Source organism: Campylobacter sp. 7477a (assembly GCF_014892335.1).
Classification (GTDB): domain Bacteria; phylum Campylobacterota; class Campylobacteria; order Campylobacterales; family Campylobacteraceae; genus Campylobacter_A; species Campylobacter_A californiensis.
Genome location: NZ_JADBJH010000010.1, coordinates 1 through 57,671, shown reverse-complemented (window position 1 = coordinate 57,671; position 57,671 = coordinate 1). Strand labels below are relative to the sequence as shown.

61 protein-coding genes (1 of these 61 running past the window's edge) are annotated in these 57,671 nt (G+C 36.9%); 37 read left to right on the top strand and 24 right to left on the bottom strand.

From position 1 onward, the window contains the following. Positions 1–13: the start of a histidinol-phosphatase gene (locus tag CCAL5182_RS06275; protein WP_169971418.1), read on the bottom strand. It extends 767 nt beyond the left edge of the window; the window shows 13 of its 780 coding nt (coding positions 1–13); it begins with the start codon at positions 11–13; its stop codon lies off the left edge, out of view. Between the two features lie 96 nt (positions 14–109). On the opposite strand from CCAL5182_RS06275, the gene CCAL5182_RS06270 reads away from it, so the two are divergent. From CCAL5182_RS06270 to rplS, 16 genes are all read left to right on the top strand, one after another. Next, entirely contained in the window at positions 110–859 is a 750-nt protein-coding gene (locus CCAL5182_RS06270) for a chemotaxis protein (RefSeq protein ID WP_169937298.1), read from the top strand. Then, positions 859–2,121, top strand: a complete 1,263-nt coding sequence (locus CCAL5182_RS06265) for a U32 family peptidase (RefSeq protein WP_169937300.1) — start codon at positions 859–861, stop codon at positions 2,119–2,121. The genes CCAL5182_RS06270 and CCAL5182_RS06265 overlap by 1 nt, the downstream gene beginning before the upstream one ends. Beyond that, complete coding sequence (gene purE / locus CCAL5182_RS06260; RefSeq protein ID WP_336610530.1) at positions 2,118–2,612, top strand: 5-(carboxyamino)imidazole ribonucleotide mutase; 495 nt, start codon at positions 2,118–2,120, stop codon at positions 2,610–2,612. The genes CCAL5182_RS06265 and purE overlap by 4 nt, the downstream gene beginning before the upstream one ends. A 9-nt stretch (positions 2,613–2,621) precedes the next feature. Further along, entirely contained in the window at positions 2,622–3,095 is a 474-nt protein-coding gene (locus tag CCAL5182_RS06255) for a DUF3972 domain-containing protein (RefSeq protein ID WP_169937304.1), read from the top strand. A 72-nt stretch (positions 3,096–3,167) separates the two neighbouring features. Further along, positions 3,168–3,518, top strand: coding sequence for an effector binding domain-containing protein (locus CCAL5182_RS06250; RefSeq protein WP_228026586.1), 351 nt, complete (start codon positions 3,168–3,170; stop codon positions 3,516–3,518). Between the two features lie 11 nt (positions 3,519–3,529). Beyond that, on the top strand, positions 3,530–4,387 hold the full coding sequence (gene glyQ / locus CCAL5182_RS06245; protein WP_169971791.1) for a glycine--tRNA ligase subunit alpha: 858 nt from the start codon (positions 3,530–3,532) through the stop codon (positions 4,385–4,387). After that, positions 4,384–5,106, top strand: a complete 723-nt coding sequence (locus tag CCAL5182_RS06240) for a Nif3-like dinuclear metal center hexameric protein (protein ID WP_336610529.1) — start codon at positions 4,384–4,386, stop codon at positions 5,104–5,106. The genes glyQ and CCAL5182_RS06240 overlap by 4 nt, the downstream gene beginning before the upstream one ends. A 12-nt stretch (positions 5,107–5,118) precedes the next feature. Then, the gene (locus CCAL5182_RS06235) at positions 5,119–5,826 is read left to right on the top strand and encodes a zinc ribbon domain-containing protein (RefSeq protein WP_169937309.1); all 708 of its coding nucleotides are present in this window, start codon (positions 5,119–5,121) and stop codon (positions 5,824–5,826) included. Positions 5,827–5,833: 7 nt separating this feature from the next. After that, positions 5,834–6,976, top strand: coding sequence for a lipid IV(A) 3-deoxy-D-manno-octulosonic acid transferase (gene waaA / locus CCAL5182_RS06230; protein ID WP_169937311.1), 1,143 nt, complete (start codon positions 5,834–5,836; stop codon positions 6,974–6,976). Next, the gene (locus CCAL5182_RS06225) at positions 6,966–7,724 is read left to right on the top strand and encodes an RluA family pseudouridine synthase (protein ID WP_336610528.1); all 759 of its coding nucleotides are present in this window, start codon (positions 6,966–6,968) and stop codon (positions 7,722–7,724) included. The genes waaA and CCAL5182_RS06225 overlap by 11 nt, the downstream gene beginning before the upstream one ends. A gap of 64 nt (positions 7,725–7,788) precedes the next feature. Further along, a complete protein-coding gene (gene ffh, locus CCAL5182_RS06220) occupies positions 7,789–9,129 on the top strand; it encodes a signal recognition particle protein (protein ID WP_336610527.1) in 1,341 nt (446 codons plus the stop codon). Between the two features lie 66 nt (positions 9,130–9,195). Further along, positions 9,196–9,426, top strand: a complete 231-nt coding sequence (gene rpsP, locus CCAL5182_RS06215; RefSeq protein WP_169937317.1) for a 30S ribosomal protein S16 — start codon at positions 9,196–9,198, stop codon at positions 9,424–9,426. 4 nt (positions 9,427–9,430) lie between these two features. Next, positions 9,431–9,676 (top strand): KH domain-containing protein, encoded by a 246-nt coding sequence (locus tag CCAL5182_RS06210; RefSeq protein WP_169937319.1) that lies wholly within the window; start codon positions 9,431–9,433, stop codon positions 9,674–9,676. Further along, a complete protein-coding gene (rimM, locus tag CCAL5182_RS06205; protein ID WP_336610526.1) occupies positions 9,666–10,196 on the top strand; it encodes a ribosome maturation factor RimM in 531 nt (176 codons plus the stop codon). Before CCAL5182_RS06210 ends, rimM begins: the two co-directional genes overlap by 11 nt. Then, on the top strand, positions 10,193–10,879 hold the full coding sequence (gene trmD, locus CCAL5182_RS06200; RefSeq protein ID WP_169937322.1) for a tRNA (guanosine(37)-N1)-methyltransferase TrmD: 687 nt from the start codon (positions 10,193–10,195) through the stop codon (positions 10,877–10,879). Before rimM ends, trmD begins: the two co-directional genes overlap by 4 nt. 14 nt (positions 10,880–10,893) lie before the next feature. After that, complete coding sequence (gene rplS, locus CCAL5182_RS06195) at positions 10,894–11,250, top strand: 50S ribosomal protein L19 (protein WP_169937324.1); 357 nt, start codon at positions 10,894–10,896, stop codon at positions 11,248–11,250. 205 nt (positions 11,251–11,455) lie between these two features. Here rplS and CCAL5182_RS06190 read toward each other — a convergent pair whose 3' ends face one another. From CCAL5182_RS06190 to alaS, 4 genes are read right to left on the bottom strand one after another with little or no spacing between them, the layout of a single operon-like run. After that, entirely contained in the window at positions 11,456–13,384 is a 1,929-nt protein-coding gene (locus tag CCAL5182_RS06190; RefSeq protein WP_170000185.1) for a transglycosylase domain-containing protein, read from the bottom strand. After that, complete coding sequence (gene maf / locus CCAL5182_RS06185) at positions 13,381–13,926, bottom strand: septum formation inhibitor Maf (RefSeq protein WP_336610525.1); 546 nt, start codon at positions 13,924–13,926, stop codon at positions 13,381–13,383. Before maf ends, CCAL5182_RS06190 begins: the two co-directional genes overlap by 4 nt. Continuing rightward, a complete protein-coding gene (locus CCAL5182_RS06180; RefSeq protein WP_336610524.1) occupies positions 13,926–14,423 on the bottom strand; it encodes a 3-isopropylmalate dehydratase in 498 nt (165 codons plus the stop codon). The genes maf and CCAL5182_RS06180 overlap by 1 nt, the downstream gene beginning before the upstream one ends. Then, a complete protein-coding gene (gene alaS, locus CCAL5182_RS06175) occupies positions 14,423–16,975 on the bottom strand; it encodes an alanine--tRNA ligase (RefSeq protein ID WP_336610523.1) in 2,553 nt (850 codons plus the stop codon). The genes CCAL5182_RS06180 and alaS overlap by 1 nt, the downstream gene beginning before the upstream one ends. Positions 16,976–17,219: 244 nt before the next feature. On the opposite strand from alaS, the gene CCAL5182_RS06170 reads away from it, so the two are divergent. Genes CCAL5182_RS06170 through CCAL5182_RS06160 form a run of 3 tightly spaced genes read left to right on the top strand, consistent with a single transcriptional unit; the run spans position 17,220 to position 19,522 of the window. Continuing rightward, a complete protein-coding gene (locus tag CCAL5182_RS06170) occupies positions 17,220–18,092 on the top strand; it encodes a Gfo/Idh/MocA family oxidoreductase (RefSeq protein ID WP_336610522.1) in 873 nt (290 codons plus the stop codon). After that, the gene (gene hemH, locus CCAL5182_RS06165; RefSeq protein ID WP_336610521.1) at positions 18,089–19,018 is read left to right on the top strand and encodes a ferrochelatase; all 930 of its coding nucleotides are present in this window, start codon (positions 18,089–18,091) and stop codon (positions 19,016–19,018) included. The genes CCAL5182_RS06170 and hemH overlap by 4 nt, the downstream gene beginning before the upstream one ends. Positions 19,019–19,057: 39 nt before the next feature. Then, complete coding sequence (locus tag CCAL5182_RS06160; protein ID WP_336610520.1) at positions 19,058–19,522, top strand: response regulator; 465 nt, start codon at positions 19,058–19,060, stop codon at positions 19,520–19,522. Between the two features lie 2 nt (positions 19,523–19,524). Here CCAL5182_RS06160 and CCAL5182_RS06155 read toward each other — a convergent pair whose 3' ends face one another. The 13 genes from CCAL5182_RS06155 to sstT all read right to left on the bottom strand — a co-directional run bounded on the left by CCAL5182_RS06155 (position 19,525) and on the right by sstT (position 31,307). Further along, entirely contained in the window at positions 19,525–21,357 is a 1,833-nt protein-coding gene (locus tag CCAL5182_RS06155; RefSeq protein WP_336610519.1) for a peptidoglycan D,D-transpeptidase FtsI family protein, read from the bottom strand. Between the two features lie 6 nt (positions 21,358–21,363). Further along, entirely contained in the window at positions 21,364–21,657 is a 294-nt protein-coding gene (gene fliE, locus CCAL5182_RS06150) for a flagellar hook-basal body complex protein FliE (RefSeq protein ID WP_170000190.1), read from the bottom strand. After that, positions 21,654–22,157, bottom strand: coding sequence for a flagellar basal body rod protein FlgC (gene flgC / locus CCAL5182_RS06145; RefSeq protein ID WP_170000191.1), 504 nt, complete (start codon positions 22,155–22,157; stop codon positions 21,654–21,656). Before flgC ends, fliE begins: the two co-directional genes overlap by 4 nt. A 9-nt stretch (positions 22,158–22,166) precedes the next feature. Further along, positions 22,167–22,601, bottom strand: a complete 435-nt coding sequence (gene flgB, locus CCAL5182_RS06140) for a flagellar basal body rod protein FlgB (protein WP_169937344.1) — start codon at positions 22,599–22,601, stop codon at positions 22,167–22,169. Between the two features lie 53 nt (positions 22,602–22,654). Continuing rightward, positions 22,655–23,257, bottom strand: a complete 603-nt coding sequence (locus CCAL5182_RS06135; protein WP_170000193.1) for a TlpA family protein disulfide reductase — start codon at positions 23,255–23,257, stop codon at positions 22,655–22,657. Positions 23,258–23,266: 9 nt separating this feature from the next. Further along, the gene (gene smpB / locus CCAL5182_RS06130) at positions 23,267–23,722 is read right to left on the bottom strand and encodes an SsrA-binding protein SmpB (protein ID WP_336610518.1); all 456 of its coding nucleotides are present in this window, start codon (positions 23,720–23,722) and stop codon (positions 23,267–23,269) included. Then, positions 23,719–24,474, bottom strand: a complete 756-nt coding sequence (locus CCAL5182_RS06125) for a 4-(cytidine 5'-diphospho)-2-C-methyl-D-erythritol kinase (RefSeq protein WP_169971440.1) — start codon at positions 24,472–24,474, stop codon at positions 23,719–23,721. Before CCAL5182_RS06125 ends, smpB begins: the two co-directional genes overlap by 4 nt. After that, positions 24,471–24,701: a carbon storage regulator CsrA gene (csrA, locus tag CCAL5182_RS06120; RefSeq protein ID WP_169937351.1), complete on the bottom strand. Its 231-nt coding sequence runs from the start codon at positions 24,699–24,701 to the stop codon at positions 24,471–24,473. The genes CCAL5182_RS06125 and csrA overlap by 4 nt, the downstream gene beginning before the upstream one ends. Next, positions 24,695–25,516, bottom strand: a complete 822-nt coding sequence (truB, locus tag CCAL5182_RS06115) for a tRNA pseudouridine(55) synthase TruB (RefSeq protein WP_170000195.1) — start codon at positions 25,514–25,516, stop codon at positions 24,695–24,697. The genes csrA and truB overlap by 7 nt, the downstream gene beginning before the upstream one ends. Then, positions 25,513–27,582, bottom strand: coding sequence for an ATP-dependent helicase (locus CCAL5182_RS06110; RefSeq protein ID WP_169971444.1), 2,070 nt, complete (start codon positions 27,580–27,582; stop codon positions 25,513–25,515). The genes truB and CCAL5182_RS06110 overlap by 4 nt, the downstream gene beginning before the upstream one ends. Before the next feature lie 206 nt (positions 27,583–27,788). After that, complete coding sequence (locus CCAL5182_RS06105) at positions 27,789–28,229, bottom strand: hypothetical protein (protein ID WP_169971446.1); 441 nt, start codon at positions 28,227–28,229, stop codon at positions 27,789–27,791. 1 nt (position 28,230) lies between these two features. Then, on the bottom strand, positions 28,231–29,949 hold the full coding sequence (locus CCAL5182_RS06100; RefSeq protein ID WP_169937359.1) for a M3 family oligoendopeptidase: 1,719 nt from the start codon (positions 29,947–29,949) through the stop codon (positions 28,231–28,233). Positions 29,950–30,050: 101 nt separating this feature from the next. Then, a complete protein-coding gene (sstT, locus tag CCAL5182_RS06095) occupies positions 30,051–31,307 on the bottom strand; it encodes a serine/threonine transporter SstT (protein ID WP_336610517.1) in 1,257 nt (418 codons plus the stop codon). A gap of 141 nt (positions 31,308–31,448) precedes the next feature. Here sstT and metK point away from each other — a divergent pair, with 141 nt between their 5' ends. Beyond that, positions 31,449–32,651, top strand: a complete 1,203-nt coding sequence (gene metK / locus CCAL5182_RS06090) for a methionine adenosyltransferase (protein WP_169937363.1) — start codon at positions 31,449–31,451, stop codon at positions 32,649–32,651. Between the two features lie 17 nt (positions 32,652–32,668). Here the strand turns inward: metK and CCAL5182_RS06085 are convergent, their stop codons facing one another. Beyond that, a complete protein-coding gene (locus CCAL5182_RS06085) occupies positions 32,669–33,970 on the bottom strand; it encodes an apolipoprotein N-acyltransferase (protein WP_336610516.1) in 1,302 nt (433 codons plus the stop codon). Between CCAL5182_RS06085 and yajC the strand changes: the two genes are divergently transcribed. From yajC to epsC, 13 genes are all read left to right on the top strand, one after another. Then, complete coding sequence (gene yajC, locus CCAL5182_RS06080; RefSeq protein ID WP_169937367.1) at positions 33,943–34,212, top strand: preprotein translocase subunit YajC; 270 nt, start codon at positions 33,943–33,945, stop codon at positions 34,210–34,212. The two genes, CCAL5182_RS06085 and yajC, sit on opposite strands and share 28 nt — an antisense overlap. Before the next feature lie 3 nt (positions 34,213–34,215). Beyond that, entirely contained in the window at positions 34,216–35,799 is a 1,584-nt protein-coding gene (gene secD, locus CCAL5182_RS06075) for a protein translocase subunit SecD (protein ID WP_170000199.1), read from the top strand. 15 nt (positions 35,800–35,814) lie between these two features. Next, positions 35,815–36,786, top strand: a complete 972-nt coding sequence (secF, locus tag CCAL5182_RS06070; RefSeq protein ID WP_336610515.1) for a protein translocase subunit SecF — start codon at positions 35,815–35,817, stop codon at positions 36,784–36,786. Between the two features lie 9 nt (positions 36,787–36,795). After that, positions 36,796–37,134 carry a DUF6394 family protein gene (locus tag CCAL5182_RS06065; protein WP_169937372.1) on the top strand — a complete coding sequence of 113 codons (339 nt, stop codon included), beginning with the start codon at positions 36,796–36,798 and terminating at the stop codon, positions 37,132–37,134. A gap of 10 nt (positions 37,135–37,144) precedes the next feature. Next, complete coding sequence (gene leuS, locus CCAL5182_RS06060; protein ID WP_336610514.1) at positions 37,145–39,616, top strand: leucine--tRNA ligase; 2,472 nt, start codon at positions 37,145–37,147, stop codon at positions 39,614–39,616. Between the two features lie 3 nt (positions 39,617–39,619). Then, the gene (gene lptE, locus CCAL5182_RS06055; RefSeq protein ID WP_336610513.1) at positions 39,620–40,159 is read left to right on the top strand and encodes an LPS assembly lipoprotein LptE; all 540 of its coding nucleotides are present in this window, start codon (positions 39,620–39,622) and stop codon (positions 40,157–40,159) included. Further along, the gene (locus CCAL5182_RS06050; RefSeq protein ID WP_336610512.1) at positions 40,140–41,708 is read left to right on the top strand and encodes a diguanylate cyclase; all 1,569 of its coding nucleotides are present in this window, start codon (positions 40,140–40,142) and stop codon (positions 41,706–41,708) included. The genes lptE and CCAL5182_RS06050 overlap by 20 nt, the downstream gene beginning before the upstream one ends. A gap of 54 nt (positions 41,709–41,762) precedes the next feature. Then, positions 41,763–42,890 (top strand): Mur ligase family protein, encoded by a 1,128-nt coding sequence (locus tag CCAL5182_RS06045; protein WP_336610544.1) that lies wholly within the window; start codon positions 41,763–41,765, stop codon positions 42,888–42,890. Beyond that, positions 42,871–45,825 (top strand): transcription-repair coupling factor, encoded by a 2,955-nt coding sequence (gene mfd, locus CCAL5182_RS06040; RefSeq protein WP_336610511.1) that lies wholly within the window; start codon positions 42,871–42,873, stop codon positions 45,823–45,825. The genes CCAL5182_RS06045 and mfd overlap by 20 nt, the downstream gene beginning before the upstream one ends. Then, positions 45,818–46,582, top strand: coding sequence for an ATP-binding protein (locus tag CCAL5182_RS06035; RefSeq protein WP_169937382.1), 765 nt, complete (start codon positions 45,818–45,820; stop codon positions 46,580–46,582). Before mfd ends, CCAL5182_RS06035 begins: the two co-directional genes overlap by 8 nt. Next, positions 46,579–47,247, top strand: a complete 669-nt coding sequence (locus CCAL5182_RS06030; RefSeq protein WP_169937384.1) for an endonuclease III domain-containing protein — start codon at positions 46,579–46,581, stop codon at positions 47,245–47,247. The genes CCAL5182_RS06035 and CCAL5182_RS06030 overlap by 4 nt, the downstream gene beginning before the upstream one ends. 65 nt (positions 47,248–47,312) lie before the next feature. Continuing rightward, positions 47,313–48,218, top strand: coding sequence for a cysteine synthase A (gene cysK / locus CCAL5182_RS06025; RefSeq protein WP_336610510.1), 906 nt, complete (start codon positions 47,313–47,315; stop codon positions 48,216–48,218). A 1-nt stretch (position 48,219) separates the two neighbouring features. Beyond that, on the top strand, positions 48,220–48,777 hold the full coding sequence (epsC, locus tag CCAL5182_RS06020; protein ID WP_169937388.1) for a serine O-acetyltransferase EpsC: 558 nt from the start codon (positions 48,220–48,222) through the stop codon (positions 48,775–48,777). Positions 48,778–48,779: 2 nt separating this feature from the next. Here epsC and CCAL5182_RS06015 read toward each other — a convergent pair whose 3' ends face one another. From CCAL5182_RS06015 to rpmB, 4 genes are read right to left on the bottom strand one after another with little or no spacing between them, the layout of a single operon-like run. After that, the gene (locus CCAL5182_RS06015; protein ID WP_169937390.1) at positions 48,780–48,986 is read right to left on the bottom strand and encodes a YdcH family protein; all 207 of its coding nucleotides are present in this window, start codon (positions 48,984–48,986) and stop codon (positions 48,780–48,782) included. Positions 48,987–49,041: 55 nt separating this feature from the next. Beyond that, entirely contained in the window at positions 49,042–50,232 is a 1,191-nt protein-coding gene (gene argJ / locus CCAL5182_RS06010) for a bifunctional glutamate N-acetyltransferase/amino-acid acetyltransferase ArgJ (protein WP_336610509.1), read from the bottom strand. Beyond that, complete coding sequence (locus CCAL5182_RS06005; protein ID WP_169937393.1) at positions 50,225–51,355, bottom strand: potassium channel family protein; 1,131 nt, start codon at positions 51,353–51,355, stop codon at positions 50,225–50,227. Before CCAL5182_RS06005 ends, argJ begins: the two co-directional genes overlap by 8 nt. A 21-nt stretch (positions 51,356–51,376) precedes the next feature. Beyond that, complete coding sequence (gene rpmB, locus CCAL5182_RS06000) at positions 51,377–51,568, bottom strand: 50S ribosomal protein L28 (protein ID WP_169971470.1); 192 nt, start codon at positions 51,566–51,568, stop codon at positions 51,377–51,379. Between the two features lie 153 nt (positions 51,569–51,721). Between rpmB and CCAL5182_RS05995 the strand changes: the two genes are divergently transcribed. The 4 genes from CCAL5182_RS05995 to CCAL5182_RS05980 are packed head-to-tail and all read left to right on the top strand — an operon-like array spanning position 51,722 to position 55,294. Next, positions 51,722–52,486 (top strand): hypothetical protein, encoded by a 765-nt coding sequence (locus tag CCAL5182_RS05995; RefSeq protein WP_336610508.1) that lies wholly within the window; start codon positions 51,722–51,724, stop codon positions 52,484–52,486. Further along, positions 52,470–53,843, top strand: a complete 1,374-nt coding sequence (locus CCAL5182_RS05990) for a hypothetical protein (protein WP_336610507.1) — start codon at positions 52,470–52,472, stop codon at positions 53,841–53,843. The genes CCAL5182_RS05995 and CCAL5182_RS05990 overlap by 17 nt, the downstream gene beginning before the upstream one ends. Before the next feature lie 12 nt (positions 53,844–53,855). Beyond that, positions 53,856–54,503 carry a ribulose-phosphate 3-epimerase gene (gene rpe / locus CCAL5182_RS05985; protein ID WP_336610543.1) on the top strand — a complete coding sequence of 216 codons (648 nt, stop codon included), beginning with the start codon at positions 53,856–53,858 and terminating at the stop codon, positions 54,501–54,503. Continuing rightward, the gene (locus tag CCAL5182_RS05980; protein WP_169971476.1) at positions 54,500–55,294 is read left to right on the top strand and encodes a 3'-5' exonuclease; all 795 of its coding nucleotides are present in this window, start codon (positions 54,500–54,502) and stop codon (positions 55,292–55,294) included. The genes rpe and CCAL5182_RS05980 overlap by 4 nt, the downstream gene beginning before the upstream one ends. A 47-nt stretch (positions 55,295–55,341) precedes the next feature. On the opposite strand, the gene CCAL5182_RS05975 is transcribed toward CCAL5182_RS05980, so the two are convergent. Then, positions 55,342–57,435, bottom strand: a complete 2,094-nt coding sequence (locus CCAL5182_RS05975) for an RNA degradosome polyphosphate kinase (protein WP_336610506.1) — start codon at positions 57,433–57,435, stop codon at positions 55,342–55,344. Positions 57,436–57,671 lie beyond the last annotated feature (236 nt).

Below are 57,671 nucleotides of genomic sequence, written 5' to 3'. Positions count from 1 at the left end.
GATCAACTTTCATGTCCGTCCTTTTAAAATCCGCATAATCTTATCTAAAAGTAGATAAATTTAAGCCTATTGATTGTATAATCGCACAATCATACCAATAGGAGTTTTTATGACCCAAGAAGAACTTGATGCGCTTATGGCAGGCGGTCTTGACGACATTATGGACGAAGAGACAGCCGAGCCTGATACGCAAGATAAAGTTGATTCTTCCGTTGAAACAAAACAAGAAACAGCCCCTGTAAAGCAGGAAAAAGAGTCGGAAGATAATGATATTGACGAGGAATTTGTAAAAGGTTACAGGGTAAATCCGCAAACCGCATGGCCACCTCCACCGCCTACAGATGATCATAAAATGGTAAACCAGCTTGATGATGTTACGAAAGACAGCGAGAAGAAAGCCACTGAAATGTTTGATAAACTTGATGTTATCAACGGTTTTTTCATGAATGCTGAGAGTTCATGTGGCGATCTTAAGAAAGATATTGATAAAAATATAGAAATTTTTACTACGTTAAGTGAGAAATTTCCGGGCGTAGATGCATTTTTGGAAGCTCTTAAACGTAACGAGAGCATGAAAGAAACTGTCGAAAACACTATCGGCGATATCCAAATGGGACAAGACGAGATAATGATGGCTATGGATATGATGCAGTATCAAGATATCCATCGTCAAAAAATCGAGCGTGTCATAAATGTCATGAGAGCGCTTAGTAAGTATATGAGTAGCTTGTTTGAAGGTAGGATAGATGATGATAAGCGCGTTAGCTCGGCTGTTCACATCGTGGGTGATACTACGACCGAAAACTTAGTAAGCAACGATGACATAGAAGCGCTTATCGAAAGTTTGGGTAATAAATAGTGTTAAAGCCCGAATTATTAAGCCCTGCAGGAAATTTAACTAAACTTAAAATAGCCCTTGAATACGGCGCAGATGCCGTCTACGCCTCTGTGGCTAGTTTTAGTTTACGCACACGCTCGGCTAGAGAATTTAGTCTAGAAAGCTTTGAAGAAGGCATAAGATATACTCATGAAAAAGGAAAGAAATTTTATGTTACCATAAATGCATTTCCTTTTAATGGGCAGATCGAGCCGTTAAAGCGCCACTTACAAACAGTTTCAGCTATGAAACCTGATGCTTTTTTGATCTCAACTCCAGGCGTAATGAGTCTTGCAAAGGAGATAGCTCCTGATATTGACATACACTTAAGTACACAGGCAAATGTGATGAACTATCTTGATGCTAGAATTTATCATGAAATGGGTGCGTCACGCATAGTTGTGGCTCGCGAGATGAGTCTAAAGGATGTCATCAAGATAAAGGAAATGCTACCTAATCTCGAAATAGAAATTTTTGTTCACGGCTCTATGTGTTTTGCTTATTCTGGTAGATGTTTGGTTAGTGCTGTGCAAAGCGGACGACAGTCAAATCGCGGAAGTTGCGCGAATGATTGCCGTTTTAAATACGAACTTTATGCTAAAAATCCAGAAAGCGAGACTTTGTTCCGATTGGAAGAAGATCCTGAAGGCGGTACGCATGTTATGAACGCAAAGGATTTAAGCCTTATCTCTCATATCGATGAAATAGTAAAATCAGGCGTCATAGACAGCTGCAAAATAGAAGGCAGGACAAAGAGTGAGTATTATGCGGCATGTGCTACGCGTGCTTACAGAATGGCGATAGATGACGCGGCAAGTGGTAAATTTGAGCGAGAAAAGTATGAATTCGAGATAAATACGCTTAAAAACCGCGGCTTTACGGACGGATATCTAGTAAGTCGTCCTTACGAACGAGTCGATACTCAAAACCACACCAGTAGCTTGGAAGAGGGCACTCATCAAGTTCATGCGATAAGCGAAGATGGGGAATTTATAAAGTGTAAATTTAAGATCGTCGCTAATGAGGCTTACGAGATAGTATCTCCGCTTGATAGTATTATAGAAGTCGGCGAAAGCGAGCTTGGAAGTGTTTATGATAACGATGGAAAGTTTTGGCTGGAATTTAAACAGCTTGTGAGTAAAAAAGGTAAAATTTTCGAAGAGATCCACAGCGGTAACGAAAACGAGATAAAACTACCTATAAAACTACCTAAATTTAGTTTTCTAAGAAAGGAATTTAAGTGAAATTTGTTTCTATTATAATGGGAAGTAAGAGCGACTACGAGATAGTAAGTGAAGCAGCAAAACTACTTGAAAAATTTGAAGTAAAATACGAACTCATTATTAGCTCTGCTCACAGAAGTCCGGAAAGAACGCATGAATACGTAAAAAATGCCGAAGTAAAAGGCGCACAAGTCTTCATAGCAGCAGCTGGAATGGCGGCTCACTTGGCAGGCGCGATCGCAGCAAATACCACAAAACCTGTTGTTGGTATACCTATGGCTGGTTCTGCCTTGGGTGGAGTGGATGCTCTTTACTCAACAGTGCAAATGCCAAGCGGAATGCCGGTGGCAACACTCGCGATAGGTAAGGCGGGAGCGATAAATTCTGCTTATCTTGCCATGCAAATTTTAGCGTTAAGCGATGATGTTTTAGCTAAAAAACTTAAGGAAGACAGAAAGGCGAAAGAGGAGGCTTTAAAGGCTGATTCGGCAAAGGTTGAAGTTATACTTTAAGGAGGGTGGATGCAGACTTTTTTAAAGATAGATGAGTTTTGCAAACTTGTGCATTTAGAGCGTGAAGTCATCGAAGGCATGATAGAGCGCGGTGTGTTAAATACAAAAATTGAAGAAGACGGCGAAATTTACATCGAAGCTTCGCAAGGAACTATGAGTGTAGTGCCTACAACAAGTTCAAATTTAAGCGTAAATATGAACGCGATTGCGGGCGAGAGTTTTGTAGAAAAAACTATCGGAACGATTTTAAATTTACATGAAAAAGTTCTTGATGCAAAAGACGAAACGCTTGAAGTTTTAAGAAACGAGAATAAATTTTTAAAAGAAGCACTGTTTTCCATGCAAGAACTTTACGATGAAGACAGAAAGACCATAGAAACACTAACGGATCAACTTAAAATTTCGCAAGATGAGGTTGAGTTTTTAAAACGTAAATACAAACTTATGTGGAACAAGGCAGTCGAAAATTTCAAGGATAATTAGTGCAAATAATTAATCTAACAAGAGGATTTTGAAATTTATGGCTTAAAAACTAGAACAGATAATTCTAGCGAAATGAGCGGTTGTGGCAAGATAGCTAGTTTATGGAAAGAATTCTTAAGTTTAGGTTTTGGTGATTTAGATGAAATTTATGCAGTTTATCATGAGTATGAAAGCGATATAAACGGCTTTTGCTCTTTGATCGTAGGTGCTAAAAATTTAGAACGCAAAGATAGCCGGAAGGTTTTTGTTAAAAATGGCAAATATGCTATGTTTAGCAAGGATGGCACAGGAGAGAGTGTTACGATAGAGCTTTGGCATGAAATTTGGAGCTTTTTTAAAAGCTCGAATTTGCAAAGAGCCTATGAGAGCGATTTTGAAAAACATTTAAAAGATAAAATAGAAATTTACATATCAATAAAATAAGGAAACAAATGATAACTTTTTCAGAGATAATCCTAAATTTACAAAATTATTGGCGTGAGCAAGGTTGTGTTATCGTTCAACCTTACGATATGCCAGCAGGTGCAGGAACATATCATCAAGCGACATTTTTAAGAAGCCTTGGTAAAAAGCCGTGGGCGACTGCCTATGTTGCACCGTCTCGTCGTCCGACAGACGGAAGATACGGTGAAAATCCAAATCGCCTAGGTGCGTATTATCAGTTTCAAGTACTTATCAAGCCAAGCCCAAAAAACATCCAAGAGCTATATCTAAAAAGCCTTGAAAAGCTAGGACTTGACCTGAAAAACCATGATATTCGCTTTGTAGAAGATAACTGGGAGAGTCCGACGCTTGGTGCTTGGGGACTAGGCTGGGAAGTTTGGCTTGATGGCATGGAAGTAACGCAGTTTACATACTTTCAGCAAGTTGGTGGCATAACTTGTGACTTAGTAAGCGGAGAGATAACTTACGGTCTTGAAAGACTTGCCATGTATTTGCAAGATAAAGACAGCGTTTATGATATCGTATGGGATGATAAAAACGGTGTGGTAACATATGGCGATGTGCATAAACAAGGCGAATTTGAATGGAGTAAATACAACTTTGAAGTAGCCGATGTTAATATGCTTTTTAATCAATTTGAAAGCGCATTTAATGAATGCAAGCGTTGTTTGGAGGCTGAAATTTCGCTTCCTGCGTATGATTATTGCATGATGGCGGCTCATACTTTTAATGTTCTTGATGCAAGAGGTGCGATCTCTGTTACGCAAAGACAAGAGTATATCTTAAAAATCCGCGAGCTTGCCAAATCCTGCGCCTTAACATATCTTAAGTCTCAAGAGCAGCAGTGAAAATTTTTGAAATTTACGAACACTTAAACAAGATAGCTCCGTTTGACACACAAGAGGAATGGGATAATAGTGGACTTCTTGTCGGATCGTTTGAGAGTGAGTTTGAGCAAATTTATCTAAGCCTTGACATAGATAGTGAGCTGGTTGATAAAATGAAGCCAAATTCACTTCTAATAACTCATCATCCGCTTATATTTAAAGGACTTAAAGTGATGAATTTTGCCAAGTATCCAAGTGGCATTATCGCTGAAATGATTAAAAAAAATATAAGCTTAATCTCGATGCATACAAACTTTGATAAAGCTGTTTTAAACAGATATTTTGTAACTGAAATTTTAGGTTTTGATATTTCAAGGTCTGATGAATTTTTGATCTACTGTGATGTAAATTTAAATTTTAAAGAGCTTGTGGATTTGGTAAAAGACAGGCTAAATTTAAATCAAATTCGCACTGTCTATGCAAAAGATGAGATAAAAACTATAGCTATTTGCACTGGAAGCGGAGCTGATTTAATGCCTTATGTAAAGGCCGATGTGCTTTTAACGGGTGATATAAAATATCATCAAGCGCTAGAAGCTAGAGAAAATTTGCTAAATTTAATAGATATAAATCACTACGAGAGCGAGCAGTATTTTGGGGAGTCTTTGGCAAAATATTTGCAAAATCTTGGAGTTTTGATTATAATATCTAATTCGAAAAACCCATTCACACATTTTTAAGGAAACACTAAAATGAATAAATATTTACAACAGCTAGTTGAGCTTTCAAAATTTGATAAAGAGATCGACGATTTTACTCCTCGTATCGAAAACGTTCAAAAAACTTACAGAGTAACAAAAGAAGAGTGTGATGCCATAAGCGCAAATATCGAGCAGTTGGACAATGAAGTAAGCGATATCAAAGTTCAAAAAAGTCAAACAAATGCACACATAGCCGAATTTGCAGCAAAGATCAAAGATGTAGCAAAAAAAAGTGGTTTAGCCAAGAGCGAAAAAGAGGTAAAAGCTCTTAATCTTGAAGAAGAGATTGCCAAAGAGCAACTTGAAGCTGCAAACGAAGAGATAGCTAGACTTGAAAAGATAATTGATAGCAAAAATGCAAGTAAGGAAGAGTTAGTAGCTAAAAAGAGCGAGCTAGAGGCTAAACTCACACAGATAGAAGCGGAAATTTCGTCAGAGCTTGAGGCTATTGAGAAAGAAAGAGCTGAAGTTTATGCACAAAAAACTAAGCTTGTAGGCGAGATGAACCAAAAAATTCTTACATTTTATGAGAAAATTCGCAAATGGGCTCATAATTCAGCTGTTGTTCCTGTTAGAAAACAAGCATGCTACGGCTGTTTTATGCAGATAAATGATAAAACTTTTGCAGCTGTAGTTCGTGCTGAAGATATCGTCACTTGCCCTCATTGCGGTAGAATTTTATATAAAGAAAATATTTAAGCCCCTCGTGGTAGCGATTTATTATATCTTAGCTTTGATCTCGTGGTTGATCGGAGCTATTTTTTTACTCCCTTTAAGCCTTAAAAAGAAATACCGCAGCGCTATACCGGCTCGGTTTTTTCTTTTTAATAACCCAAAATTTAAAGACGCCAAAGTTCATTTTCATGCTTGCAGTTATGGTGAGATTCAGGCTTTAACGCCGATCATGAGAAAATTTGAGGATAAGGCGATAAGCGTAGTGACGCATACCGGTTTTGAAGCAGCAAAAAAAATAAGCCAGAATTCACGGTTTTTACCATTTGAGATATTTTTACCATTTTGGCTTAAAAAAAGTAAAATTTTAGTTATTTTTGAAGCCGAACTTTGGCTCATGCTTGTTTTTGTGGCTAAGCTAAATGGCTCAAGGGTTATTTTGATAAACGCCAGAATTTCAGATAGAAGTTATGCTAGATATAAGAAATTTAGTTTTTTTTATGCTACTATTTTTAGATACATAGACCAAGTTTATGCGCAAAGCGATCTAGATAAAGAAAGACTTATGAGTCTTGGAGCAAAAGATATAAAAGTAGCTGGCAATGTCAAATCAGCGTTTGCCTCACAACCTGGTAAAATTTATAAAAAGCCTAAAGAAAGGGTTATAGTTTTAGCAAGCACGCATGAAGGTGAAGAGAAAATGCTACTTGAAAATTTGAAGTTAAGCAAAAATGACAAGCTTGTTATAGCCCCAAGACATCCTGAGAGATTTGCAAGTGTTGGCGAGTTTGTAAAAGAATGGTCGCATAAGCACGGCTTTGAGTTTGATAAATTTAGTCAAAACGGAAATTTTAATAGACAAATAACTTTACTTGATACGCTCGGTGAGCTCGTAAATGTTTATGCTATAAGCGACGTGGTAGTGCTTGGGGGAAGTTTTGTTTCTGGTATTGGCGGACACAACCCAATAGAGTGTGCAAATTTTAATCCTATTCTTGTGAGTGGCGAGCATGTATTTAACCAAAAAGCACTATTTAGGCTTGTAAGTGGAGTAAAATTTATCAAAACAAATGAGCTAAATGATGTTTTAAGTCTTTACAAAGAGCGTGCAAGGATTATTAACAAGGCCGATATTACGGCGATTATAGATGATATTAGGAGTAGTTATGAGCAGTGAAAAAGCATATAAGCTTTTGGCTTTGCAAGAGGGAATTTCAAACAACGAAGCAAAGGCACTAATCGACGATGGTCTTGTATATGCAAAAGGGCAGAAAATTCTCATAGCTCGTGCGCTAATGGGGGCAAATACACGCTTTAATGTTCAAGAAGTATCAAAGCCAAGCGTGATTTTTGAAGATGAAAATTTGATCGCAATAAATAAACCGGCTTTTATTACGAGTGAAAAGATAAGCGAAATTTATAAATTTCCGCTTCTTCATCGTTTGGATAAAGAAACAAGCGGTGTTTTACTGCTTGTTAAAGATGAAGAATTTGCCAAAAAAGCAATAGAAGAATTTAAGCATATGCGCGTTGCTAAAACCTATGTTGCTGCAATTAAAGGCATAGTGAGTGAAGAAATTAATATAAATGAGCCGATTTTAACCATTAAAACAAAGGGTGGTGCTCACTCTAAAATTTCAAAAGATGGTAAAGAGGCCATCTCGAAAGTAACGCCACTTATGGTTGTCGGCAAAAAGTCACTTGTAAAAGTCGAAATAAAAACAGGAAGAACTCATCAGATAAGGGTTCATTTATCAAGTGTTAATGCACCTATAGTTGGTGATGAAAAATACGGTAAAAATCGTTCGGCTAGAATGTATCTACATGCCTATTATATCGGGCTTTTGGGTTATAATTTTAAAGCTAATATTCCTAAAGATTTTAATGCGTTAGGGTTTGAAATTTCAAATAAATTTGAGATTTAAAGAGCGATAAAGAAAAAATTTAGTAAAATGCGCCGTTTAATATATAAATTTAGAAAGGTAAATAGTGTTTGAACAAATCAGTGAGTCGTTTAGATTAGCCGTCAGCAAGATACGTTTTGTAGATGATGAAAAGGCTTTGAAAAACGCATTTGATGTGCTTAAAAAAGCTCTTTTAAAAGCTGATGTTCATCATAAAGTTACCAAGGATTTATTAAGCGCGATCGAAAGCGAGATAAAACAAACTAGTATCGGTCAAAAGCAATTTTTAGATGCTATAAAATTAAAGCTGACAGAAATTTTAACAGCTCCTGGCAATCAAGGCTTTGTTTATGCTCAAACAGCTCCCACCATCGTGTTGATGGCCGGCTTGCAAGGATCCGGAAAAACCACAACTACGATAAAACTAGCAAATTATTTAAAGCTTCGCAAGAAGAAAGTTCTTGTTGCTGCATGTGATTTACAACGTTTGGCTGCAGTTGAACAACTTCGTCAGCTTTGTGTTGCTAATGAAATCGATCTATTTTTTATAGAAAATGAAAATGACCCTGTTAAAGTTGCCAAAGAGGCACTAGTAAAAGCTAAAAGCGGTCTTTATGATGTGCTTTTAGTTGATACGGCAGGTCGTTTGGCTATAGATGAAGCTTTAATGGGTCAAATAAAAGATGTTAAGAGTGCCATAAATCCACATGAAATTTTCTATGTAGCTGACGCTATGAGTGGTCAAGATGGCGTGCGTTCTGCAGCCAGCTTTAATGAAGCGCTAAATATCAGCGGTGTAATACTTTCAAAATTTGACTCTGATAGCAAGGGTGGTGTTGCTATCAGCATAGCAAAACAGTTAGGAATTCCACTTAGATTTGTTGGTACCGGTGAGAAAGTTGCCGATTTAGAAAGCTTCATACCAGACCGTATAGTCGGTCGCATAATGGGCGAGGGCGACCTTGCTACTCTTGTAGAAAAAACAAGTTCTATTATTGATGAAAAAGAAGCCAAGCGCTTAAATCAAAAGATAAAAAAGGGACAATTTAACTTTAACGACTTTTTAGAACAAATGGAGAGCGTAAAAAAACTAGGTTCTATGAAATCCCTAATAGGTATGATACCTGGTCTTAGCAATATGGCAAATCAGATCAAAGACATAGATCTTGATAACTCAAAAGAAATTTTGCATATAAAAGCTATGATAAATTCAATGACGCAAAAAGAGCGTGAAAATCCCGAGCTTTTAAACAATAGCAGAAAACGTCGTCTAGCAGCCGGCTCTGGGCTATCTCAAGTAGAGGTTAATCGTTTTTTAAAACAGTTTGAAAATGCCTCCAAGCTTGCAAAGAAATTTTCAGGTAAAGGCGGTGCTAAAGGGCTTGCAAATATGCTAAGTCAAGCCAATATGAATAGACCCAGATAGGGTTTAAATTTGGATAATTCGTTATCTAAATTTAAGCATTATTTAAAAATTTTAAGGAGAAATATAATGGCAACCGTAGTAAGACTAACAAGAATGGGACGCAAAAAAAGACCATTTTATCGTATAGTTGTAACAGATAGTAGAAAAAGACGTGATAGCGGCTGGATAGAGAGTATCGGCTACTACAATCCAATGGTAGAGCCTGAAGTTGTAAAATTTGACGCTGAAAGACTAGCATACTGGAAAGGCGTTGGCGCTAAACTTAGCGATAGAGTTGAACAAATAACAAGCAAATAAATTTATGGTTGAAAATTTTTTATACGAATATGCTAAGCTTATAGCCGACTTTCCTGAAAAGATAAAAGTTGAGCGTGTGGAGCTTGGCGAGAATTTTGCCGAGATTATTATAAATGCCGATAAGGTTGATACCGGTAAGTTGATAGGAAAAGATGGCAAGATGATAAATGCCATAAAAACCGTCATTATCGGATGTAAGGCAAAAGACTCCACTAGCTACAGGGTAACGGTAAAAGCTTTTGAAGAGTGAAAATCTCGAAGTAGCTATAATAGGCAAAACCGTCGGACTTAGGGGCTATGTAAAGCTTCACAATAAAAGTGACTTCCCTGAGCAGTTTAAAAAAGACGCTAAATTTTTTGACAAAGACGGTAATTGGCTTATTATAAAAAATTATGACAAAACACGCGGTGAGGCTTTGTTTGTTGGTTTTGAAAGTATTGAAGCTGCAAAAGAGCTAACTAACCGCGTCATTTATACTACTGTCGAGCAAACTAGAAAAGATTGCAAGCTTAAGAAAGATGAATTTTTTTATTTTGACATTATCGGACTTAAGATACTGGAAAATGGTGAAATTTTAGGCATAGTTGATGATATTGAAGAAATTTCAAGCTCAAATCTTTTATTTATCAAAACTGGCCCAAGCCTAGCTGAACAAGGCTTTGCAAAAAGCTTTTATATACCGTATATAGACGAATTTATTACCAGTGTTGATCTAGAAAAACAAGAAATTTCAACTAAAAATGCAAAAGCAATTCTTGAAAATTCATGAAATTTAGCTTTGTATCTTTATTTCCACAGTTAATAGAACCATACTTTAAAGACTCAATCCTTGCAAGGGCAGTATCTTCTAATAAGATCAATCTCTCTTTTGTCAATCCTCGTGATTATACAAAACAAAAAAATTTAAAAGTTGATGAGTATATGATAGGCGGTGGCGCAGGTCTTTTGATGTTTGCACAGCCGATTGATGACGCTTTGAGTGAGATAAAAAAAAATGATAAGAGTGTGCATATTATTTTTTTAACTCCGGCTGCAAAGAAATTTAATCAAAATGATGCCAAAAGATTAGCCAAAAAAGATCATATCTGTTTTGTTTGTGGCAGATATGAGGGTATCGATGAGAGAATCATTGAAATGTGGGCTGATGAAGTTTTTAGCATAGGCGATTATGTGTTAACTGGTGGGGAGCTTGGCGCTCTTTGTATGAGTGATGCAATATCTAGAAATATAGATGGAGTGCTTGGCAATAATGAGAGTTTGGCAGTGGAGAGTTTTGAGGATAATTTGCTTGAAGCTCCATCCTTTGCTAAGCCTGACCTCTTTAAAGGTAGTTTTGTTGTTTCAGAGTTTTTAAAGGGAAATCATGGTAAAATCCAGTCTTTAAAAAACAGGATGGCGCACTGCAAAACAAAGTTCTTCCGCCCTGATTTATACCAAAAAATTAAGCCATAATTTAAGGACAAACTATGAGAAATAAGTATATTGAAGCATTTGAGAATGCTCAAATCGCAAGCAAAACTGTGCCTGAATTTCGTGCGGGTGATACACTTCGTGTAGCTATTCGTATTAAAGAGGGCGATAAGACTAGGGTTCAAAATTTTGAAGGTGTCTGTATAGCTAGACGCGGAAGTGGCGTAGGTGAGACATTCATGATCAGAAAAATCGGCGCAAACAGTGTAGGCGTTGAGAGAATTTTCCCTATTTATAGCGAAAGTATCGAAGAGATCACTGTATTAAGACGTGGTCGTGTTAGACGTGCTAAACTATTTTATCTACGCAATTTACGCGGTAGAGCTGCTAAGATCCGCGAACTTAGAAAATAAAAATATAAATTTCAAAGGTTTTTCCTTTGAAATTTTTCTTCTTTAAAGTATATCATCCATTATTCCACTTTTTTCTTTGTGATTTAGTTATTGTTTTTATTTAAATTTTTAGTTGACTGTATTTATTTGAAAATTTGATTTGATGGTTTGTATAAATTTGTCGCTATGATAAAACTAAAATACCATAACGATAAAGGCAAGCGGTTTAAAACATTAAACCGTTATTTTCTTGCTCTTGTATTATTTCGTTTGCAGGTATTATCTCAGGTAAAGGTGAGTCGTTTGTGTATAACTCGTCTACTCCATTGTAAATACCTTTATAAACGCCTTCAGGCTGTTCAAATACGCGTCTTACTGTCGGGTATTGTTTTATGTATGTTTCCATAAATTTCTTAAAGACCGGCGCCGCAGTTCTACCACCGCCTTCTATCTTTTTCATTGGCGAATTGTCGTCATTGCCGTACCAGATTATGGCTTGAACATCAGGCGTAAAACCGCAAAACCAAGCGTCTATGTTATTGTTTGTTGTGCCTGTTTTGCCTGCTACTTGTATGCCATTTATTTTGGCATTACGACCGGTTCCATTGTTAACGACGTTTTTAAGAAGATCTATCATTAAAAATGCTTGTTCAGGCTTTAAAACCTGTTCTTTTTTTGCTTCGTAATTTACAACCGCGCCAAAGCTATTTTCTACATATTTTATAAGTATCGGCTCGACAATCTCTCCCTCGTTTGGAAACATTGAGTAAAATTTAGCAAAATTTACAGGCGATATACCAAAGCTTCCAAGTGCGATGGATAAATTTTCCGGTATATTTTGAAAGCCTATGTTTGAAAGCTTTGCTCTAACAGAGCTAAGACCTAGGTCGTTTAGCAAATTTATAGTTGCTAGGTTTCTTGACTGTGTTAGGGCTGATTTTAAGCTAATGTAGCCTTGAAAGCCGCCACTGTAGTTTTTAGGCGTCCACTCTTTGCCGTTGCCCATATCAAAGCTTCGCGCTATGTCTGCTAGTTGTGATACTACCGAGTATCCCTCATCAAGCGCGATTTGATAGATAAAAGGCTTAAAGCTTGAGCCAGGTTGTCTTGCACTCTGGGTTGCACGGTTGTAACTACTTTTTGAGTAATCAACCCCACCAACAAGTGCTAAAATATGTCCGGTCTGAGGCTGCGTAACGACTATCGCGCCATTTAGTATGTTTGCATTTGCTTTTTTATCACGCTTTAAAATTTCGTTATATCCGTATATTAGGGCTTCATTTGCCATTTTTTGCACATTAAGATCTACGGTGCTATAAATTTTATATCCACCGGTTCTTATATCGTCAACTCTTTTTGAGACTTCTTTTATGATCTCATCTACTACATACGGAGCCTTATTTTTGCTTAAGGTGTCGTCAAATACAGCAGGCTCTTCGAGTATGCCTTTGCGATACTCTTCTTCGTTTAGCCAACCTATCGTATACATGCGTTCAAGAACTCTGTTTGCGCGCCCTAAAGATAGGTCTAAATGCTTTGTAGGGTCATAAGAGCTTGGTGCTTTTGGTAAGCCTACTAGCATGGCTATCTCTTTTATACTAAGCTCTTTTAAGTCTTTTCTAAAGTATCCATCTGCAGCTGTTTTAATGCCGTAATATCCGTGACCGAAATATACGTGATTTAAGTATCGTTCTATGATCTGCTCTTTGTCTAGTTCGGTTTCAAGCTTAATGGCTAAGACGATCTCTTTGATCTTTCGCATTATCTTTTTTTCGCTACTTAAAGCTAAATTTTTAACAAGCTGCTGGGTAAGAGTGCTCGCTCCTTCGACAAATCTACCTGCTTTTATATCTTTTATAACAGCTCTTACTATAGCTTCGTAGTTTATGCCTCCATGCTCAAAATAGCTAGTATCTTCTATGGCAACAAGCGCTTCAACTACTCTTGAGGGAATTTCTTCGTATTTTACATAGACTCTGTTTTCCTCAAAGATATTTGCTATAAGTTCGTTGTTTCTATCAAAAATTTGAGTTGTAAGCTTTGGCTTGTAGTCGATTATACTATATGCATCAAAGCGAACCTGCGAGTAAATATATACAAAGCCGCCACCAAGAGCAAGAGCTCCTGCAAAAAATATCCATAAAATATATTTCATAAATATGCCTTTAAAAGTTCGACATTTAGCCCTCTTGCAGTGCTTGTATTGCCGATTTGTTTTATGATATATTTTTTGTTAAAACCTTCTACCATCATCGCTCCCGCTTTGTCTTTGTATTCACCGTTTTTGATATACTCTTTTATGTCTTCTTCTTTAAAATTTGCAAATTTATATGCAGTTTCGCTAACGTTTATAAATTCAAAATCCTCTGCTAAAAATATCATTGCCGTAAAAACTGAAGCGATATTGCCGCTTTGCAGGTTAAGCATATTAATAGCATCTTGCTCGTCTTTTGCTTTGCCTAAAATTTTACTGTCACAAGCTACGCAGCTATCTGCAAAGATGACATTTTTTACATCCGGATATAGTTTTAAAAACTGCTCTTTTTTGGATTTTACGACATTTTGAACATAGATATGTGGCTCACATTGATCACTCACATCGTTCTCGTTAAAATCAAATGAAATTTGTTTAAATTTTATGCCGTTCTCGGTTAAAATTTTAGCTCTTGTTTGTGAACTTGAAGCAAGTGTTAACATTAAAAATCCTTATAAGCAACGCCTAGATAAACGGCTATGAATGATACTATTAAATTTAAAGGAGCAAAGTAGATGATAATAACGACTAGGCTTTCATGAAGCGTTATCTTTTCTCGAATTTTTAGTGCAGCAATTGCCTTTTTGTAGTGATAAAACATATAGCTAAGATTTAGTGTTAAAAACAGCCATAGTGTCCACTTTGTCGCAAGTATAGCCGTAGCCATCGGGTCTGCTGATCTTAATGACGCATCTTGATTGCTAAATAAAAAGCTACTTGTTGCGATAACAAATAGTGATATTATCAAAAAAATACCAAATTGTCTTAAAAATCTTATAGTTAAAAACACCTTGTCTGTGCTTTTGCATCTATTTGATAAAAGATATCTACCAAATATCAGCAAACCAAGCTGAAGTCCTATAAAAACGGCAGCAGACGCTATGTGTAAAAAGGGCAAAAATTGCCCTAAGCGTGCAAAAGCTATGTCGTATTTGATCATTAGATGAGTTTTTCCTTTGCAAATTCAAGTGCTGCTTTTGTGGCATCTTGAATTTTTGATGTATCTTTACCGCCTGCTGTTGCGAAGTCATCCTTGCCTCCGCCATTGCCGCCTAAAATTTGAGCCGTCATTTTAACCCATTCGCCTGCTTTTATGCTAGCGTTTTTCACACCTGCCGCGATAGCGACTTTATCGTCTTTTACTTGCATAAATAGCACAGCAGTGCGTTCATTTGCGTTTTTGATCTCATCTATCGCAGTTTTTATATCGCCGCTTTCTAAAATTTCAACGCACACTTTTACGCCATTAATGTCGCTTAAATTTATAGCTTTTGAGCTACCTGCATTTTTAAGCTCGTCCTTTAAGCTTTTTATCTCAGTTTTTAGCTTTTTAATCGTGATCATCGGTTCTATGCTCTTCAGCTCGGTTTTGATCTCATCTAGCTCGGCGCGTAAATTTTTAGCTAAATTTAGGGCTGCCTTTGAGCAAACAGCCTCGATCCTGCGCACACCGGCACTTACGCCACTCTCTTTGGTTATAAAAAATGCTCCGATCTCATTTAAATTATGCACATGAGTTCCTCCGCAAAGCTCCTTGCTAACCTCGCCAAAACTTAGCACGCGCACTTTATCGGCGTACTTCTCGCCAAATAGTGCGATCGCACCGCTACTTTTAGCATCTTCTATATCCATTATCTGGGTTTTTGCCGCTTCGCCTTTTACTATGGCGTTTTGCACGAAGGCCTCGATCCCCACTAGTTCCTCACTTGTGAGTGCCTTAGGATGAGAGAAGTCAAAGCGTAGTTTATCAGCCTCTACGCTTGATCCAGCTTGTGCGATATGTGTGCCTAGGACCTTTCTAAGTGCTGAGTGTAGGATGTGGGTAGCGCTGTGGTGGCGTGCTATCTCGCTTCGCTCACTACTTACTTTTACGCTTACCTCATCGCCTGTTTTTAGCTCTACATTTGCTTTAACACTCGATAAATTTAATCCGTGGAATTTTTGTGTATCAAGGATTTGTGCTTTGCCTGTTATCTCGCCGCTATCGCCGCATTGACCGCCGCTTTGCGCGTAAAATGGAGTCTTATCAAACATTACCCAGCCGTTCTCGCCGGCTTTTAGGCTATTTGTGCGCTTAAAGTCCTCATCAAGTATGGCTAAAATTTTACTCTGGCTATCAAGCGCTTCGTAACCTATAAATTCATTCTCTCCAAAAACCTCCAAAAGCTCTTTAAAGTCGCCCTTTGCGCTCTTATCTCCACTGCCTTTCCAAGCGGCTTTTGCGCGTGCCTTTTGCTCGCTCATAAGCTCATCAAATTTCGCCTCATCTACCTTTAAGTTTTTATCTCTTAGCATATCGGCAGTTAGATCTAGCGGGAAGCCAAATGTGTCATATAACTTAAATGCAACTTCGCCGCTAAATATGTCTTTTGTGCGTGTTAGCTCATCGTTAAACAGCTCAAGTCCCGAAGCGATCGTAGCGAAAAATCTCTCCTCTTCAAGTTTGATTTGCTCTTTTACCGCCTCTTTTTTCTCGTTTAGATACGCGTAGTGTCCGCCCATTAGCTCGCAAACCTTATCGACAAGCTTATACATAAACGGCTTTTTGATACCAAGCAGGTAGCCGTGGCGCACCGCACGACGTAAAATCCTGCGAAGCACGTATCCGCGACCCTCTTTATCAAAATTTACGCCCTGAGCCAGTAAAAAGGTAACCGAGCGGATATGATCACTAATGACGCGGTAGCTCGCACCTGTGGCGTACTCGTAAGGCTTACCGCAAAGTTTGGCGACCTCGTTTATATAAGGCATGAAAAGTGAGCTATCGTAGTTGCTAAATTTACCCTCTTTTATCGCGGTTACGCGCTCAAGTCCCATTCCGGTATCAATCGAGGGCTTTGGAAGTGTGGTTAGCTTGCCGTCCGCACTTCGCTCAAACTGCATAAATACTAAGTTCCAAATCTCCAAAAAGCGGTCTCCGTCACCGCCCATATAGTCCTCATCTGAGTTAAAATGCTCCGCGCCTTGATCGTAAAATATCTCAGAGCAAGGCCCGCAAGGTCCCGTATCGCCCATTTGCCAGAAGTTATCTTTATCACCGAATTTATAAATTCTATCTTTTGCGATATGCTCTTGCCACATTCCGTAAGCTTCATCATCGCTCTCATGAACTGTTACATATAGACGATCTTTTGGAAGTTTTAATACTTGCGTAACAAATTCCCAGGCGTATGCGATCGCATCTTTTTTGAAGTATTCGCCGAAGCTAAAGTTTCCAAGCATCTCAAAAAACGTATGGTGGCGAGCCGTATATCCGACGTTGTCTAGGTCGTTGTGCTTGCCGCCCGCTCTTATACAGGTTTGGCAACTTGTGCGAATAGGAGGAGTAGGGCGTGGAACTTCACCTGTGAAAATACTTTTAAATGGCACCATTCCTGCATTTGTAAATAGCAGCGTAGCATCGTTTGGCACTAGCGGAGCCGACTCTATAACTTCGTGTCCCTTGCTTTTAAAATAGTCTAAATAAGCCTGTCTAACATCAAAATTTTGCATGTTTTTTCCTATAAATTATTTTAATTTTTTGGCGTTAATTTTATCTAAAAATCGTTTTTAAATTTATAAATTTACTAAAAAATGTCTTAGAGTTGGTAAAATAAAATTTTTTGCGCCATAAGCTTAGTGATATTTATAAATATAAGCTTAAAAACTTATAATAATGAAAATAAATCTTAAAATTTAGCTAAGTTTGAGTGAATAAAAAATATAATTAGAATAAAAATTTAAGAAAGGCTGCATAATGAAGCTTAAAATCGGCATTGTTGGGTATTCTGGTATTGCCAAAAAACACTATGCTATATTAAGGCGTTCTGATAAATTTGAAGTTTGCGGGGTGTTTGACGCTAACTGTCGTGATGATCATTGTAGGGCTAAATTTTTTGATGATTTTAACAGTTTCATAGAAGAGGCCAAACCTCAAGCAATCGTGCTTTGCCTTTCTAGTGATGAGCTTGTTTTTGGCTTTTTTAAATGCGCCAAATACTGTAAAAATATACTAATCGCCGAGCCTAAATTTAAAAGTTTAAGCGAGATAAAAGAGATAAAATACGCCGCAACCACCAACAAGGCAAATGTCTGTAGCGGTATGAGCTTGAGGTTTAATCCGGTTATCACCTCGCTAAAACGCGCACTTGCAAAAGAAGAGGAAATTTATAGTATAAATATATCTCACTGTGTATCAATGCCTGGTAAAAATATCGTTAGAGAGCTTTGTATGTTTGATATCGATCTTGCTAAAATTTTAAGCAATAGTGAAATTTATGAATTTTCATACTCCGAGGCAAACAAAACTAACGCAAGGTCTACTGATAATGTAGCCATGAAGCTTAAAACTAAAAATCAAATTTTAATAAACATTTCAAATTCTATCTCAAGCTGTATAAACCGTTTTGTGGTGGAAGTAAATGCTAAAAGTGGTGTTTATATAGGGGATCTAAGCGGAGTTAGACTTCATCAATTAAACGAATACGGACAGATAAATTTAAAGGTTTATCAAGACGAAAACGAGATAAAAACACAGTATGACGAGTTTTACAACCTTTGCCAGAGTGGTGAAAGCAGCGAGCTTTCAAACCTTGATGACCTAATCAAGATCAAAGAACTTTTTGCATGAAAAAACTGATACTTCTTCTAAACATGGGCGGTCCAAGAAAGAGCTGTGAAGTTGAAATTTTCTTAAAAAATATGTTTAACGATCCTTGTATTTTAGGGGTTAAAAATCCTTTTTTGCGTAAATTTTTGGCTTTTATGATAACAAAAATGAGGCTCAAATCAGCTCAAGAAAATTATAAGCAAATAGGCGGAAAGTCACCTATTTGTGAGATAACTCAAAGGCTTTGTGACAAGCTAAATCAAAACAATAAATTTGTATTTGACTATGCTATGAACTATACGCCACCATTTTGTAAAGAGGTTTTAAGCAGACATGAAAACGTAGACGAGATAGTTGTTTTTCCTCTTTATCCTCATCACTCTATCACGACCGTAACTTCAAGTTTAAACGACTTTTATAAAGCTTATAATGAGCTTGGCTTAAAGGCAAAAGTGCAAGAAGTGAGGTATTTTTACGAAAGTAAAGAGTATAATCAAATAATCATAAAAAGCATAAAAGATAAAATATTAAGCATGGATATGGGTGAAATTTCAATGATATTTTCAGCTCACTCCTTACCTCAAAAAATTATTAACAACGGCGATAGATACGAAGCGCATGTGAAAGAGCATGTTGAAATTTTAACAAATTTATTAGAAAAAGAGGGGTTAAATTTTAAAGATGTCAAGCTTGCATATCAGTCTCGTCTAGGTCCTGTTAAGTGGCTTGAGCCGTCTTTGAATGATGTTCTTTCTTTGCTTAAAAATAAAAAAGCTTTGATCTATCCACTATCTTTTTGCGTGGATAATTCAGAGACGATTTTTGAGCTTGATGTTGAGTATAGACATATTGCAAAAGAGCTTGGTTTTGAGTTTTATGAGGTGTGCGAGTGTCCAAATGCCTCTGACGCTTTTGCGGAGTTTATAGTAAACAATATAAAGGAATAGTTTTTGCTTGTAAAATTTATCTTTTTAGAAAGGTAAAAAATGAAAGTTCAAAACAACTCTTTGGTTGATTTTCTATCGCAGCTTGAAGCTGGTAAAAATGAAAAAAACAAGAGTTTGAAATTTGATGAAATTTTAAACTCAGCCCTTAAAAACAAGACAAGTAAAAATGATCTCTCGCAAGAAGTAGAAGACTTTAAACAACGCCTTAGTGAGCTTGGCGCATATGGATATATAACACAACTGAATGAAGATAAAATCGAGCAAAAAATAGCTCAAAAAAGAAATGAGTTAATAGAAACGCTTGGCATAAACGATCCAAATAAAAGCAATGATCAGCGCAGTGAGCTTTTAAAGATACTTGAGGAAATGCTAAGCGAGTATCGCAAGCAAATACAAAACTCTCTTGCGAGTCAGAGTATACTTGAAAAACAGCAGCAACTTGCAGGAACTAAATCTTCTGTTGTAAATTTAAATTCCGTTCTTGCAGAACTTTCTTTGGCGTAGGGTTAGTCTAAAATCCTACGCTCTTGTGTCTTTTTCTTATCTTTATCTTGCTCTTTTTTAGCATTTATTTGTGCGATTATGGCTTCATCCGGCACTAAGTAGCCCTCTTCAACCATCAAATCAATCGCCTTTTTAAATACAGGTAACGCGCTTTGTGCACCAAAATAATAGTATGGTTTTTGTGGATTTCTAGCTAGAACGCCTATGGTGTAGCTGTTACCTTTAGAGTCGTTTGCAAAACCGAAAAACGAACCGTTGTAGGTATTACTATATCCGCCTTTTCCTACGGCAATGTGCGCGGTGCCTGTTTTTCCACCCACCTCAAGTCCTGGAGTTTGGGCTTTTATGCCAGTTCCCTTATCTACGGTTTTTATTAAAATTCTTTTCATTATTTTTGCAGCTTCTTGGCTGATGATTTGCTTTGGTTCATCTTTTGGCAGTGTAAAATGTTTGCCATTTTTTTCTAAAAACTCAACCAAATGAGGGGTTACTTCAACTCCTTTGTTGTTAAAGACGTTGTATGCCTTAAGTAGTTGCATAAAGGTTGATTGAAGTCCGTATCCGTAGCTAACGGTTGCTTTATATGTTTGAGAGTTTAGTCTTGTTGTGTTTGGTAGCATACCGACTTGCTCGTAAGGCATGTCTATGCCGGTTTTTCTAGAAAAGCCAAAATTTAAAAGACCTTGATAAATTTCTGTACCGCTTAAGCGGTTTACTATCTCGATCATGCCGATGTTTGAGCTATATACTATAATGTCTTCCGCGCTCATAAAAGGCTCTGGGTGAGTATCCCTTATGATACGCTTTCCAAGTTGATAGCGACCATTGTGAGTGTTTATGTTTTCAAGCGGATTTATCTTATTTTCTTGAAGTAATAATGCAAATATAAACGGTTTAAAAACAGAACCTACTTCGTATGCGTATTCGGTTGCGGTTGAGTTTAGGGCAGGATAGTCGGTGCGTTTTATATTTGAGGGATCATATCTTGAGCTTGAGGCAAGAGATAAAATTTCACCTGTTTTGCTGTTCATTATACAGATAACAATTTCTTTTGCGTCTAAAAAGCTTCGTCTTTCATCTAGGATTTGCTCAAGCTTTGTTTGAAATTTTAAAGGTATGGACAATATGGCGTTGTATCCGTCGATCCTGTTAGCTAAATTTGAATCACTTGTTAAGATGATGTTGCTTCCTACGTCTCGCGGTCCAAGAATTTTAGCATCTTGTATCGGAGCCAGGTAGTCTTCGTAGTATCTTTCTACTCCCTTTACACCGACTGTCTTTGTCATGTTGTCTTTTTCCGTTTTTTTAGTATACCCAAGAGCCGGTGCTATGGCATGAGCGGCCATGTATCTGCGGTTTTCGCCACTTTCGACTATGCTCATACCTTGAAATGAAACGTTGCCGTTTTTGTCTTGATAGGAGATAAGAATTTTTTTCCTGTTTAATTTTCTGGCCAATTCTTTTAAGTATGCTGCCCCTTTTGCGTCTATCTTGTAAGAAAGAGTAACTTGCCCGTTTGTGTCGTTTATGATCTTTCTTACGGCGTTTGGATCTTCTCCGCTGTAAAGCGAATAAAGTTTTATGAACATCTCTTTTTTGTCTGGATCGATGTTTCTTGTATCAAGCATGACTTTGTATAGTTTTTGGCTTGAAGCAACACTGAAGCCGTCTTTTGTGATTATGCTTCCACGCAGTGCGGTATTTATCTCGCTTGATTGAAGTCTTGGAAGTTTTCTCTCTATCGTTGCTCTATAAAATATAACCGCGACAAAAAGAAGAATTCCTAATGTGATAAATAAAAAAAGTATAGTTATTTTTGACTTTTTGGAATTCATAAAAAATTAAATTTGTGTTCTTGAAATTTCTTTATATGCGCTGATTGCTTTGTTGCGAATTTCAAGCATTAATTTCATACTCATATCTGCTTTGCCTATCGCGATAGCTGCTTGGTGTAGGTCTTTTACTTCGCCTGTGGCAAGGTCTGCAACGGCTTTGTCGGCATTTACTTGAACTTCGTTTAGCTCTTTTAGCGAGTTGTTTAATATGTTTTCAAATTCATTTTGATTTGTTTGGCTTACTTTTTTATTGTTTTGAGCTAAAGATGCTTCGTTTATGCCGTTTATATTATTTATCATGATGATTGTCCTGAAATTAGTTGTATCGCGCTTTGTGCGATAGTTTTAGCGCTTTGAAAAGCAGCTACGTTTGCCTGATACGCCCTTGTGGCTTCCAAAAGATCACTCATCTCTATAACCGGATTGATATTAGGGAAAGCTACATATCCATTTACGTTTGCATCAGGATGGTTTGGATCGTATTTTAACATAAAGTCCTTATCGTCGCGAACAACTTTATCAACAACCACGCTCATAAGCGACGGATGTGCATTTTTGGGAGACGCTGGATCATCAAGAGGGTTTTCATACTCAAGCAAAGAGTCGTTATCTCTTATTTGTTCGTTTAAAATTTTATTAAAATCAATCGCTTTAAAAATAACTTCTTGTCTTCTATATGGTCCGCCTTCTGCGGTGCGTGTAGTTTGAGCATTTGCTATGTTTGAACTTATAACGTTCATTCTAAAGCGTTGCGCGCTAAGTCCATATCCGCTTATATCAAAATCATTTAAGTAAGACATCATTTATCCTTATAGTTTACCGCTAGACTCTATAACGTTTCTAAAGATCGATCCGTGGCGTCTATAGGCGTTATCAAGTGCGCTTAGCATAGTGGAGTTTTTGCTTAGCTCGGTTGTTTCTATATCAAGATCAACCGTATTTGCGTCATTTCTAGCCATATGACCGTCGCGCAAAAACACTTGTGCCCTATCGTTTCTTGGAAAATCCACCATAGGTATATGTGCGTCGTCGGTTTGAGCTAGATCTAGCTTGGTTGAGTTTGATCTGTTATAAATTTCATCCGCTTTTTGTCTAAGTGTTGTTTCGAAATTTATATCCCGTGCTTTATAAAAAGGAGTGTCAATGTTTGCTATATTGCCGGATATTAGTCTTTGACGCATCTCTCTTGCGCTCATAGCTTCGGCTACTAGGTCAGATGACTTTGAATGTTGAAGTACAAACATTTTGTTCCTTTCTAAATTTTTATTATTGCAAGCAAAATTTGTTCCAAAGTAGGCTATTTTGCGCTTTGAATTCTTTCGATGTCACTTTTCATTTTGTCTATTTTTATACCGCCAAGATAATATTTAACTCCAAAATTTCCACTATCTACATCTGTTAAAAGCTGATATGCACCATCTTTTGTTACTACCTTAAACGGCAAGCTTATCTCGCGTTTATAATCTATATCGCGAGTGATGTGCTCTACCAAACGCTCATTTATCTTTTGGTTGTTTGCGATAAAGTAGTATCCATTGTATTTTTCTATAAATTCTTTTTGGACATATTCGTCTGTTACGTTTTCAAAGTAAGTAAGTCCGATAAGTATAAAATTTTCAACATTTTTTAGTTGGTATTCCATTAAATTTGGAGCTTCTTTTTGACAAGGAGGACAAAATGTGCCAAATATATCAAACATTATGATCTTGTTTTCATCGCCTTTTATGTTAAATCCATTTTGCGTTCTTACAAGGGTTAGTTCTTTGCCGGAAACGCTTGTTAATTTTATCTCTTCGCCTTTTGCGTATTCTTTAAAATTTAAAACACTCGTCTCTTTTTCTTCGCTACTGCAACCTAAGAATAAAAACGTTGAGAGTAAAACAGTTAGAATTTTTTTCATTTTTTACCTTTAAATAGATTTTTTCATCGCGGCACGAGATTCAAGATCGGCTTCACGTTTTTTTAAAGTTTCACGTTTGTCGTGTAAATTTTTACCTTTTGCAAGTGCTACACGAACTTTAACGATATTTTTATCGTTTAGATAAAGCGAGAGCGCAACCATAGTTAGCCCATCTCTTGTTACGCTACCAAATAGTTTATCGATCTGTTTTTTGTGCATTAAAAGCTTTCTTGGAGCGCGTTCATCTGGCCTAAAGCTTGCGTGTGTTGTTTCTAAATGTCCGATGTGAGCGTTTAGCAAAAACATCTCGCCTTTTATGATACGTACGAAACTATCTTTTAAATTTACTCGTCCTGCGCGAAGCGATTTTACTTCACTGCCACGTAAAACTATACCGGCTTCAAATGTTTCTAAAATGCTAAAATCATGTAGCGCTTTTTTATTTTTTGCTAAGTCTTTTATCATTTGCTATCCTGTGATTTAAGCATAAAAAACGAGCTTCCACTTCCACTTAAAAATTGATCCTCATGCTCTTTAAGCTGCGGATAAAGTTCAAGACAAGGCGCATAAAGATCGTTTAGCTCGTAGTTTTTAAAATTTTGCAAAAGCTTTGATGAGCTCAAATTTAAAAAATCATTCGCCTGTTTCACATTGATATTTTGCATAAAATCACTTCTAAATTTTTTATAAACCTGAGGCGTGGAGCAAAATACATTAGGCGTTATAAGCCTAGTTTGAGGCACATCATCGTCAAATTCTTTAACTATCTCGCCAACCCCGCTAACATTTGCACTTTTGTATCCATAGATAAAAAACGGCACATCAGAGCCGATCTTTGCGCCGATTTGTGCTAGTTTGTTCATTGGGATTTTTAAATTTAACTGCTCGTTTGTCATGAGTAAGAATGTCGCCGCATTTGAACTTCCCCCACCAAGACCGGCGCCTGTTGGGATATTTTTATTAAGAACGATTTTATGGGCAGTAAAAAACTCATTGATCACATCTTTAAAGCCCGCATTTTCAAGCTCGGTTTTGGCCTTTAAAATAATGTTGTCTTTAATGTCAACATTGCTAGTAAGCTCAAATTTATCCGCTTTTTGAAATTCTATCTCATCAAAAATATCTTCAAATCTCGCAAATCTCGATAAAATTTCATGATAATTGCCGCGAGTACCGACGATCTTTAAGAAGATATTGATTTTTGCGTAGCTTTTCATTTCTCGATTTTCTTTGATAGTTCCGTTAAATTTTCATCGCTTGCATGTTTGCTTGCTTCTGTATTTTTGGCTTTGATCTCATTTGAAAGCTCGCTTCTTAGTATCATCATGTTTTTTGGGGCTTCTATGCCGATTTTAACACCACTTTTTGAGATGCTAACAACTGTTATTTTAATGTCGTTGCCAAGCAAAATTTCTTCATTTTCTTTTCTTGAAAGTATTAACATTTTTCAACCTTGTTTAAACAATAATTAACCATATCGTTTTGCACTTCGATAATGCTAAAAAATTTATCATAATTTAGTAAATATATCCCATTTTCTTTAAATTTTAGCTTGCCTACATTAAGCTCTTTGCCGTCAAACAGGTCGCTTATGTCGCCTAGATATTCGTTGTCTTTTATGTCTAAAATTTCAGTTGGATTTAGAAATTTTTCGTTTTCAAATTTAAATTTACCTTCGCTAATCCGTCTAAGCGCAGTTAATGTTGCATCAAAGCCTAGTTTTTTTGCAAAAAGCTCCGCGTAAGAGCGCACATATCCACCTTCGCTAAGTGAAATTCTAAATGTCAAAAACGGATGCATGTAGTGTAAAATTTCACAGCTAAAAACCTGCATCGTCTGTTTTTTTAGCTCGAATTCTATACCTTTTTTTGCAAGATTATACGCGCGCTCGCCGTTTATGTTTTTAGCGCTATATTTTGGGGGGATAAATTCAACCTCTTCTAATAAATCTTGACGCACTATCTCAAGCGAGCTTGGCGCAAAAGGTAAAATTTTTTGCACCTGCGTTATGTTTTGATTATCCAGACTTTTGCTACTTGCCCCTATCCACATTGTTGCTTCATATACTTTTGGAGACTTATTTAAAAACCTGAACAAACGCGTATACGAGCCAAATGCAACGATTAAAGCGCCACTTGCAAATGGATCAAGCGTGCCGGAGTAGCCAGCCTTTTTAACCTTGTATTTTCGTTTTAAGCGGCTAAGAAATTGATTCGAGCTTAGTCCGGTTGGTTTATCGGCGACAAATATTGCGTTCATACGGCATGCTCAACAAAGCTTGACATGATCTCTTTGACATTGCCGGCAAAATTTATCGTAAGCTTAAGCTCTTTCTTGACTTTGCTAACTTCTGTTACGCGACCGATACCAAAAATTTTATGTTTGACAAGATCACCTTTTTTGTATTCGTTGCTTTGTTCTATAACAAGAGAGCCTTGTACAAGCCCACTTTCGCTTAGAAATCTACTTTTGTTAAGTCTTGTTCGCTGACCTTTGTAAAAGCGTGAATTTGCAAAGCTTAGCGTTAAATTTCTTTTGGCTCTAGTTATGGCTACGTATGCCAAGCGGCGCTCTTCTTCTATGTCGCTACCATCTCCGATGAGCGGGAAAAATCCCTCCTCAAATCCTATAACAAAAAGGTGTTCAAACTCAAGACCTTTACTAGCATGCACGCTCATTATCGAGATAGCTTCGCTGCTTATATTATCCTGCTCGCTAGTTATGGTTAGTTCGTTTAAAAACTCATCAAGATCAAAGCTTGGATTTTGCTTGATTTGATCCTTTAACATCGCGTAAAATTCGTCGATATTTGCTGCACGTTCACTTCCGTCAGGCAAGCTTTCGTAGTATTTTTTAATACCAAATTTTGTTTCTATATTATCAATAAGTTCATAAAGTGACTCAAAGCCTTGTAGTTCTTTTAAGTTTTGAGTAAATTCCATTAGCGCGGATTTGATTTTTTTGCTAAAAACTTCGTCTTTTTCATCTATGGCAAGAATTGCTTCAAAGAGTGAAATTTTATTGTCAAATGCGATTTTCTCGAGTTTTTCAAGACTTATCTTACCAAGTCCTCGTTTCGGACGGTTGATGATACGTTTTATCGAAAAGTCATCATTTTGATTGATCACAAGCCTTAAATAACTTATGATATCTTTGATCTCGGCACGTTCGTAAAATTTAATACCTCCGACCATTTTATATGGAATTTTTTCTTTATTTAAGCCATCTTCAAGTGAGCGAGAAAGGGCGTTTATACGGTAAAGTATGGCTATGTCTTTTGCCGCAACTCCGCTTAGAAGTAGCTCTTTTATCTGTTTTGCTATCTTGTTTGACTCTATGTTTTCATCAAAGCTTTCCATGAGTTTTATCTCTTCACCGTCCCCGCTGACGCTGATTAAATTTTTACCAAGCCTGTTGCGGTTGTGGTCGATAAGCTCGTTTGCGGCTTTTAATATCGGCGTAGTTGAGCGATAGTTTTGCTCTAGTCTTATGATCTTTACATCTTTAAACTGGTCTTTGAAATTTAGGATATTTTCGACCTTTGCACCGCGCCAGCCGTATATGCTTTGATCATCATCGCCGACGACGCAGATATTTTCATGTGTTGCGCAAAGCTTTCTTAGAAGTTTGTATTGCAAGTCGTTTGTATCTTGATACTCATCGACCATTATGTATTTATATCTGTTTGAAATTTCACGAGCTAAGTCCTCGTTTTCGTCTAAAATTTTATATGTCAGCATGAGTAGATCGTCAAAGTCAACCAAGTTATTTGTTTTTAAATACTCTTCGTAGCGTTCGTAGATAACGGCCACCTTTTGATAAAAGCCGTCTTTCCCGTTTTCATTGTTTAAAAAATTTGCGTTTTTATAAACATCTTCTACACTGAAAAGAGAGTTTTTGTAGTTTGAAATTTCATTTGCGAGGATAGAGGTTGCGATCTGGCTTTCAAAACTTTTTATGATACGCTTTTTGTCATCGGTGTCGATGATGATAAAGTTGTTTTTGCGTCCAAGTTTTGAGATGTAGAATTTTAAAAACAAAAGACCGAATTTGTGAAATGTGCAAAGTAGGGGAGTGAAATTTGTATTTACATCGCTAAGCATAGCAAGTGCGCGACTTCGCATTTCGTTTGCAGCTTTGTTTGTAAAAGTAAGTGTTAGTGTGTTGGCCGGATCTATGCCAACTTCGCCTATTAGATAGGCTAGGCGAGTTGTGATGGTTTTTGTTTTACCGCTACCAGCACCAGCAAGGATAAGCATGGCTCCATCAATATGTCTTGCAGCCTCTTGTTGTGAATCGTTTAATTGGTTTAATAAATTTTGCATATTTTACTTTATAAATTAAATTTAAACATAGATTTTATCTAAAAATTGTTGAAAGCTTGATTATAGATAAAAGTAGTTGTTTTTGTAGATTTTGAACTTGAAAATTTTTAATAAAATTTATACTTTTACTTAAGGGCTAAACTGACATAAATTAAAATTAGCATCGGCTCATGGATAAAGTTTACTGTTTTATTTGTTGTAAAAATTTATTTTGACCCGAATAAATCCCTATTGTTTGGATTAGACATAAAGATCGACATAGACTTTTTGGTCTGATCTTGCCTTGCTTTATGTATGGAAAAATTTATCAAAACAGGACTGTTTTCTACTAAAATTTGCACTATCGCTCCAAGTGGCAAAGTCACTAAAGAAGCGAAATTTTGTGTGCCAAATCCAGCTTCAAAACTAAGCTCTTCCTGTGATAAAACAGCACTTTCAAACGTGTATCCGCCAAGGCTAAACATGATAACCGGCATGTTAAAATTTATACTCACTTCAGGTGGAAGCGGTGGATTAAAATTTACAAGAGGGAGATTTGCCATAATGGAGAAATTTACGTTGTTTTGCAGTAGAAAGTCTATACACTCGTAAACGTGCATTTTCATCAAAAGAGAGAATTCTTCGTTATCTAAAAGGCTTTCTAACATGTTAATTTACCTCCTTAAATTCTTTCAAAAGCTCTTTAATCTCTTTTAGACCTATTTGCCAAAAATCATCACTGTCTATATCAAAACCAAACATTAAAACAAGCTCTTTTGGACTTTTTGAGCCACCAAAGCTTAAAAACTTAGTATAAATTTCAACGAAATTTTCACACTTGCCACTCTTGTAAAGTCCAAATAAAGCAAGAACTAAAAGTTGTGCATAAGAGTAGGCATAGCAGTAAAATGGAGTGTGGATAAAATGTGGGATGTAGCTCCACCAAATTTTATAATAATCATTTAAAATAACGCTATCTCCAAACATTTTCGCACTCTCTTCAAGCCAAATTTTATTTAACTCGTCACTACTTATCTCGCCTTTGTGCGCATGAATGCGTCTTTCAAATGTAGTAAAATTTATCTGGCGATAAAGTGTTGCAAAGATATCTTCAAGCTTGCTTGCGATAAGTGCTTGACGTTCTTTTGGTGCAAGTGTATTTTTAACATAGTCAAAAACCAACATCTCGCAAAATACCGAAGCAGTTTCTGCTGTAGTAAGCGGAGTGTCGGAATTTAAATAGCCTACGCTATAACTTAGCTTTTGATGTATGGCATGCCCAAGCTCATGAGCTAAAGTAAATAAGTCGCGCCTTTGGTCTGTGTGGTTAAGCAAAACGTATGGATGGGCGTCACTTGAGCCAGAGTGCGAAAATGCCCCTCCTCTTTTGCCGTCGCTTGGATAAGCATCTATCCAGCCGTCCTTAAACGCCATTTTGGCGATCTTGCCAAATTCTGGACTAAATTTATTAAAAGCCTTTAAAACTATCTCCTTGCTTGTTTTAAAGCTATAAATTTCGTCGCCACTTTTTAACGGCGCGTATCTATCGTAGTCATAAAGCTTTTTAAAACCTAGAATTTCACGTTTTTTTCGGTAGTATTCGTGCACGAGACCAAAGCTATCCTCACTTGCTTTAATAAGTGCATCTACGCTTTGTTTTGTGATCTGATTATCAAGATGGCGTGGCGCTTCTGGCTTATCAAAGCCTCGTAGCTCGCAAGATGTTGCAAGATCTGTTTTTATCATATTGTAGATATATGTCAAAAGATGTTGATGTCTACTAAGCTCTTTTGAGAGTGATTTTGCAGCCATTTTGCGCTCATCTCTATTTGCGCTGTGAAGTTTGCTTAAAATTTCCTCTTCGCTTAACAGTTTATCTTTAAATTTAAATTTCATTGCACTCATACTTTCGTCAAAAAGTCTTGCAAAGGCTTGTGCTCCTGTGTTTGAAGTGCGAAGCAGAACCTCTTCTTCTTTTAAGCTTAGTTGATGTGCTTTTTGTTTTTGTAAATTTGATAGATAGTAGGCGTATTTTGGTGATGAGTGTATAAATTTGTCTTGAATTTTTTCATCAAGCTCATTAAATTCTATCTCGAAAAATAGCAAATTTTGTTGCGCTTTTGTGCACTCTTCATCAAATTTAGCATAAAATGCACCTTGTTTTGTGTCTTTTGCAAAGACTAAAAAGGCATAAGTCATTATTTTTGAGATGTCAGAGAGTAGACTTTCGTAATTTTCTATGCTGTTTTTAAAATCTTGCTCGTTTAATAAAGCTAGCTTCTTTTCAAATTTAGCTTTAAATTTTTCGCAGTTAAGCTTAGTTTTTGATGTAAAATTTTCAAGTTCTTGTGTATTTTTAAAAAGTGGAGTTAGATCCCATTTGCTCATTTATTACCTTCAAATATTTTTTGAATATTTTACAGAAAAAATGAGATATAAGCAAGTTTTAAAGGTTAATGTAAATTTGGCGCCTTGTGACGCCAAATTTATTATTTGATAGTTTCTGAAGCAATCGCCGTAAATACAACGTCAGACGAGCTGTTTAATGCAGTTTCGACAGAGTCCTGGATAACGCCGATTATAAATCCTACCGCAACGACTTGCATAGCGATATCGTCTGAAATTCCAAATAGTGCACAAGCAAGAGGCACAAGTAGTAATGAACCACCGGCAACTCCGGAAGCTCCGCATGCTCCGATAGCTGATATAAAACTAAGTAAAAGTGCATCTGCAAAATCAACGGTAATATGATCAAGAGAATTTACTGCCGCAAGTGCTAAAACGCTTATAGTGACCGCCGCGCCAGCCATGTTGATGGTAGCACCAAGAGGTATAGAGATAGAGTAAAGCTCTTCCTTTAGACCGAGTTTTTTACAAAGAGCCATGTTTACAGGGATATTTGCTGCAGATGAACGAGTGAAAAACGCAGTTACGGCACTCTCTTTAATTGTTGTCATTATAAGAGGGTATGGATTTTTATTTGTTATTATAAATGCGATTAGAGGATTTACTCCAAAGGCCACAAACAGCATAGAACCAACTAAAACTAAGATAAGTTTTAGGTATCCAGCAAGAGCGTCAAACCCTGTCTCATGAATGCTAATCGCAACAAGACCAAAAATACCAAACGGAGCAAGACGGATTACAAATTTAACGATCTTTGTGATACCTTCGCTAACATCTTTAAATACATTTTTAGTCTCTTTTGAGCAACTTCTAAGCGCAATACCGGCACCTACAGCCCAGGCGATTATGCCTATATAGTTACCGGTGCTTATTGCAACTACGGGGTTTTGTACGATTTTAAATATAAGGTCTTTTAATACATCTATAACGTTTTGAGGGGCGCTTAGCTGTGCCGTTTCAACACCTTTTAAGACAAGTTCAACAGGGAACATAAAGCTTGCACAAACTGCTACAACGGCTGCTAAAAATGTAGCTAAAAGATATAAAAATACGATCTTGCCCATGCCTTTTGTTTCGCCAAACTCTTTTGTTATTATCGATGTTGCAACTAGAACAAAAACAAGTATCGGAGCTACGGCCTTAAGTGCGCCGACGAAAAGGTTGCCAAGTATAGAAATAGTGTTTAAAATACTATTTGCAAAATTAGCAGACTCGCCACCTGCGCCAAGTTGTGAGTGTCCCCAAAAACCTACGATAGCACCAAGAATAATGCCTATTAAAATTTGAACGATCAAGTTGCCGTCGGCATAGCGTCTGGCAAGTTTTGAAAAAGCGCTCATTTCACCACCTTTAAATTTAAGATAAAACTTAAGTATATCCAAAAAAGGCTGAAAGAAATAAAATTTAATATTTGATTAATATAAATTTTAAGATGAAATGCTACAATTACGCCTAATTATTTAAGGATAAAGGAAATTTTTATGTATCTTTTTACGTCTGAAGTCGTAAGTCCGGGACATCCTGACAAATGCGCCGATATAATTGCTGATAGTATCGTTGATAAAATTTTAACAGAAGATCCAAACGGTCGCGTTGCAAGCGAGGTTTTTGTGGCAGGTAAAAATATCGTTATCGGAGGAGAAATAAACTCAAAAGTAAGCCTTTCATATCGCGACTATGAGCGCATCGTAAAGGATGCTTTGGCTCATATCGGATATAACGGTAAGTCAAATTTTACAAAAGAGCAATGTTTGCATCCTGATGATATTGAGGTTAAGGTTTATTTAAACCAACAAAGTCCTGACATCAACCAAGGAGTTGATCAAGAAAGCGGAGAGATAGGCGCCGGCGATCAAGGTATTATGTTTGGTTTTGCAAGTTGTGAGGCGAAAGAATACATGCCTGCAGCTATAACTTATGCTCGTATGCTGTGCAATAAAGTCTATAAATTTGCAAAAGCAAATCCTGATAAATTAGGGGTTGATATAAAAACACAAGTTACTATTGATTATGGCACAAAGGATAATTTTGAAAATTGCAAGCCTCAAAGTATCCATACTATAGTCGTTTCAGCACCTTGTATAGAAGAAATGGGCATAAAAGAGCTTAGAAATTTAGTTCAAGAACTTATCGATGATACCGGACTTCCAAAAGAGCTATATAATAAAGAAAAAACTATCATCTACATAAACCCAACCGGTAGATATGTAAATCACAGCTCGCTTCACGATAGTGGTTTAACAGGACGTAAGCTTATCGTAGATAGTTTTGGCGGATATGCCCCGATAGGCGGTGGTGCGCAAAGTTCAAAAGACTACACTAAGGTTGATAGAAGCGGTCTTTATGCGGCTAGATATATAGCTAAAAATATCGTTGCGGCAGGACTTGCTAAAAAGTGCATAGTTCAAATTAGCTATGCTATAGGTGTTGCAAAACCAACTTCTGTTAGTGTTGATACGATGGGAACGCAAGTGGAGGGCATAAATGATGATATGCTTTCAAATTTTGTTATGCAAAATTTCCCTCTAACTCCAAAATGGATAACCAATAAATTTGGACTTGATAAGCCCGGCAAAGATACATTTTTATATGCAAAAGTTGCTGCAAAAGGTCAAGTTGGCGATGCAAAATATCCATGGGAAAAACTTGACAGCGTTAATCTATTTAAAGGCTTGATAGCTTAATAAATTTTTATGAGAGCCTAATTAAACAGGCTCTTTTTTGGTGTAATTATCTCGCTTGGACTTCCATTTACACTATGATATATAGTTTTATTGTATTTTGTAGCGTAATATTTTAATAAATTTCTTTGCAAAATAGGCTCTGTTGAAGGAAAATATCTGGCTTTAAACCAGCCGTTGTTGGTAATGGCAAACATAACATAAAATTCTCCCTCATAAAGCTCGTCACGAGTCGCTTCATAACATATCGCATTACGTATCTTAACTCCGTCTATCTCGTAATCACTTAACGTTTTTGCTGTTTGAAAATCCTGCGCACCGTCAAAAAACATCTTGTTTATTATCTCTTTTATGAAATTTGGAAGCGGAATTTCCTCTCCAAAAGGCACTAAGATTAGCTTGTCAAAGCGTTTCATTTCGCCTTTATCAAAGAAAAAGGCGGAGTTATAAATTTGCTTGTTCTCATAAGCTAAACCGCCTGCAATGATTGCGATTTGTTTTGATTTTTCTTTTAGTTCTGTTTGTAAATTTGATTCATGTGTTATAAATGTAGGAAAGGCACTTTCTGGCATTAATATAGCTCGTTTGCCATTGTTGATAGCATCATCTATCACGGCCAAATTTTCATTTATAAAATTATTTTTTAGCTCTTTATCCCATCTTTGTCTTTGTAAAATATCTGAATTTGTTAGCTGCAGTTCAAATGGCAAAATCTTGACATCTTTGCTATCAAACTGCAAGGCGCAAACAAGACAGATAAAAACCGCTATAAATTTATAAATTTTAGAAAAATATGCTAAAGATATCGCAGCCAAAAACATAAAAGCAAGACCTCTTGCGCTTGGGTCAAATGCGCCCAATACAAGTGTTGCTTCAAGATTAAACCAATTAAATCCAAACGGATGAATATAGCTAAAAATAAAAAGTACCACGGCCCTTAATGCGATAAAACTTGGAAAGCTTGCCGCCCAAAAAATAAACCCGTAAATAGTAGCGATAGATAAAATCACAATTGGGATTAACCAACCTAAGTCGTAATAAATAAAGCTAAAACTTATCCAGTAAAACCACAAAATTCCACTAAAAAACCCAGCCGCAAAAAACCCAGCTCTAGTTGAAGTGATCACGGTATATATCCCTGCAAGTGTTAGAAATGGCGACATAAGATCAAATAATGAGTTGTTAAAAGGTGCTAAAAAAATAAAGTTTGCCAGTAAAAATGCGCCGACAAAGGCTTTTATTATAATTTTAGTGCTAAAATATCTGCTTAAAAAATTTAAAACTAAGGAAACCCATGCAAAACGGAGATTTTTTTGCTTCATTACTACCTCTAATCGTGCTTTTTGCGATTTTTTACTTTTTGGTTATAAGACCACAACAAAAACAGCAAAAGCAACATGCTCAGATGATAAAAGCTTTGGAAAAAGGCGATAAAATCATCACTAGCGGCGGACTTATTTGTGAAGTGGTTAAACCGGAAGACGATTTTATCAAAGTAAAGCTTAACGATGACGTAATCGTTCGTCTTTCACGCGAGTTTGTGGCTAAAAAGATCGAAGCCTAAAACATGCGTAGTACAAAGGTAACTTATAGGCTGATTATTCTTATAATCGCCTTGGTGTTTGGTATCGTTTTTTCGATGCCTTCTTTTTTGCAAACTCAAGGCGGATCTAAAATTTCACTAGGTCTTGACTTGCAAGGCGGTTTACACATGCTTCTTGGTGTTGAAACACACGAGGCTATAAATTCCAAGATAAAATCTATCGCAGGAAGCATAAACTACTATGCAAAAAAAGAAGATGTTTTAATCGATAAATTTAAAATCAGACAAGATAGCGTAGAATTTACCCTACTTGATAGCGATGAAGCACCTAAAATAGATGCTGCGCTAAAAGAGATAGTAGGCTTAGAAATTCAAAAAGATGGCTTGAAATACACAATAATGCTAACCCAAGAGGAGCGTGCTGCTACGGTAGAATACGCTATCGCTCAAGCTGTTGAGACGATACGCAACAGACTAGACCAATTTGGTTTGGCAGAACCTACCGTTGCAAGACAGGGTGAGGATAAAATTTTAGTCGAACTTCCCGGTATCAAAACTCAAGAAGATGAGCAACGTGCTCGCGATCTTATCGCAAAAGCAGCGCATTTGCAGCTTATGGCGGTAGACGATAAACGTCAAGATCAAGCAAACACTATGAGTGCGGCACAAGCTGAAAGTTACGGCGATATTATATATCCAGACGCTAAAAACGAACAGTTTAAATACGTGGTTAAAAACATCCCTGTTCTTGATGGCTCCATGCTAACAGATGCAAAAGTTGCTTTCTCTCAACAAAACAATCAACCTATAATAAATTTCTCTCTTAATTCCGAAGGAGCTAGAATTTTTGGTGATTTTACCGGAGCAAATGTTGGAAAACGTCTAGCTATAGTGCTTGACGGTAAGGTTTATTCAGCCCCAGTGATCAATGAAAGGATAGGTGGCGGAAGCGGTCAGATAAGTGGCGGCTTTAGCGTAGAAGAGGCCCATGACGTGGCTATCGCGCTTAGAAGCGGCGCTTTGCTTGCTCCCGTTAAAGTACTTGAAAAACGTAGTGTAGGACCATCTTTGGGAGCTGAAAGTATACAAAAAAGCATGACAGCACTTGCAGGAGCCGCTATGTTTATAGTTGTTTTTATGATGATTTACTACGGAATGTCGGGCGTGTTTGCAAATATCGCTTTGGTGGCAAATATCATAATCCTAGTTGCCGTAATGGCGCTTTTTGGAGCAACTCTAACACTGCCTGGTATGGCCGGTATCGTTCTTACTATCGGTATGGCTGTTGATGCTAATGTTATCATAAATGAGCGTATAAGAGAGTTCTTAAGAGAGGGAGCAAACCTTAAAACAAGCGTGAAAAAGGGCTATGAAAATGCTATGAGCGCTATTGTGGACGCAAATATCACGACACTAATTACAGTTATAGCCTTATACGCATACGGCACGGGACCGGTTAAAGGCTTTGCGGTAACAATGAGTATCGGTATCTTGATATCTATGCTTACTGCGATACTTGGAACACACGGATTTTTTGATCTATTTATAGATAAGATAGAACGAAGTGGTAACACAAGGCTGTGGTTTGGCTACAGAAGAGATAAATAAATTTAAGGGTTAATAATGCAAATTTTTACAAAGGCTAGAGTCTATGACTTTATGAAGCTTAAAATTACTTCAGTCATCATCTCTGCTATACTATTTTTCGGCTCTATTTTCTTGCTTGCAACCAAGGGACTAAACTACGGCATAGACTTTTCAGGAGGCACGCTTATACAGTTAAGATATGATGAAAAAGCACCTCTTGATAAGATAAGAGATGCGTTTAGTGCAAACGAAATGTTAAAAAATGCTTCTGTAACGGAATTTGGTAGCGATCGCGAAGTGGTTGTTCGTTTTTCGGGTTCAAGTTCAGATATAGGCACTGATATCGGCGCTGTAGCAAAAGAGCTTTTGAAAGATACAGGCAACGTTGAGATAAGACGTGTTGATATAGTTGGACCAAAGGTTGGTGGAGAGCTTAGAGAAAAGGCACTTATGGCAATACTTATCTCATTTGGAGCGGTGCTTATATATATAGCACTTCGCTTTGAGTGGAGATTTGCACTTGCTGCTGTTATATCTGAAATTCACGACGTTGTTATCACGCTTGGTGCTATTTCTCTTTTTGCTATAGATGTAAATTTAGATACTTTAGCTGCCGTGCTAACGGTGCTTGGATACTCATTAAATGATACTATTATTATATTTGACCGTATAAGAGAGAGTATAACTACAAGCAAGCGAAACGATATAAACGGTATCATAAATGAGTCTGTTTCGGCTACACTATCAAGGACGATATTAACGTCAGGTTCGACATTTATAGTTGTATTTATACTATATATGTTTGGCGGAGATATGATAAATGGTTTTTCATTTATACTTATGGTTGGTGTTTTGATAGGAACATTTAGCTCGGTTTATACAGCATCTCCGTTTCTTGTATGGCTTAAATTTAGCGTGGATGAGTATAGGGCTAAGCTTGGAGAAAAAGCGAAGCTTAAAAAAGAGAGAGAGCGTGAGCGCGCTATGTATGAAAAGGGTGTAGTATAAGGAGTTAATATGAACTGGGGAAAGGTTGTATATATATTTTTCGCTCTTATGAGCTTAACTACTGCAGCTGAGTTTTTGTATGATAAAAATGAAATAGCGCTTTTTATCGCAGCTAGTATAAATCTTGTTTCAACACTACTTAAAATCGGTGTTAAAAACATATTTTCTGCGGAGCTTTTTGCTAGTTCGCTTGTTGCGGACTTGCACCTTATACCGGCATTTGTGGTGCTTCAGGTTAATGCCAATATGACACTTTGCTACTCGCTTGTTATAGGAGCAGTTATCGCAAACGTCTTTTCATTAGCACTTGTTTTGATCGAGTCTGCAAAAACTCAAGAAGAATTTTAGGAGATATTAAATGGCTGAAAATTTAAAATACAATGCTTTGGATGTAGAGAAAAAATGGCAAGAAATTTGGGCTAAAAATGGGGAATTTGAACCAAAAGACGACTATAGCCTGCCTAAAAAATATATCCTAAGCATGTTTCCGTATCCTAGCGGTCGTATACATATGGGTCACGTTAGAAACTACTCCATAGGCGATGCTCTTGCTAGATATTACCGCACGCAAGGCTTTAACGTGCTTCATCCGATAGGCTTTGATAGCTTTGGTATGCCGGCTGAAAATGCAGCTATAAAAAATAAAATTCATCCTAGAATTTGGACTTATGAAAATATAGATTATATGACTAAAGAGCTTCGTACTTTAGGACTGTCTTTTTCTAAAAGACGTGAGCTTGCGACTTCGGATCCTATCTATACAAAATGGGAGCAAAGCTTTTTTATAAAGATGTTTAAAGAGGGATTGGTTTATCGTAAGAGCGCCATAGTAAACTGGTGTGAGCACGATCAAACCGTTCTGGCTAATGAACAGGTAGAAGAGGGATGTTGCTGGAGATGTGGCAATGAGGTTGTCCAAAGAGAGTTTCCTGGGTATTATTTTAAGATAACGCAGTATGCAGATGAGTTATTAAACGACCTTAAAACGCTTGAGGGCAAGTGGCCAAGTCAAGTTTTAACCATGCAGGAAAATTGGATAGGTAAAAGCTTTGGTCTTGAATTTAAATTTTATCTTGATGATGATTCAAAGAAAATTTTAGGCGATAAATTTGATGGTTTTGAGGTATTTACAACTCGTCCTGATACGATTTACGGTGTTACATATACGGCTTTAGCTCCAGAGCATGCTATTGTTAAAGCGCTTTTAGACGGCAACACTCTTGATGAAGATAAAAAGTCAAAAATAAAATCAATCCTTAACCAAAGCCCAAGAGAGCGCCAAGCTATCGAGAAAGACGGTGTATTCTTGGGAATTTATGTAACCCATCCGCTTACTAATGAAAAAATTCCTGTATGGGTTGCAAATTTCATCCTAGCCGACTATGGTAGCGGTGCTATCATGTCTGTTCCTGCACACGATCAGCGTGACTTTGACTTTGCAAGTGCATTTGATTTACCGATAGTTTCTGTTATTAAGACAGAGGAAAATAATGGCGAGATAATGCGTCCAAAAGCCACCGGCGACTACGGTGTTTCTATAAATTCTCCACTTATAAACGGACTTAGTAGCGAAGAAGCCAAAATGGCTATGATAGAAAAATTTGAAGAGCTAAAGCTTGGAAAAAGAGTGGTAAATTTTAAACTTAGGGATTGGGGAATTTCTCGCCAAAGATACTGGGGTGCTCCGATACCGATAGTGCATTGTCCAAAATGTGGCGTTGTGGCTGAAGATGAGAAAAATTTACCGGTTGCTCTACCTGATGATGTTGAGATAACAGGAGAGGGAAATCCACTCGATAAACATCCGACATGGAAACATACGAAGTGTCCAAAATGCGGTTGTGATGCCATAAGAGAGACGGATACTATGGATACTTTTGTGCAAAGTAGTTGGTATTTTGCTAGATACGCTAGTGATGAGCGCACATGGAACGACACAGCACTTGATAAAAAAGGCGTTGATTATTGGATGAATGTCGATCAATACATCGGCGGTATCGAGCATGCCATACTTCACCTGCTTTATGCGAGATTTTTCCAAAAAGTTCTTCGCGATCTTGGCTATATGAGAGATGACGAGCCATTTAAAAATTTGCTTACTCAAGGAATGGTCTTAAAAGACGGCAAAAAAATGAGTAAGAGCAAAGGCAATGTTGTAGATCCCGATGATATCATAAACAAATATGGAGCCGATACGGCAAGGCTATTTATATTATTTGCCGCTCCTCCTCAAAAAGAGCTTGAATGGAACGACAGTGCAGTAGAGGGCGCTTATAGGTTTTTAAACCGTCTTTGGGATAGGGCTCAAAGCATCAAGCCGTGCGATAAAATTCCAGCCATAGAGCATGCAGGTCTAAACAAAGAGGAAAAATACGCACGTCTAAAGGTCTATGAGGCACTTGCTAAATCCCGTGATGTATTTACTCAAAGCTTTACGTTTAACACCTTGATAGCTGCTTGCATGGAGGCATTGAACGCCATAAACGCTCAAGATAACGATGAGGTAAGCGCAGAGGGATTTTTCATCATCTTAAATTTACTTGAGCCTATCGTACCACACATCGCATGTGAGCTTAGCGATAAGCTTTTTGGTAGAAAGAATTTTGGCGAGATAGAAATTTTAGACGAGGTTTTTGTAAAAGACACGATAAAGTTAGCCGTTACGATAAATGGTAAAAAAAGAGCCGAATTTGAGATGAGTGCTAATTCTAGTGAGAGTGAAGTATTAAAAGAAGCAAAAGAACAAACGGCAAAATGGCTTGAAGGCAAAGAGATTATAAAAGAAATTTATGTCAAAGGCAAACTTGTAAATTTGGTTATCAAAGGATAAAATTTGAAGTTTTTTATTAGTGTTTTTATGGCTTTGATGCTTGCTGGATGTGGGTATAAACCTGTGTCTAAAATTACCAAAGAAATGACCGGCGAGAGTGTTTATGTTGATGTTGTCATTAGCAAAACCGAGCCAAAAAATAGCGTTTGGGTAAAAGACGCTGTAAAAGAGGGCGTCGTTTCACGTCTTAACAAAACACTAAGTGATGACCAAAATGCCGATATGTCAATAATTATATCAGTAGGCTCTTTATCGTATCAGGCCGCTGTTTATGATCAATACGGATACATTACTTCATATAGGGCTATTTTAAATTTAAATTTTAAAACAAGGCTTAAGGATGGAAGTGTTGTAAATATTACCACAAGCGGAGAGCATGACTTTAGTATCGCAAGGCGTTTGCAAAATACCAGATATGCAGATAGTGTCATAAGTGATACCGAAAGATATGAAGCGATAAAAGAGGCTTCAAAAGAAGCATTTGATGAGTACATAGCAAATTTAGCACTAAAAGGATATCAAAATGGCAGCCGTAACCGTTAGCCAAATAGTAAAAGAGGCGTTAACAGAGATCAAAAACCGCCATTTAATGCTAACGCCTGAAAATTACACCGACGTATTTAATGAAATTTCAAAAAAATACGGCTTTAGTACTGAAGAAAGTAGAAAAATAGAAAAATACATCTCAAGGCTCGGAGGAGAGTATAAAAATCAAGCACTATCGCTTAACATAAAAACAGTAGATGAGTTTGTGGCGTTTATGACGGCAAGACTAGGTAGGAGCACGAGTGCTACTAAGTCTAATGAAAATAATGTAAAGACAAACCAGTCATTAAATGCTTTTGCTAGAAGAATTCTTCAGGCTATTTCTATCCTGCATAATAAAGATGCAAAAGCTTTGGCAGAGCAGGGTATGCAACTTTTAGCCAAGAAGTATGATCCGCAAACACTAGATACGATGAGAGAAAGGTGGTTTGACTTTGTTAGCTCATACAATGACGAATACCTAGACTTTTTAAAATACTATGGAGTTAAAAGCTTTGATGATTTACAGGAGATGAGTAAGGAACTTGAAAATTTCCTAACTGTTAAAAATGAAAATTCCGGTATCGCGGCCATAACGGAACTTTTTATAAAGATGCTAGAGCCTTCGATAACGACCGAGCTTGGCGATAAGCTTGATGAGTTGACAGGCATTATAAAGAAAAATCCACTAGGACTTAGTGAGCAAGATCTACAAGACAAGATAAGCTCTTTTGTTGATCTTAGGAGAGAAAAAGATAGAGCAGAGATAAAAGAAAAGGTAGGCTTGTTAAATGTCGTGCTTGGAACTATCGGGGATAAAATTTCAGACATAGCCGCAAGTTCTAAAACCAGCTCTTTAAAGATGCAAGACATTCAAAACAATCTAAAAGATGTCACTTTAAACAGAACGGGCATCGAGCAGATAAGAACGATACTTTTAAACGTTGCTAACGCTTTAGAGATAGAAAGTCGAGAATTTGGCAATGAGATGAACAAAAAACAACAAACCATCTCGGAGCTAAAAGAGCGTGTAAGCTCGCTTGAAAAAGAACTTGAAGCGGCAAAATTAGAAAGCAAAGAGGACTTTTTAACCAAAGTCGCCACAAAACGCGCACTAATGAGCGAACTTCAAAAGATAGAGGACGCTTATAAGAGATACGGTATCGACTACTCGCTTTGCTTTGTTGATATTGATTTCTTTAAAAAGATCAACGACGGATATGGGCATGATGCCGGAGATGTTATACTTTCAGCCGTTGCGCAACTTCTTAAAAAACATGTTAGAAAAATAGACTTTATCGGTAGATACGGTGGAGAGGAATTTATCGTCTTACTTCCAAATACAAATTTAAACGATGCTGTAAAATTTGCCGACAAGGTAAGAAGCGTGATAGAGGGTTTTAAATTTATATATAAAGACGATCGTATCAAGGTTACTATAAGTGCAGGAGTCGCAACAAGAAGTGCTAACATAAATGAAACCTTAACTCTTGAGAGTGCCGACAAGATGCTTTATAGCTCAAAACAAAACGGTCGCAACCAAGTAATGCCAAAGATTATAGAGTAAAATTTGCAAAATTTAAAAAGTTTACTAAACGGCAAACCACTTTTTTATAAAGAGATGGATTATGAACGTATGCCGTGTGCATGGAAGAAGATATGTTCGGACATAAAGCCATTTAAGATCGTGCATGTCATAGGAACAAACGGGAAAGGTAGCACGGGTAGGTTTTTGGCTCAAATTTTGCATTTAAATGGAAAGAGTGTGGGGCACTATACAAGTCCGCATATTTTTGAGTTTAATGAGAGATTTTGGCTAAACGGCAAAGTTGCAAGTGATGAAATTTTACAAAAAGCTCACGAGAGACTGCTTGAAATTTTACCTCAGGAATTTGTCTTTAAGACAAGCTATTTTGAGTATGCTACTCTACTTGCTGCGGTGCTTTTTGAAGAGTGTGAGTATTTTATCTGTGAAGCAGGTATAGGCGGAGAGTTTGATGCGACAAACGTCTTTAATAAAAGGCTTAGCCTGTTTACTCCTATCGGTTTTGATCATGTTGGGGTTTTGGGCTCAAGCATAGAAGAGATAGCAAGGACTAAATTTAATGCCATAAGCAAGAGTGGCGAAGCGATAATGAACGACACAATGCAGCCTATATGTGCCAAAATAGCCAACGATATAGCAGCAGAAAAAGATGCTAAGCTTAGTTATGCAAATGAAATTTTAGACAAAAACGACTATGAAAATTTAAAAGCCTATGAAAAGAAATTTGCGTTACCTGAGTTTTTGTATTCGAATTTAAATTTAGCCGCAGCAGCTGCCAAAAAAATACTAGGCAAGCTTGATATTTCAAATTTAAAAGCACTCGATCTTAGCGGAAGATGTGAACAAATCGCACCAAATGTATTTATAGACGTCGGACATAATGAACTTGGCGCACAAGCCATAGCAAGAAAATTTAAGGATGAGAAATTAGTTCTTATCTATAACTCGTTTTTTGATAAAGACTACCGTGCGGTTTTAAAGGCACTAAAACCTATCATAAAACGTGTTGAGGTTTTTGAGTATCCAAGTGACGGTAGAGAGCTTGCAACAAACGAAATAAAGCATACTTTAGACGAGCTTGGCTTTGAGCGGAAAGAATTTGGCGGTGTAAAATTTGATCAAGGCGAGAAGTATTTGGCATTTGGTTCGTTTTATTTGGTAGAGGCATTTTTAAGAGAGTTTTATGCAAGCAAAGGTTTATGAGTATCTTTCAAAAAATAGTTGCGAAATTTTAATTTGCGAAGATGATAAAGAGGCGAATTTATGTGCCGATGCGGCGGAATTTGCAGGATACAAGTCGTTTAAGCTTCCTGATTTTCGTGCTCGCTTCGGAGATGATCTTCGTAGTTTTAGTCAAGAGCTTTTTGAAATTTCTACCATTCTTAGCAAGTATTATAAATTTGATGGCAAAAAGATTATTATAAGTCCAGTATGCACGCTTTTAAACCAGCTTCCTGCAAAAAAACACTTGCAAAGCAAAAGTATAAATTTTGCCGATAAGGTAAATTTAAACGAGCTTGAGGATGAGCTTATGCGTCTTGGATACGAGGCAGTAGATATCGTCGAGAGTGTCGGTGAGTTTAGTGTCAGAGGCGATATTATTGATATTTTTGCGATAGGCTCGGATGAACCGGTTAGAATTTTACTTTTTGACGATGAGGTTGAGAGTATAAGAAATTACTCTCCGTCAACGCAAATCAGCCATAAAATAGAGCTTGAGAGCGTTGAGATAACTCCTTTTATTGCAAATTTAAGCAAAGATGAATTTGAAAACGTAAATGAGAAGATCGGCTCTTTAAATACGGATGCTTTGCTTGGTGATATAAATTCACTTGGGTTTTGGGTGATAGATGACTTTGTCGATTATCTAACAAATTTTAGCTGCAAGCTTGTAAAAGAGATAAATTTTGATGATTTTGAGCGTGATTTAAAGACGCTTAAAAGCATTGAAATTTTGCCAGAAGCAAAGGTTTATAAAGATCTATCCGTAACGCCAAACAAGGACTTTTTTGAACTAAATCAAAATAAAAAGATCACCGTTTTAGCAAGAAACGAAGGGCTTTTTAATACATACGACTTAAAAGAATTTAAAAATTTAGAATTTATAAACTCACCGCTTGTTATAAATTTAACCTCAAGCGAACATATCGTAATTTCGCTAAATAAATTTGAGAAAAAATCACGCGTAAAACGTGCAAGTTTAGTCGTTGATGAGCTAAAGATAAATGACTACGTCGTGCACGAGGACTACGGTATCGGTAAATTTTTAGGACTTGAGAAAGTTACCGTTTTGGGTGCGACAAAAGAGTTTGTTGTTATTGCTTACCAAAATGACGATAAACTACTTTTGCCGGTAGAGCACTTAAATATGATCGATCGATATATAGCACAAAGTGGTTCGGCGGCAGTGCTTGATAGGCTTGGCAAGGCAAGTTTTGCAAAAATAAAAGAAAAAGTTAGAGAAAAACTCTTTGTTATCGCTTCAAAAATCATAGCAATGGCAGCACAACGTGAGCTAGTAAACGGTGAAGTGATAGATAAAAACGATCTTGAGTATCTAAAATTTAGCCAAAAGGCAAATTTTGAATACACAAAAGACCAAACAAGAGCTGTTGAGGAAATTTTAAGCGATCTGAAAAGCGGTCGCGTGATGGACCGTTTGCTAAGCGGCGATGTTGGTTTTGGCAAAACAGAAGTTGCTATGAATGCAATATTTGCTTGTGTTAAGTCTGGCTTTCAGTCGTTATTTTTTGTTCCCACGACGCTACTTAGTTCGCAGCACTATAAAAGCTTAAAAGAACGTTTTGATGGATTTGATATTAAAATTTTTAGGCTTGATAGATTTACAAGCGCCAAAGAAAAGGCTGTTATAACAAAGGCGCTTAATGACGGCGAACCTTGCGTTTGTGTAGGAACCCATGCCTTACTTAGCGTAAAAGCTTCTAAAATGGGTCTTATCGTTGTTGATGAAGAGCATAAATTTGGCGTAAAGCAAAAAGAAAAACTAAAAGAAATTTCAGCCACTTCGCACATCTTAAGCATGAGTGCGACGCCGATCCCAAGAAGTTTAAACATGGCTTTAAGTCAGATCAAGTCCTACTCTGTTTTACAAACTCCGCCTAGCTCAAGACTTGATGTTAGAACAAACGTTAGAGAGTGGGACGAAAAGGTTATAAAAGAGGCTATCATGCGAGAATTAAGGCGTGGCGGACAGGTCTTTTATATACATAATCACATTGCTGACATGGAGCAAACCAAAAAGAATTTGCTTAAAATTTTACCGAAATTACGAATTCTCGTCCTTCACTCAAAGATAAGCGTCCAGGTCACGGAAGATGAGATGATTAAATTTGAAGATGGTGAATACGACTTGCTTCTTTGCACAAGTATAGTAGAAAGCGGGATTCATTTGCCAAACGCAAATACAATAATCGTCGAAAATGCAAATAAATTCGGCATGGCAGACTTACATCAGCTTAGAGGTCGTGTTGGTAGAGGCGATAAACAGGCTTACTGTTATTTTTTAGTTGAAGACAAGCAAGCACTTTCAAAAGATGCACTAAAAAGGCTTGTAGCGCTTGAAAGTAACTCATTTTTAGGCTCCGGAAGCGTTCTTGCGTATCACGATCTTGAGATTAGAGGTGGTGGAAATATCATGGGCGAGGCGCAAAGCGGCCATATTGAAGCGATAGGGTATTCGCTCTATTTAAAAATGCTTGAAGATGAGATAAATTTACTTCTAAACAAACAAAGCGTGAAGTTAAATAAAATCGACTTAAAACTTAGCATAAACGCCTTTTTAAACCAAGATTTTATCAGAGAGGATCGTTTGCGTCTTGAAATTTATAGAAGACTTAGCAAATGTGATGAGGTGAATGCTGTTCATGAGATAGCAAGTGAGCTTGAAGATAGATTTGGCAAGATAGATGTTTATACGGCTCAATTTTTACAGCTTATAATCATAAAAATTTTAGCATTAAAATGCGGTTTTAAATCGATCTCAAATGCTGATCAAAATATTGTTTTAACAAAAGAAAATGATGAAAAAGTAAGACTTAAGTCAAGAAGCAAAGACGACGACGATATAGTTGAGGAAATTTTAAGCTATTTAAGAAAGGAAATGAGGTTAAATGATTAATTGGGAAAATGTCCTAGCAGCGGTTTTTAGAGAACGCAAAAACGAGCTTGTAGCGGTTAGCGATATTGATTTTGTAGATATAAATTCACTCCTTGGCATAGAAACACAAAAAGAACAACTGCTTGAAAATACTCAAAAATTTATAGACTCAAAAGAGGCAAATCACGTCTTGCTTTGGGGCGAGCGTGGATGCGGTAAGAGTAGTTTAGTAAAGGCTGTCTTTACTAAATTTTATACAAAAGGGCTTAGGGTTATTGAGATAGGCTGTGATGACCTGCGATTTTTGCCTGAAATCATAGATGAGATTAGAAAAAGCGAGTTTAAATTTATCATCTTTTGCGATGATATGAGCTTTGAAGATGGTAGTAAAGAGTATAAATTTTTAAAGCCGATCATGGAAGGTTCTATACAAAAACCACCTAAAAACGTCCTGATATACGCTACTTCAAACCGAAGACATCTTTTAAGCGAGTATAAAAGCGATAATGTTTCAACTCTTGTTAGTCAAGACGAAATTCACTACTCGGATGCAACTCAGGAGAAAATTTCTCTTTCTGATAGATTTGGTCTTTGGATAAGTTTTTATCAAGGTAGCTTTAACGACTACCTAAAGATAGTTGATTTTTATTTTAAGGATTATACCGGAGATAAAGAGAAGCTTCACGAGCTTGCTAAAAACTATGCAACTTTGCGTGCAAGTCGTAGCGGACGCACAGCAAAGCAGTTTTATATAGCTTTTAAGGATAGCTTTAAATGACATCTACTCAGCTTTTTTTGACGCTTTTAAATTCCAAAACAAGAGATGATTTTAACGAGTTAAGATGGCCACAGGAGGGCACTTTTGAAGTTGTTATCGGTGCGATACTCGTTCAAAATACCGCATGGAAAAATGTAGAAAAAGCTCTTTTAAATTTAAAAACCGCAAACAAGCTAAGCCTTGATGCGGTGTTGTCATTATCTGTGCAAGAACTTGCTATGCTTATAAAGCCTAGCGGATTTTACAACACAAAGGCAAAGAGGCTAAACGGACTTTGCACTGCAATAAAGAGTGAATTTGAAAATTTTGAAAATTTTAAAGAGAGTGTTGATAGGGAGTGGCTACTTGGCGTAAAAGGCGTTGGCGCCGAGACGTGCGATGCGATACTAGCTTATGCTTGTAATAGACCATATATGGTAGTTGATGCGTATGCTCTTAGAATTTTAACTCATTTAGGATATGAATTTGAAAGCTATGATGAGGCTTCCGAGTGGTTGAGCGCGCTTGAATACGATAAAATTTATAAAATTTTAGGCGATAAATACGACGAAGTTGAAATTTTAAAGCTATACCATGGACTCATACTTGAGTTTTGCAAGGAAAATTTCAAAGGCAAAAATTTGAGCGAAAGCGGAGAATTGGTACTAAAAAATACAAAAATTTGATAAAGTTACTTTAAATTTACATTTCATGGAGTAAAATACTCCTATTACTTTTAAAGGAGACCTAAATGATATATGAAAATATCACACAAACTATCGGCAAAACCCCGGTAGTTAAACTAAAATCAGGCGAAAATGAAGCTGAAATTTATGCTAAGCTTGAATTTTTTAATCCAGGAAGTTCTATTAAAGACAGAATCGCTTTTAACATGATACAAAAAATGCTACAAAACGGTAAGCTAAAAGACGGCGATACTATAGTTGAGCCTACAAGCGGCAATACCGGAATAGGCGTAGCCATGGTAGGAAGCGCACTTGGATTTAAGGTCGTCCTTTGTATGCCTGAAAGTATGAGTATAGAGCGTCGCAAGATAGTAGCGGCGTATGGAGCAAAGCTAGAGCTAACCGAAGCAGCAAAAGGTATGAAGGGTGCTATAGCGCGTGCTACCGAGCTAGCTGCCCAGCCAAATCATGTGATGTTAAGTCAATTTGAAAACGAATTTAACCCAGAGGCTCACGAGCTAAATACTGGCGTTGAGATCATAGCCGACTTTGACTCGCTTGATGCTTTTGTTGCGGGAGTTGGCACCGGTGGAACTATAAGCGGTGTTGCTAAAAAACTAAAAGAAAAAGGCTATAACACCAAAATAGTAGCCGTAGAGCCTGAGGCTTCACCTGTATTAAGCGGCGGAAATCCTTCACCTCATAAAATTCAAGGCATTGGTGCTGGATTTGTTCCTGATACGATGAATCTTGATATTGTTGATGAAATTCAAAAAATCAGCAACGAAGATGCTATGCTTGGCGCAAGAGAAGTTGCTAAAAGCGAGGGTATACTTTTTGGTATTAGCGGTGGTGCTGCTTATGTTGCCGCAAGACGCGTGGCTAAGGCGCTTGGAAAAGGTAAAAAGGTTCTTTTTATAGCTCCGGATAATGGCGAAAGATACCTAAGCACTGAACTTTACGGTGTGTGATATGAATTTTTGGGCTGAGATAAAAGAGCTAGTAGGGGTCGTAAAAGAGAAAGACCCCTCTGTTAAAAAGTGCTGTTTTGTAGCAATACTTATAAACACTCCCGGCATTCATGCTATAGCGATACATAAATTCGCGCACTTTTTATATAAAAAAGAGCGCTTTTTCTTAGCTAGATTTATTTCACAAATTTCAAGATTTATAACCGGTATCGAGATACATCCTGGTGCTACGATAGGTCGTAGATTTTTTATAGACCATGGTATGGGTGTTGTTATAGGAGAGACTGCGCAGATTGGAGATGATGTGATGATGTATCATCAAGTTACACTTGGCGGCACGGGAAAAGAGTGTGGCAAGCGCCATCCAACGGTTGGCAATGGAGTAACCATAGCTGCAGGTGCAAAAATACTTGGAGCGATAACTATAGGAGATGGTGCAAAGATCGGTGCAAATTCGGTTGTTTTAAAAAATGTTCCTAGAAACGCTACGGTTGTTGGGATCCCGGCTCGCGTGGTTAGAGTAAATGGCAATAAATACGAGCCGGAGTTTATGATTTAGGTTTATATAGAATTTTTATACTTTAAAACTTCAGAATAAATTTCATCTTTTAATCTTAGTTTTTCTTTTTTTAGTATTTCAAGCTCTTTTGCACCCAAAGAGCCTCTATCTATCTGCACATCTAGTTCTTTATGCTTCTGACAAAGTGAAGCAAAACGTGCGTTTTTTGTTTTTAACTCGTTGATAAGATCCGTGTGCTCATGTAACATAAGGTCTCCTTTGTTAAAAATTTACAAATTCTAACAAAAGAGAGTAAATGTTTGACTATGAACGATAATCAGCGTTTATACTAACATATGTATGACCCAAGTCACATCCGTATGCGCTAAAATTTGCTTCTCCCACACCAAGATCGCAGCTTATTTTGTAGTTTGGTTTTTGCATTATCGCGTGAGCATCGGCTTCGCGAGCCTTGTCAAGTTCTTTGTGATTTTTATCATAAAGCAACACATCGTCGTAAAAGATTACAAGCTTGTCTTCATCACACTCTACATTACTAGCGCCGATAGTTGAGGCTATGCGTCCCCAGTTTGGATCTTCTCCAAATATCGCCGTCTTTACTAGAAGCGAATTTGAAAGAGCTTTTGCTGCGCGCTGAGCCTCTTCTAAATTTTTTGCGCCTTTTACTTCAAATTCTACTACTTTTGTTGAACCTTCGCCGTCTTTAATTAGCATAAGAGAAAGCTCTTTTGTAAGTAGATTTAAAACTTCTTTGAAAGCATTTTTATTATAAGAGTTTGATTTGCGTGAGCTTAAAAGCATGACGGTGTCATTTGTTGAGGTATCGCCATCCACGCTTACACAGTTAAAGCTTTGTTTTACTGCACCATCTAAAAGTTCATCCATATCTTCTTTTGGTATGTTTGCGTCGGTTAAGATAAAGCAAAGCATGGTTGCAAATGCCGGATTTATCATACCTGCACCCTTGCATATCGCAGCTATTTTAAATTTAGAACCGTCCTTAAGCTCTACTTCATAAGCAAGCTCTTTTTTAAAGCTATCTGTTGTCATTATCGCGCTTACGGTTGCGTTGCTGTCGCGAGAATTTAGCTCAAATTTATCAAACGATGCTGAGATTTTATCGATATTTAGCCTATATCCTATGACGCCGGTTGAGCTCATGATCGGATTTACAAGGTTTAAATTTAATGTCTCTTTTAGTCTTGTAAAAAGAGTATCTATATCATTAACTCCAGCTTCTCCGGTCATTGCATTTGCGTTTTTAGAATTTAGCAAGATGAAATTTGTTTTAAAATTTTTAGGGTATTTTAAAAAATGCCTTATAGGAGCGGCTCTAAATTTATTACTTGTAAAATTTGCACTAACATCTACGACTTCGTCGCTTCTTATGAAGCCTAGATCGTTTGCATCTTTTTTAAAACCTGACTTTACTCCTCCAAAATAAAATCCATCAACATTCTCAAGCCCGTTTTGTAGAGCAGTTATTTTAAACATATTTAAATTCCTCTGGTTTGTGTTTGCTTTTTATCACGCGTTTTGTAAGACGTATACCGTCAACCGTTCCGATAACTAGAAGTTTTGTCCCAGTGCCTATGAGAGTATCGCCGTTTGGCATCGGTATGAATTTGTTATTCATGTCGCGGATACCTACCACGTCGGCGTTTGTGATATTACGCAGATGCGTCTCTTTTAACCTTTTAAATCTAACCCACGAGTAGTCAGGCACTAAAATTTCCTCTATATCGATCGGTGAGTCTTTTTTGTATAAAAACTGCTCTAACATGTTTTCCATATCAGGACGTACACTCATGGCGCTTAGTCTTTGTGCTACTAGACGAGATGGGCTAACAACGCTATTTGCTCCTAGTTTTTTAAGGCGTTCGGTATCATCTTCGTTGTCAGAGTTGGTCATTACGAAAAATGGTCTTTTTCTACCGATCTCTTTTTCATAAAGTCTAACCGAAGCGATTAGTGCGATATTATCAGCGATGTTTGGGCTTAGAGTTATTAGTCCCTTTGCGCTTGAGAGGTGAGTTTTTAAAAATGCTGTTTGGGTATGTGGCTGAGCTTTGATAAAGTAGGGGTATTTATGTTCTTCTGCAAGTTCGGCTAGATCATCCCTATTATCCACTACTACAAAAGGTATATGGTTTTCTCTAAATTGTGCACTAAGCTCTATGGTGTATATGTTATGATAGCAGATTATAAAGTGATTTTTTAGTCTCGCGATCTTATAAAGCATGTTTCTTTCCTTTAAAATACCGATTAATAGACCTTTTTTTAAAACCTCCACCAAGATACCGATAGAAAACGTAAAAACAACAAAACCAAGCAATATAAAGGTGATGGTAAAAAGTCGTCCTTTTGTCGATATAGGTGCGACTTCGGTAAAACCGACCGTGGTAAATGTCATACCTGCTTGATATATGCCGTCTATTAATGAAAAGTTATCGATAAATACATATCCGAGCGAACCTACCGTCATCATTAAAACGACGCAGATAAGCGGAAGTCTGAAGGGCTTTAGTTGTTCGTATAGTTCGGTGTTGAGGTTTATTTCCGGCTTTGTTGAGCTAGACCAGTTGAGGAATTTTTTAAGTCTTGTTATAAAAGACATAAATTCCTCTCATTTTACATACTAGTTTGATTGCTTTTTCATTGTTCTAAGAGTTGAAGCAGCAACTTTGATTTTTCTAGTGGTGCCATCTTCTAAAGTAACGTGAATCGTTCTTAGGTTTGGCATAAATCTTCTTTTAGTCTTATTGTTGGCGTGGCTTACGTTGTTTCCAATCATAGGACCTTTACCTGTTATGGCACATCTTCTTGACATTTTTTTTCCTTATAAACAAAAATTTCTGCTGATTGTATCTAAAATAAACAAAAGGAATGCTTAAAGATACAAGATACTTTTCGTATTGATTTTTAAAAAAATAATAGATAAAATACGAATTAATTAAAAAAATTAAATTATTTTGGAACACAAATGCTTTTAAAAGAGCAAATTGATAAAAAAATAGAGCAAATTCTTTTACTTTCTAAAAATTTACAAGAGTGTAAAGGACTTCTTTTAAATTCTCAAATAGCTGAAGCCATTAAAATCATATCAGAAGATAAAACATTTAAAACATACTTTTTTACGCTTTTGCGCAAGGTTGATTTTGGCACAAAGGTAGACATAAATAGCAAAGATATTGTTGTTATCTCGCATTTGCTGGGACCTGATATTTTTAAGCTTATTGTGTATTCGTATTTTATATTTTTTAAAATTCCTAAAAATTGGAAAATTTTTAACACAAATGCTATAAAAATAGTCGAACTAAATGCTAAAATTTTATCTGATTGGAACAGACTTATAAGCTATTTAGAACAAAAAAATGATCGAAATTTACACCTTAGCGCATACGCTCTTTTGAGTATTGTGGTTTGTGAGATTATATTTTCTGATCTATCTCATAATTTTGAATACGTAGTAAGAAATTCAGATGTTAGTTATGATAGAATTTTAAAAAATTTATATGGCACAAGCTTATTTGACTTGGTTTGCAAAACGGCTGGTTTTGAGCTTGAAAACTTAAATGAAGAGGATAAAAAGCTTAGCGATTATTTAAGAATTTTGCTTATTTATGAGTTTTGCAGGCCTGAATTTTCAGATATGGGTTTTGATATGATCTTAAATTTAGATATTGATGTGACAGGCGAGATGTTGGTTAATTTTAAAAAGGCATTGGCTCATGAAAATAACCTTTAACTCATCATTTGCAGTTATTCGTGCGTTTGGGTTTTTAGAGCTTCATACCCCGCATTATTTACTTGATGATGAGAGCGTAAAACTGGTTAGAGCCAGAGGTGTTTCACATCTTTTACTCTCTTTTAAGGATGTCGTGTTTTTTGCTCCGGCATGGCTTAACCAAGCCATAGTTAGACTAAAAGAGCTTTCAAAAGAGCTAAAAGTCGAAGTTGGAATTTGTGATTACAGTATTGCACTGCACGATATAATGATGAAAACTTCATTTAGCAAGTCTATAAATTTTTCACTTTTTGAAACCGAAGATATAGCAAGGATTTTCCTTGATAGGACGCTTGTGGATACAAAAGGTTCTGTTTTGCTTTTTGTAGAGTCACAGGAGCATAGAGAGGACTTGCAAAAAAGACTTCAAGAGCGCAACTATAAGGTTCAAATTTCTAAAAACAGAACCTTGTTTTCTAATCAAAAAAAGAGATACAAATACGCAATTACCGCAAGAACACACTTAGTCGAAAAGCCGTCGCTTTTGCAAACTTTTATCAAGGATAACTCTGTTATTTATAAAACCAACGGTATTATCGACTCGTCTTTTATAGAGATTTTTAATATGGATTATCATAAAAATATGTTAAAAGTCGGGTTTAAGCTATTTATATTTTGGATAAATACGACGATAAACGTCCATGGGGCAAATTTTTTGATCCGACTTGCCCAATACAGCGCAAAATATGGCGCAATACTTATAATATGCGGAGTAAATGAAAAAAATTTATCTCCAAATTTAGTCGAAGGGCTAAAGCAAACAAATGTGCTTTTATATAAAAATTTACAAGAATTTCTTGATGATAACGGCACGGTTTATGTACCAAAAGATGCTTTTAGCTATCAGCCAAGGCATATTTCAAAGGGTATAGTTGAAATTTTGCCTTTTATCATAGAGTGTGCGACAAATTCCGTTTCTGCACTTTTGGGGAATGAAATTTTATCAGTTCGTATGAAGGTGTCAGCTTGTGACCTTCGTGTAAATAACGACCTTTTAACCGCGTGTATAGTTTTTTACGGTGATTTTGATATGAGGCTTGTTGTTGCTTTAAAAAGAGAAAAGCTAGAGCAAATGAGTAAAATTTTTGTCGGAGTAAATGACAAATTTGACCCGATTTTAAGCGGTTATGAGAAACTTTTAAGTATAATAGCGAATAAAATTTTAGCCTTTTTTATCTCAAAAGATATGAATGTCGGTGTTAGTATGTCTAAATTTTTCATAGACGATAGGTTTTATGATGATGTTAGCAACGGCGCACTTATCGAGCTTGGCATTAAAGAAGATGATAATTTAGGCGTGTTATTTATAAGTAAATAGGGAAAAATGATAATGTATGTAGCTCCTAGTATTTTATCAGCTAACTTTGGAAGGCTTGATGAGGAGATAAAAGCTATCTGTGAAGCCGGTGCGGATCTTATCCATCTTGATGTTATGGATGGGCATTTTGTACCAAATTTAACCATCGGACCGCTTGTTGTAAATGCCGTGGCAAAGGTGGCCACAAAACCTCTTGATATACATTTAATGGTTGAGAATAACCCGTTTTTTGTTGATCTTTTCTTGCCCTTAAAGCCTAAATTTTTAACATTTCACATAGAAGAGGAAAAGCATCCTTTAAGACTGATAGACCATATCCGTAAAAATGGCGTAAGTCCAGGTATCGTCTTAAACCCGCATACTCCGGTAAATTCGATCGAACATATAGTTAGCGAAGTGGATATGGTGCTTTTAATGAGCGTAAATCCTGGTTTTGGCGGGCAAAGCTTTATGCCTGTTGTTTATGAAAAAATTCGTGCACTAAGAGAGCTAATAGAAAAGAAAAATGCAAAATGTATGATCGAGGTTGACGGCGGAGTAAATGGCTTAAATGCGCCAGATCTTGATGAGGCAGGAGCGGATATCTTGGTCGCGGGCAATTATGTATTTTCATCAAATTCATACGCGGAGGCGATCCGCGCGATAAAGCTTGAGTTTTGAAGCCAAGAAAACAACGTCTTGATAATCTCTTAAATTTACTATGCACCCATAACATGGGCTACTACGAGTTCATATCCAAATTTTCAGATATAGAAGAGTTAAGTGGATTTATGGATGTTAGAGATATTGATATGTGGTGTGCTTTGGGGCTTGATATCATAAAGACAGAACAAAATGAGATTGAGCTTTTAACGCGCTTTAGGGACATAAGCGAGCAAGAAATTTGTGTGGTAGATATAGAGACAAGCGGTGGTATAAATACCGGGCAAATAATAGAAATAGGTGCGGTAAAGATAAAAAATTCAGTCGAAATAGGGCGTTTTGAAAGCTTTGTTTCAGCGCCGTTTGTTCCTGAAAACATAACAGAGCTAACAGGTATAAGCACAGATGATTTGGTGGGTGCTCCAAGCCTTAGCTATGTTTTGGAGAAATTTAAATTATTTTTAGGAACATCACTTTTTGTTGCTCATAATGTAAATTTTGATTATGGATTTATCTCGCAAAGCTTGGATCAAATAGGGCTAGGAATGCTTCTAAATCGCAAACTTTGCACCATAGATCTAGCTCGCAGGACGATAGCCTCTGAAAAATACGGTCTTGGCTCGTTAAAAGAGTTACTTGGCATCAACAACCTTCATCATCGTGCCTTAAATGACGCGATAGCTGCAGCTGAAATTTTAAAAATTTCACTCTCTAGACTTCCATTTAGCGTTCAAACAACAGAAGATTTGATTAAATTTAGCAAAACCGCTCCAAGCATGAAGCTAAAACCCGAACCTGTTTTGGTTTAGGGTATTAAATTTAATAAAGGCAAAAAAAGTCCCACAAACTGCGGGACTTAACTCTCTTTTAGTAGTTTTGTTGCGATAAGATCGGCTTTTGCCTTATCCGTGTCTTTCTTTAGGGATTTGTAAATTTTATTTACATAAGCTTCTAAAACATCATGGCTATTTATTGACTTTTCGTTATCTTTTACCGTTAGTTGTTTGTATTCGCCGTCTTGTTGCAGCTCAAATGCTAGTTCGTTATCGCTTAGTTGAAGTTCTAAAAGTTCAAGCATTCGCTCTTGAAGTCTAGGCTCGTAAATAGGCGTCATAAGCTCCAGTCGACGCTCTAAATTTCTAGGCATCCAGTCGGCGCTTGAGATATAAATTTTAGGCTCAGCGTGTTTAAAGTATAGAATTCTCGCGTGCTCTAGATACTTGCCGATGATTGAACGCACACGGATATTTTCGCTTTTACCTGCTACATTTGGCCTAAGTCCACATACGCCTCTTACGATAAGATCGATCTTTACTCCTGCATTTGAGGCTTTGCTTAGCTCGTTTATGACATCGGTGTCTATAAGAGCATTCATTTTGGCGATGATCCTACCCTCTTTGCCTTTGCTTGCTTCAAATTTTATTTTTTCTATGATGCGCTCTTTTATCTGAAATGGCGACATTGAGAGGGTTTGAAGGCGGCGATTTTTATTATAGCCAGAAAGGATATGGAAAAATATCGTCGAGTCGTTGGCAAATTCATTTCTTGAAGTAAATAGACTAATATCGGTGTAAATTTTTGCAGAACTACCGTTGTAGTTGCCTGTTCCAAAATGCATGTAAAATTTAAGTTTATCTCCAACTTGTCTGATGACCTGACTAACTTTAGCATGGACTTTAAATCCTGTTATACCGTATATAACATGTGCGCCGGCGTTTTCTAACTCTTTTGCCCAGTGTAGGTTATTTTCCTCGTCAAAACGCGCCTTTAGCTCAACCATTACCGTTACTTGTTTGCCATCACTTGCAGCGTCTATTAGACTTTGGATTATAGGCGAGTTTTTATCGACCCTATAAAGCGTCATGCGTATTGAAATAACCTTTGGATCTTTGCTCGCCTCTTTTACAAACTGCACAACCGGATCAAAGCTCTCATAAGGGTGCATTAACATAATGTCTTCTTTATCGATAGCTTCAAAGATATTAATATTTTCTCCAAATGGCGGGAGAGTTTTTGGCGTATAAAGAGGATTTGCAAGATGACTAAAATCCTTGTTTGAGGCGATTTGCCAAAGCGAGCTTAATGTTAGTGGTATCTTTGAATAATAAATATCTTTGTGGAAAATTTTCATGTGAGAATTTAAAAATTCAAGTATCTCTGGGTCTGCGTCATGAGCGATTTGCATGCGGACAAAAGCGCCTTTTCTGCGAAGCTTTAAGCCTTGTTCTAGTATCATCATAAAGTCATCGGCTTCTTCTTCTTCTATGACTATATCGGCGTTTCTGGTAACTCTAAACACGCATGAGCTAATGAGCTTATATCCTGGAAATATCTCTTCTGCGTGGCGTTTTACTATCGTTTCGATAGGCACGTAGACATTCTCGTTTGGCTGTATGAATCTTGGTAAAACACGAGAAATTCGTATCATGCCGTATTTTAAAATTTCAGGATGCTCTACGTCTGAAAGTTTCACGGCTAGCGCAAAACTAAGGTTATTTAAATGCGGAAAAGGGTGCGTCGCATCAACAGCGATAGGAACTATTACAGGTAAAATATTTGAGAAAAAGTATGTGTCGCATTTTTGTTTTAAACCCTCATCAAGCTCTTCGTAGTTTTTGATAAATAAATTCTCTTTCGCGAGAGAATTTTTAACATCGTTATAGTGCGCTTCTACGATTTTATGTTCGTTTTGCAGGTATTTTCGTATCTCTCTAAGCTGATCTAACGGGCTCATTTCGTCACTACCGCTAGTTACTACACCTGCGGCAAAAAGTTGTTTAAGACCAGCTATACGTATCATATAAAATTCGTCCAAATTTGTCGTATAAATGGCTAAAAATTTAAGCTTTTCAAGCAGAGGAATGTCTTTGTTGCATTGTGCTAAAACTCGCGAATTAAAACGAAGCCAGCTAAGTTCTCTGTTGATAAAAAGGCTTTGTTTTCTACTCATTATTATCCTTTGGTTTTTGTTTTATTGTATGATATTTGCCTTAATAAATATCTTTATTATGTTTAAATTTTGCAGGTTTTTAAAAAATTTGTTACAATACCGAAGAAGTTTCACAAATGGAGCTAAAAATGTCTGATTACATTTTGCTTGTAGGTATTTTTTTGGCGTTTGTTATTTTGTTTGCGATATTAAAAAAGATTTCTTTTTAAATTTAACGATTTTAAGATAAATGTTTA

Bases quoted from the DNA above. Each gene is read 5' to 3' on its own strand.
- CCAL5182_RS06050 (WP_336610512.1), top strand. From the start codon at position 40,140: ATGGCAGCCGTAACCGTTAGCCAAATAGTAAAAGAGGCGTTAACAGAG.
- CCAL5182_RS06160 (WP_336610520.1), top strand. From the start codon at position 19,058: ATGAAAGTTCAAAACAACTCTTTGGTTGATTTTCTATCGCAGCTTGAA.
- CCAL5182_RS06125 (WP_169971440.1), bottom strand. From the start codon at position 24,474: ATGAAAAGCTACGCAAAAATCAATATCTTCTTAAAGATCGTCGGTACT.
- epsC (WP_169937388.1), top strand. From the start codon at position 48,220: ATGAATTTTTGGGCTGAGATAAAAGAGCTAGTAGGGGTCGTAAAAGAG.
- cysK (WP_336610510.1), top strand. From the start codon at position 47,313: ATGATATATGAAAATATCACACAAACTATCGGCAAAACCCCGGTAGTT.
- metK (WP_169937363.1), top strand. From the start codon at position 31,449: ATGTATCTTTTTACGTCTGAAGTCGTAAGTCCGGGACATCCTGACAAA.
- CCAL5182_RS06270 (WP_169937298.1), top strand. From the start codon at position 110: ATGACCCAAGAAGAACTTGATGCGCTTATGGCAGGCGGTCTTGACGAC.
- rplS (WP_169937324.1), top strand. From the start codon at position 10,894: ATGAGAAATAAGTATATTGAAGCATTTGAGAATGCTCAAATCGCAAGC.
- CCAL5182_RS05990 (WP_336610507.1), top strand. From the start codon at position 52,470: ATGAAAATAACCTTTAACTCATCATTTGCAGTTATTCGTGCGTTTGGG.
- CCAL5182_RS06255 (WP_169937304.1), top strand. From the start codon at position 2,622: ATGCAGACTTTTTTAAAGATAGATGAGTTTTGCAAACTTGTGCATTTA.
- csrA (WP_169937351.1), bottom strand. From the start codon at position 24,701: ATGTTAATACTTTCAAGAAAAGAAAATGAAGAAATTTTGCTTGGCAAC.
- CCAL5182_RS06135 (WP_170000193.1), bottom strand. From the start codon at position 23,257: ATGAAAAAAATTCTAACTGTTTTACTCTCAACGTTTTTATTCTTAGGT.
- mfd (WP_336610511.1), top strand. From the start codon at position 42,871: ATGCAAGCAAAGGTTTATGAGTATCTTTCAAAAAATAGTTGCGAAATT.
- trmD (WP_169937322.1), top strand. From the start codon at position 10,193: ATGAAATTTAGCTTTGTATCTTTATTTCCACAGTTAATAGAACCATAC.
- CCAL5182_RS06190 (WP_170000185.1), bottom strand. From the start codon at position 13,384: ATGAAATATATTTTATGGATATTTTTTGCAGGAGCTCTTGCTCTTGGT.
- yajC (WP_169937367.1), top strand. From the start codon at position 33,943: ATGCAAAACGGAGATTTTTTTGCTTCATTACTACCTCTAATCGTGCTT.
- CCAL5182_RS06045 (WP_336610544.1), top strand. From the start codon at position 41,763: ATGGATTATGAACGTATGCCGTGTGCATGGAAGAAGATATGTTCGGAC.
- CCAL5182_RS06035 (WP_169937382.1), top strand. From the start codon at position 45,818: ATGATTAATTGGGAAAATGTCCTAGCAGCGGTTTTTAGAGAACGCAAA.
- CCAL5182_RS06110 (WP_169971444.1), bottom strand. From the start codon at position 27,582: ATGCAAAATTTATTAAACCAATTAAACGATTCACAACAAGAGGCTGCA.
- rpmB (WP_169971470.1), bottom strand. From the start codon at position 51,568: ATGTCAAGAAGATGTGCCATAACAGGTAAAGGTCCTATGATTGGAAAC.
- CCAL5182_RS06030 (WP_169937384.1), top strand. From the start codon at position 46,579: ATGACATCTACTCAGCTTTTTTTGACGCTTTTAAATTCCAAAACAAGA.
- fliE (WP_170000190.1), bottom strand. From the start codon at position 21,657: ATGATAAATAATATAAACGGCATAAACGAAGCATCTTTAGCTCAAAAC.
- CCAL5182_RS05995 (WP_336610508.1), top strand. From the start codon at position 51,722: ATGCTTTTAAAAGAGCAAATTGATAAAAAAATAGAGCAAATTCTTTTA.
- CCAL5182_RS06005 (WP_169937393.1), bottom strand. From the start codon at position 51,355: ATGTCTTTTATAACAAGACTTAAAAAATTCCTCAACTGGTCTAGCTCA.
- CCAL5182_RS06065 (WP_169937372.1), top strand. From the start codon at position 36,796: ATGAACTGGGGAAAGGTTGTATATATATTTTTCGCTCTTATGAGCTTA.
- flgC (WP_170000191.1), bottom strand. From the start codon at position 22,157: ATGTCTTACTTAAATGATTTTGATATAAGCGGATATGGACTTAGCGCG.
- CCAL5182_RS06170 (WP_336610522.1), top strand. From the start codon at position 17,220: ATGAAGCTTAAAATCGGCATTGTTGGGTATTCTGGTATTGCCAAAAAA.
- CCAL5182_RS06100 (WP_169937359.1), bottom strand. From the start codon at position 29,949: ATGAGCAAATGGGATCTAACTCCACTTTTTAAAAATACACAAGAACTT.
- CCAL5182_RS06155 (WP_336610519.1), bottom strand. From the start codon at position 21,357: ATGAATTCCAAAAAGTCAAAAATAACTATACTTTTTTTATTTATCACA.
- CCAL5182_RS06210 (WP_169937319.1), top strand. From the start codon at position 9,431: ATGGTTGAAAATTTTTTATACGAATATGCTAAGCTTATAGCCGACTTT.
- CCAL5182_RS06225 (WP_336610528.1), top strand. From the start codon at position 6,966: ATGAGCAGTGAAAAAGCATATAAGCTTTTGGCTTTGCAAGAGGGAATT.
- CCAL5182_RS05975 (WP_336610506.1), bottom strand. From the start codon at position 57,435: ATGAGTAGAAAACAAAGCCTTTTTATCAACAGAGAACTTAGCTGGCTT.
- CCAL5182_RS06105 (WP_169971446.1), bottom strand. From the start codon at position 28,229: ATGTTAGAAAGCCTTTTAGATAACGAAGAATTCTCTCTTTTGATGAAA.
- secD (WP_170000199.1), top strand. From the start codon at position 34,216: ATGCGTAGTACAAAGGTAACTTATAGGCTGATTATTCTTATAATCGCC.
- rpe (WP_336610543.1), top strand. From the start codon at position 53,856: ATGTATGTAGCTCCTAGTATTTTATCAGCTAACTTTGGAAGGCTTGAT.
- CCAL5182_RS06085 (WP_336610516.1), bottom strand. From the start codon at position 33,970: ATGAAGCAAAAAAATCTCCGTTTTGCATGGGTTTCCTTAGTTTTAAAT.
- truB (WP_170000195.1), bottom strand. From the start codon at position 25,516: ATGAACGCAATATTTGTCGCCGATAAACCAACCGGACTAAGCTCGAAT.
- secF (WP_336610515.1), top strand. From the start codon at position 35,815: ATGCAAATTTTTACAAAGGCTAGAGTCTATGACTTTATGAAGCTTAAA.
- sstT (WP_336610517.1), bottom strand. From the start codon at position 31,307: ATGAGCGCTTTTTCAAAACTTGCCAGACGCTATGCCGACGGCAACTTG.
- leuS (WP_336610514.1), top strand. From the start codon at position 37,145: ATGGCTGAAAATTTAAAATACAATGCTTTGGATGTAGAGAAAAAATGG.
- smpB (WP_336610518.1), bottom strand. From the start codon at position 23,722: ATGATAAAAGACTTAGCAAAAAATAAAAAAGCGCTACATGATTTTAGC.
- alaS (WP_336610523.1), bottom strand. From the start codon at position 16,975: ATGCAAAATTTTGATGTTAGACAGGCTTATTTAGACTATTTTAAAAGC.
- rpsP (WP_169937317.1), top strand. From the start codon at position 9,196: ATGGCAACCGTAGTAAGACTAACAAGAATGGGACGCAAAAAAAGACCA.
- CCAL5182_RS06180 (WP_336610524.1), bottom strand. From the start codon at position 14,423: ATGATCAAATACGACATAGCTTTTGCACGCTTAGGGCAATTTTTGCCC.
- CCAL5182_RS06235 (WP_169937309.1), top strand. From the start codon at position 5,119: ATGAATAAATATTTACAACAGCTAGTTGAGCTTTCAAAATTTGATAAA.
- CCAL5182_RS06015 (WP_169937390.1), bottom strand. From the start codon at position 48,986: ATGTTACATGAGCACACGGATCTTATCAACGAGTTAAAAACAAAAAAC.
- argJ (WP_336610509.1), bottom strand. From the start codon at position 50,232: ATGTTTAAAATAACTGCTCTACAAAACGGGCTTGAGAATGTTGATGGA.
- flgB (WP_169937344.1), bottom strand. From the start codon at position 22,601: ATGTTTGTACTTCAACATTCAAAGTCATCTGACCTAGTAGCCGAAGCT.
- CCAL5182_RS06250 (WP_228026586.1), top strand. From the start codon at position 3,168: ATGAGCGGTTGTGGCAAGATAGCTAGTTTATGGAAAGAATTCTTAAGT.
- hemH (WP_336610521.1), top strand. From the start codon at position 18,089: ATGAAAAAACTGATACTTCTTCTAAACATGGGCGGTCCAAGAAAGAGC.
- maf (WP_336610525.1), bottom strand. From the start codon at position 13,926: ATGTTAACACTTGCTTCAAGTTCACAAACAAGAGCTAAAATTTTAACC.